This is a genomic window from Streptomyces sp. NPDC019531, assembly GCF_044903305.1.
Lineage (GTDB): Bacteria > Actinomycetota > Actinomycetes > Streptomycetales > Streptomycetaceae > Streptomyces.
Window position 1 is genome coordinate 120,640 of the sequence record NZ_JBJDQL010000014.1, and the last position, 56,217, is coordinate 176,856.

The window sequence follows — 56,217 nt, forward strand, 5'->3', positions numbered from 1 at the left end:
CCCACCCCGGCCCCGACCCACCCACCGAACCGCACGCGCTACACAAACCCCCACCGAACCGAAACAGGCCGCCGCAGGCATTCAGGGGCGCGGGGAACTGCGCAAAACGCCCGCCCCCACCCCACCCCGCACCCACCCCACAACCCTCAGCTCACGCGCTGGCCGCCGGCGGTGCCAACTGTCGCGCCAGCCACGTGGGTACACCCCCCAGCAGCCGATACAACCGCCGCGCCTCCTCGCGGAGCCGGGACGCCTCCGGCTCCACCTCCGCGTCCGCCAGAGAAGCCAGCGCCGGTGCCGTCCCCACCAGGTACCCCAACTCCTCCCGGATCCGCAGCGATTCGGCGAACCCGTGCCGCGCCTCGGCCAACTCGCCGTCCCGCAGGGCCAGTCCGGCGAGGTGACGCCAGGTGAAGGACAGCAACAACGCATCGGACTGCGCCGTGGCGCCCGCGTGGGCACGCCGGTAGGCCGCGCGGGCCGCCTGCGGAGAATGGGCCAGGTTCTCGGCCAGCAGCCCCCGCCGGAAGTCCAGCAGCGCCCTGCCCTCCCCTCCCGGAGGGATCAGCGCCGCGGCACGGCCCAGCGCGGCCCGCGCCTCGTCCGCGCGGTCACGGACCCCGTGGAGCGTCGACGCGTACGCAAGTTGCCCTCTTTCACAAGCGGCCGCCCCCCGCTCGTCATCGCTGTGCGCCAGCGCTTCCGCGGTGCGCAACGCGTCCTCCGCCTCCGCCCAGCCCTGCTCGGTGTAGAGACAGCGCTCGACCAGCAGTGCCGTGCGTTGCATGGCCGCCGCTGCGGTGACCGGTTGGAGCAGGGCGGCCGCGTCGGCCCAGCAGGCCCGGGAGCGCAGCCGCCATACCGCGGTCTGGAGTGGATCGTCACCGGCGGTCGTTCCGTTACCAGACATGGCGGTATCCGCCACATTGCCCTCCCCGAGCGCACCATCGAGCTTTGAGTGGTGGCGGCATCTCAGCACGAAACTCGGGGCCCGGCCAAGGGGGTGGGTGAAGGAATTCACAAAGTCGTGAGAGTCCGGGGACCCACGGGTCTCAGCTCATCCTCAGTGCCAGGAAGAAATCCAGCTTGTCCTCAAGGCGCGAGAGGTCACGGCTGGTCAACTGCTCGATCCGGCCGACGCGGTAGCGCAGCGTGTTGACGTGCAGGTGGAGACGGGTCGCGCAGCGGGTCCAGGAGCCGTCGCAGTCGAGGAAGGCCTCCAGGGTGGGGATGAGCTCGGCCCGGTGGCGGCGGTCGTAGTCGCGCAGGGGGTCCAGGAGGCGGGCGGTGAAGGCCCGGCGTACGTCGTCGGGGACGAAGGGGAGCAGGAGGACGTGGGAGGCCAGTTCCTGGTGGCCCGCCGCGCAGACCCGGCCCGGACGGGCCGCCGCCACCCTGCGGGCGTGACGGGCCTCCTCCAGCGCGCCACGCAGGCCTTCCGCCGAGTGGACCGACGCGCTGACGCCCAGGGTGACCCTGCCGTCGTCGTCCAGGCCGGCCGAAAGGGGGTCCCGTACGGACTCCAGCAGGGCGTCCGCCAGGATGCCCGCCTCCGAGCCGTCGTGTTCCGCCGACACAGCGGGGAGGGGGACCAGCGCGATCGCCTCGTCGCCGGTGTGGGCCACCGCTATGCGGTCGGAGGGTTCCGGGCCCGTGGCCGACGGGTCCACGAGGATCTCCTCCAGGAGGGACTGGGCCACCGGGCCGCCCTCCAGGTCGCCGCCCTGCCACTCGACCCTCGCCACGACCACCTGCCAGTGGGGGGCGGCTCCGAGGCCGGGAAGGAGGACCGGGGCCGCCACCCGCAGGCGGGCCGCGATCTCGGCGGGGGCGGCTCCCGTCTGGACCAGTTCCAGGACCTCCTGGGCCAGCCGGCGGCGGACCGTGCGCGCCGCGTCCCTGCGGTCGCGTTCCACCGAGATCAGCTGGGTGACGCCCTGGAGGAGGTCCAGCCGCTCCTCCGGCCAGTCGCCGGCGTCCGCCTCCACGGCCAGCAGCCAGTCGGACAGGACCGTCTCGCGTACGTCCCTGGAGGCCTGCACGGAGCGGCCGCTGCTGCGGACCGGGAAGAGGGAGTACGTCGACGTTCCGAGCGTGACTCTGTGCGGGCCGCGGCGGCCTGTGCGGGCGGCCGCCAGATGTTCCGCCGCCAGCTTCGCGCAGGTGTCCGCGGGCAGGCCGGGGCCCGACACCTTCGGGCCCGCGATCAGGCGGCCGGTGGGGGACAGGACCCAGGCGCGCAGGTCCAGGTCCGAGCCGAGGAGATCGAGGACGACGTCCGGGCCGCCGCCCGCCGGACCCGAGGTCATCATGCGGCGGTGGCGGTCCACCACGGCCGCCAGATCGCCCGCGCGCTCGCCCGAGACCTGCCGTACGACATGCTCGGTGATCGTCGCGAAGGCCACCGACTCGTGCACCGCGAACAGCGGCAGGCGGTGGCGGGCGCAGGCCACGGCCAGGTCGTCCGGGACGTCGCCGAGCTCGGCCTCGCCGGCCGCCAGCGCGACCACTCCGGCCTGTACGAGGAGTCGTACGAAAGGCTCCGAGTCGGCCGCGTCCCGGCGCCAGGCGAGGCCTGTCAGGACCAGTTCCCCACCCGAGAGATAGCGGCTGGGGTCGCGCAGGTCCGTGGTCATCACACCGCGAACAGTGCGATCCAGTTCGTCCTCGCCGCCGAGCAGCCGCAGGCCCAGCGCGTCGGTGTCCAGCAGTGCGCGCAGCCGCATTCTCGTCGCCGCCGTTCTCTGTCTCGAAATCTACGATGGGGAGGGGGTCCGGTGGAGCGGGGAGCGGCTTCTGCCGTCTCCGGGGCTGTGTCCCAGGTCACGTGGGCTAAGTCGCACGTTTCCGCAGGGCCGTATCGGATGTTTCCGCAGGGCTGTATCGGAAGTTTCCAAAGGAAAACATGGAGGTTACCGAGGCCGTCCGTTCATACGAATCTACAAGATGAGGGCGCCGACCAGCCAACTCCTTCATGGTTTCCGTGACTGACCCGGTCGGAGTACGGCGCTGTGTACTGGCTCCACTCCACGTAAACAGCACATGAACGAGCCGGGCCCGCCGCACACGATCTGGCTCGATCCGTACGATCACGAGACGAAGAAGAGAGCCGGTCATGGACTTCCTTCGCCCCGCCAGCTGGGAGGAGGCGCTCGCCGCCAAGGCCGAGCACCCCACCGCTGTGCCCATCGCGGGCGGCACCGACGTGATGGTCGAGATCAACTTCGACCACCGGCGGCCCGAGTACCTGCTCGACCTGAACCGGGTCACCGAGCTCACCGAGTGGGAGGTCGGCGAGGACTCCGTGCGGCTCGGCGCCTCCGTGCCGTACACCCACATCATGGAGAACCTGCGCGGCGAGCTCCCGGGCCTGGCCCTCGCTTCGCACACCGTGGCCTCCCCGCAGATCCGCAACCGCGGCGGCGTCGGCGGCAACCTCGGCACCGCCTCCCCGGCCGGTGACGCCCACCCCGCTCTCCTTGCGGCGGGCGCCGAGGTCGAGGTGGAGTCCGTACGGGGGTCGCGTCTCATCCCGATCGACGAGTTCTTCACCGGCGTGAAGCGCAACGCGCTGGCCGCCGACGAGCTCATCCGCGCCGTGCACATCAAGAAGGCCGACGGGCCCCAGCAGTACTCCAAGGTCGGCACGCGCAACGCCATGGTCATCGCCGTGTGTGCCTTCGGCCTCGCGCTGCACCCCGGGACGCGGACCGTGCGGACAGGCATCGGCTCCGCCGCTCCCACGCCCGTGCGGGCCAAGGCCGCCGAGGAGTTCCTGAACGCCGCTCTGGAAGAGGGCGGGTTCTGGGACAACGGCAAGATCATCACGCCGTCGGTCGCGAAGCAGTTCGCGGACCTGTGCGCCGCCTCCTGCAACCCGATCGACGACGTCCGGGGCACGGCGAGCTACCGCCGCCACGCGGTCGGCATCATGGCCCGCCGCACGCTGACCTGGACCTGGGAGTCGTACCGCGGCACTGACGGTCGGACCATCGAGAAGGGGAGTGTCGCGTAATGCGCGTCAATTTCACGGTCAACGGCCGTCCGCAGGAAGCCGACGACGTCTGGGAGGGCGAGTCCCTTCTCTATGTGCTGAGGGAGCGGCTCGGGCTGCCCGGGTCGAAGAACGCCTGCGAGCAGGGGGAGTGCGGGTCCTGCACGGTCCGGCTGGACGGCGTTCCGGTCTGTTCCTGCCTGGTCGCCGCCGGGCAGGTCGAGGGACGTGAGGTGGTGACCGTCGAGGGGTTGGCCGACTACGCCAAGCAGCGGTCCTGCGGGCAGCACGCCGCCGAGGGGCAGGACTCCCATACCGGCGAAGGCACCGAACTCTCCCCGATCCAGCAGGCGTTCATCGACGCCGGCGCCGTCCAGTGCGGCTTCTGCACGCCGGGGCTGCTGGTCGCCGCCGACGAGATGCTGGAGCACAACCCCGACCCCAGCGACGCGGACATCCGTGAGGCGCTGTCGGGCAACCTGTGCCGTTGCACGGGCTACGAGAAGATCATGGACGCGGTCCGCCTCGCTGCCGCCCGGCAGTCCCAGGGGGTCTGACCATGGCTGCCAACGGCGCTCCCACCAAGATCACCCAGGGTTCGAAGACCAAGGGCGGCATCGGCGAGTCCACGCTCCGCCCGGACGGCACCCTCAAGGTCACCGGTGAGTTCGCGTACTCGTCCGACATGTGGCACGAGGACATGCTCTGGGGGCAGATCCTCCGCTCGCCGGTCGCGCACGCGGAGATCGTGTCCATCGACACCGGCGAGGCGCTCGCCATGCCGGGCGTCTACGCCGTCATGACGTACGACGACCTGCCGACCGAGGTGAAGAACTACGGTCTGGAGATCCAGGACACCCCGGTTCTCGCCCACGGCAAGGTCCGCCACCACGGCGAGCCGGTCGCCATCGTCGCCGCCGACCACCCGGAGACGGCCCGCCGTGCGGCCGCCAAGATCAAGGTCGAGTACCGCGAGCTGCCCGTCATCACCGACGAGGCCTCCGCGACCGCGCCCGACGCGATCCTCGTCCACGAGGGCCGCGACGACCACCACATCGGGCACGTCCCGCACCCGAACATCGTCCACCGCCAGCCGATCATCCGCGGTGATGCGCAACAGGCAGCCGAGCGGGCCGACTTCGTCGTCAAGGGCGAGTACACCTTCGGCATGCAGGACCAGGCCTTCCTCGGCCCCGAGTCGGGTCTCGCCGTGCCGGACGAGGACGGTGGCGTCCATCTCTACATCGCCACCCAGTGGCTGCACTCCGACCTGCGGCAGATCGCGCCCGTCCTGGGCCTGCCCGAGCGCAAGGTGCGCATGACGCTGTCCGGCGTCGGCGGGGCCTTCGGCGGCCGTGAGGACCTGTCGATGCAGATCCACGCCTGTCTGCTCGCGCTGCGCACCGGCAAGCCGGTCAAGATCGTCTACAACCGTTTCGAGTCCTTCTTCGGGCACGTCCACCGTCACCCGGCCAAGCTGTACTACGAGCACGGGGCCACGCGTGAGGGCAAGTTGACCCACGTCAAGTGCCGGATCGTGCTGGACGGCGGCGCGTACGCCTCCGCCTCCCCGGCCGTGGTCGGCAACGCCTCCTCGCTCTCGATCGGCCCGTACGTGGTCGACGATGTCGACATCGAGGCCCTCGCCCTCTACACCAACAACCCGCCCTGCGGCGCGATGCGCGGCTTCGGCGCGGTCCAGGCGTGCTTCGCCTACGAGGCGCAGATGGACAAGCTGGCCGACGCGGTGGGCATGGACCGGGTGGAGTTCCGGCAACTGAACGCCATGGAGCAGGGGACCATCATGCCGACGGGGCAGCCCGTCGACTCCCCGGCCCCGGTCGCCGAACTCCTGCGCCGTGTCAAGGCGATGCCGCTTCCTCCGGAGCAGCAGTGGCTCTCCGCCGGCGAGGAGGCGGACGTACGCCAGCTGCCGGGCGGTCTGTCCAACACCACCCACGGCGAAGGCGTCGTCCGCGGTGTCGGCTACGCGGTCGGCATCAAGAACGTCGGTTTCTCCGAGGGGTTCGACGACTACTCCACGGCGAAGGTCCGTATGGAGGTCATCGCGGGGGAGCCCGTCGCCACCGTGCACACCGCCATGGCGGAGGTCGGCCAGGGCGGGGTCACCGTCCACGCGCAGATCGCCCGGACCGAGCTGGGTGTCGCGCAGGTGACGATCCATCCGGCGGACACGCAGGTGGGTTCGGCGGGTTCGACCTCGGCTTCGCGGCAGACGTACGTCACCGGTGGCGCGGTCAGGAACTCCTGCGAGCTCGTCAGGGAGAAGGTCCTGGAGCTCGGGCGCCGCAAGTTCGGTTCCTACCACCCCGCTTGGGCCACCGCCGAGCTGCTCCTCGAAGGCGGCAAGGTCGTCACCGACGGCGGCGAGGTGCTCGCGGACCTGGTCGACGTGCTGGAGGACGAGAGCGTCGAGGTCGAGGCGGAGTGGCGGCACCGGCCCACCGAGGCCTTCGACCTGCGCACCGGACAGGGCTTCGGACACGTCCAGTACTCCTTCGCCGCCCACCGCGCGGTCGTCGAGGTCGACACCGAGCTCGGGCTTGTCAAGGTGATCGAACTGGCCTGCGCCCAGGATGTCGGCAAGGCACTCAACCCGCTGTCCGTCATCGGGCAGATCCAGGGCGGCACCATCCAGGGTCTCGGCGTCGCGGTGATGGAGGAGATCATCGTCGACCCCAAGACGGCCAAGGTCAGGAACCCGTCCTTCACGGACTACCTGATCCCCACGATCCTCGACACGCCGACCATCCCCGTCGACGTGCTCGAACTGGCCGACGACCACGCGCCGTACGGGCTGCGCGGCGTCGGCGAGGCACCCACGCTGTCCTCGACTCCCGCTGTCCTCGCGGCGATCCGCAATGCGACGGGCCTGGAGCTGAACCGGACACCGGTACGCCCGGAGCACCTCACGGGCATGTGAGTTCGCCTGGGGGACGCCGAGTCCCCCAGGCCCCCAGTTCGTCTCGGGCCGTCCCCCGGGTCGTGTAATTCCCAACCCCCTTTGAAACTTGGGAGACGGCAGCATGACCCAGCAGTCCCTGGAACCCAGGACCACGGCCGCAGACGTGGGGGAAGACACCCGCGTCCCGGTCGGCAGGTCCTGGCTCGACCGGTACTTCCACATATCCCGGCGAGGGTCCACCGTCGCCCGCGAAGTGCGAGGCGGCGTCACGACCTTCATGGCGATGGCGTACATCCTCCTGCTCAACCCCCTGATCCTGTCCGGCAAGGACGTCGCGGGGGACACCCTCGGCCAGAAGGCCCTGATCACCGCGACCGCGTTCGCGGCGGCCTTCACCACGCTGCTGATGGGCTTCTTCGGCAAGGTGCCGCTGGCGCTCGCCGCCGGCCTTTCTGTTTCCGGTGTGCTGTCCTCGCAGGTCGCGCCCGCGATGACCTGGCCGCAGGCCATGGGCATGTGCGTGATGTACGGCGTGGTCATCATGCTGCTGGTCGTCACCGGCCTGCGCGAGATGATCATGAACGCGATCCCGTTGGCCCTCAAGCACGCGATCACCATGGGCATCGGACTGTTCGTCGCCCTGATCGGCTTCTACAAGGCCGGCTTCGTCCACCAGGGCAAGGCGACCCCGGTCACCCTCGGGCCGACGGGCGAACTCGCGGGCTGGCCGGTCCTGTTGTTCGCCGTCACCCTCCTCGCCATCTTCATGCTCCAGGCGCGCGGAGTGCCCGGCGCGATCCTGATCGGCATCGTCGGCGGAACCGTACTCGCCGTCGTCCTCAACGGCGTCGGCGCCATCGCCCCGAAGCAGTGGGCGAGCGGCGCCCCCGAACTGCACGGCAGCGCGGTCTCGATGCCCGACTTCTCGATCTTCGGGGACGTCGAGTTCGGCGGCTGGGGCGAGGTCGGCGCGATGACGGTCGGCATGATCGTGTTCACGCTGGTGCTCGCCGGGTTCTTCGACGCGATGGCCACCATCATCGGCGTCGGCACCGAGGCGAAACTGGCCGACGCGCAGGGCCGGATGCCGGGCCTGTCCAAGGCGCTGTTCATCGACGGCGCGGGCGGAGCGATCGGCGGGGTGGCCGGTGCCTCCGGGCAGACGGTCTTCGTCGAGTCGGCCACGGGCGTCGGGGAAGGTGCCCGCACCGGGCTCTCCTCCGTCGTCACCGGCCTGTTCTTCGCGGCCTGTCTGTTCTTCACCCCGCTGACGGCCATCGTGCCGGGCGAGGTGGCCGCCGCGGCCCTCGTGGTCATCGGCGCCATGATGATGATGAACGCCCGCCACGTCGACTGGGCCGACCGCGCCACCGCGGTCCCGGTCTTCCTGACCGTCGTGATCATGCCGTTCACCTACTCGATCACCGCCGGAGTCGCCGCCGGAGTGATCTCGTACGTCGCCATCAAGGTCGCCCAGGGCAAGGCCCGCGAGATCGGGGCGTTCATGTGGGGCCTGGCGGTGATCTTCCTCGTCTACTACGCCCTGAACCCGATCGAGAGCTGGCTGGGCGTCCACTAGGCCCCGGCCAACGCCCCTGTACGCAACCGCTGTTAAGGAGACCGAGAGATGCTGGACATCGCCGACGAGCTGCACCGGTGGGTCGAGCAGGGACGTGACTTCGCCGTGGCCACCGTGGTGGCCGTGGGCGGCAGCGCGCCCCGCCAGCCGGGCGCCGCCCTCGCGGTGGACGCCGACGGCACGGCGATCGGCTCGGTCTCCGGCGGCTGTGTGGAGGGCGCGGTCTACGAACTCTGCCAACAGGCCCTGGAGGACGGGGAGTCGGTCCTCGAACGCTTCGGATACAGCGACGAGGACGCCTTCGCCGTCGGCCTGACCTGCGGCGGCGTGATCGACATCCTCGTCACCCCGGTACGGGTCGGCGATCCCGTCCGTACGGTGGTCACGGCCGCGCTGACGGCCGCCGTGCGCGGGGAGGCGGCGGCCGTGGCACGGATCGTCTCCGGCCCGCGGGAGATCGTCGGACGCGCCCTTGTCGTACGGCCCGACGGCTCGTACGACGGCGGATTCGGCGCCCATCCCGAACTCGACCGCACGGTCGCCGCGGAGGCCGGTGCCTTCCTGGACGCGGGCCGCACCGGCACCCTGGAGATCGGTGAGCAGGGCTCGCACTGCGGAGCCCCGCTCACCGTGCTGGTCGAGTCCTCCGTACCGGCGCCCCGGATGATCGTGTTCGGCGCCATCGACTTCGCCTCGGCGCTGGTGCGGATCGGGAAGTTCCTCGGCTACCGCGTGACGGTGTGCGACGCCCGCCCGGTGTTCGCCACCGAGGCCCGCTTCCCGGAGGCCGACGAGATCGTCGTCGAGTGGCCCCACACCTACCTGGAACGCACGGAGACCGACGCCCGGACCGTCCTGTGCGTCCTCACCCACGACGCCAAGTTCGACGTACCCCTCTTGCGCCTGGCCCTCCGGCTACCGGTCGCCTACGTCGGCGCCATGGGCTCCCGCCGCACCCACCTCGACCGCAACGATCGCCTGCGCGAAGTCGGCGTCACGGAACTGGAGTTGGCGCGGCTGCGGTCACCCATCGGCCTTGACCTGGGCGCCCGTACACCCGAGGAGACGGCCCTGTCGATCGCCGCGGAGATCGTCGCGAACCGGCGCGGCGGCAGCGGCGTCTCCCTCACCGGCGCGCACACGCCGATCCATCACGACGCGACGGCGCCACCGGCCCGCCGGATCGAATCGGTGGCCTGAGCGGACACCGACGGCTTGCATGCCACGAACGCTCACGTCCCGCGCAGCAGCCGGTTCAGGGCCCGCCCGAACACCGACCGGGCCGCCATCCTCAGCAGCGGTCCGGGGAGCAGGGGTACTCGCAGATGCTCGCGCCAGATCACGCGGGCGCGCCCGCCCGGGCCCGGATGCACCTCCAGTTCGGCCCAGCCCTTGACGACCCGGCCCCGCTTCTCCAGCCGGCACAGCCCCGACACACCGTCCGCCGGTGGGCGCCAGACCGTGACCTCCATGGGGTCGTCGAAGGCGAGGAGACCGATCCCCGAACGGGCCACGACACGCGTGCCCTCGGCCGTCGGACCCAACGGCACGACGGTGACGCGCGTCAGGGGGACGACCTCGCCGTGGCGGGGCCACTCCGTGAGGCGGCGCCAGGCCTCGTCCTGGGAGAGCGGGGCCGTGCGTTCGAGGAGGAAGGTGACCACGGGCCGATCTTAGGGAATCAGGCCTGCTCAGCGGGGATTTCATAGGGGTCTCACATGCATGACGCAGTGGGACATGGGCGGGGAGACGTACCTGGGGTGAACTCACGGCGTTTGGGCCGAGCTGATGTCGGCGTACGCCCAGAGCCGCCGGGTCACCACCCGGCCGTGAACAACTGCGCCTCACCCTCCGGGAGGTGACCGGCCGGCTGCCGGGGCTGATGATCCGCCGCTCGCCCCGCCGGCTCCACCTGACCTGGTAGGACGCTCCCGCCGCATGGACCGGCGCCGCGGGGTACCCGTGGAGAGGAACGAGTGCACGGGAGAGCCGGGAGGTGGCCCATGACGCGCGTGCGTACGGTGTTGTTCGACCGTGACAGCATCCTCGCCGAAGACCCGTTCGACCCGGAGCGGATGTGGCCGGCGGCCGGGGCCCGGGAGGCGCTCGGCATGCTGCGGCTGCACGGCGTCCGCACCGGGTTCGTCGCCCTGCAGCCCGGCATCGGGCTCGGGCGGCTCAGCGACGCGGACGTACGGGCCGTCAACCACCGTGTCGACGGACTCCTCGGCCCCTTCGACATCTGGGGAGTGTGCCCGCACGGGCCCGAGGACGGCTGCCACTGCCGCCCGCCCGAACCGGGCCTGATCCTCTGGGCGGCGGGCCGGGTGTGCACGGCCCCGGCCGACTGCGCGGTCGTCGGCACCGCCGCGGACGCCGAGGCCGCGGCCCGGGTGGGCGCCCACGGGATCCTCGTACCGGACGAGCGGACCCGTCCGGAGGACACGGCCCGCGCCGGCCATGTGGCGCCGGACCTCCCCACCGCCGTACGCGCCCTGCTCACCGGGCCGCCGAAGGGGCGGGTCCTGGTCGACGAACGGCCTATCGAGGAGGCCTTCGACAACGGCGACGCGTGAGCCTCAGGGTTCCGTCCACCGGCACACCAGCCGGAACGACGCGAACAGGGTCAGGGGCCAGACGGCCGAGAAGGCCCAGATCACCGCGGGCCGCGAGGTGACGATCCCGGTCACCAGGAGCGCGATCGAGACCGCGAGCAGCAGGCCCACGGTCAGGACGTGCGGCCGGTAGTGCGCGACCCGGGACAGGTCGGGCCGCCGCCGCAGCCTCAGTGTGCGCAGTCGGCGGTCCAGGCGGCGGTCGCGGCGCAGGGCGCGTTCCACCTCGTCCAGAATGCGCTGCTCGTGATCGGGGAGTCGCCCTGTTGTCACTGTCGCTCCTCGCGGATCCGGAGAGTCCTTCTCCGAGTGCCCGGAGAAGGACCCGTGAAGCCTCCGGTCACTGGGCGTAGAAGGTCGCGTCCCCCTTGTCCGTGGTGGTGCTCGGGGTCTGCACGTACAGCAGGTAGGCGTAGTGCCGGATGTAACGGCCCGCGTAGTTGTACGACTCGTACGAGATCCCCGCCGAGTCGGCGAGCCCGGCCCGCCGGTAGAAGCTGGCGTCGGAGGCGAAGGCCGTCGTGCCGTCGTTCTTCTCCAGCCACACCTCGAAGTTCTTGTGCCGCAGGTAGTAGCCGGGGAAGTTGGCCGACTCCAGCGACACCGTGCCGGTGCCGGTGAGACCGGTGACGACCCGGAACTGCGAGTCGGCGAGCGGCGAGACGTTCGCCTCGATCCTGGCCCGGTACTCCCAGTGGCGGACGAAACGGTCCGCGTAGTTGTACGACGAGAAGCGCTGCGGGGTGACGCCGTCGGCGACCGGGATGCCGAAGTCGGGGGTGCCGTCGGCCTTCCAGTAGACCTTCTGCACCCGGGTACGGCGGTTGGGGTCGTTCAGCGGGTCGCCGCTGATGTCCTTGTAGCTACGGTCGTGGTAGACGAGGATGTCCGACTTGCCGTCCTCGGACGTGGTGAAGGAGTTGTGGCCCGGCCCGTACTGCGAGGTCGAGGCGTTCGACTGGAACACCGGGGCCGAACTCTTGGTCCAGGACGCGGGGTTGGTCAGGTCGGCCGTCGCCGAGGCGCTCAGCATGCCCAGGCAGTAGTTGGCGTCCGTCGCGCTCGCCGAGTACGTCATGAAGACCTTGCCCCCGTGCTGGATCAGCGCCGGGCCCTCGTTGACCTTGTAGCCGATGGTCTCCCAGGACAGCGTCGGCTGGGACAACTCGGCCGGAGTCCCCTGAATCGTCCAGGGGTTGGCCAACTTGGCGATGAACAGGCTGGTGTTGTTGTTCTCGGACGGGTTGCGCTGCGCCCACGCGAGGTAGCGCACGCCGTTCACGACGAAGGTCGTCGCGTCCAGCGAGAAGCTCTCCCACGTGGTCGTGATCTGGCCCTTCTCGGTCCAGGTCGCGGTCAGCGGGTTGGCGCCGGTGCCTTCGAGGACGTACATGCGGATCGCCCACACGTCACTGGTGGACCCGGCGGCGAAGTACACGTACCACTTGCCGTCGATGTAGTGGATCTCCGGCGCCCAGATGTGCGCGCCCATGACCCCGCTGGAGTGCTTGGTCCAGATCGTGGTCTCGGCGGCCGTCGACAGGCCCTGGATGGTGGTCGCGCGGCGCAGCACGATCCGGTCGTACTCGGGGACTGTCGCGGTGAAGTAGTAGTAGCCGTCGGTGTGTTTGAAGATGTGCGGGTCGGCCCGCTGCTCGGCGATCGGGTTGGTGTAGGTCACGGCGGGGGAGTCGGGCACGGCGGCGTGGGCGGCGCCGCCGGGTCCGGACAGCGTGGCCGCCAGACCCATGAACAGGGCAAGGAGCAGCCGAACTGCGGTGCGTCTCAAGGTGGTTCTCCAGATCAGGTCGTCGGTACGAGGCGCCACTGCTGGCAGTTGTTGTTGAGCCAGGTCCACTGCCGTACGTCCGTGCCGTTCGCGGTGCCGCAGTCGGTGACGTCGGCGACCTTGCCGGTGGACTCGTTGACGAGCCGGACGTAGTCACCGGTGGCGGTGAACACGGCCCGGAATCGCTGGCACTTGTTGTTCAGCCACGACCACTGGCGGATGTCGGCGCCGTCCGCGCCGGAGCAGTCGGCCACGTCGGCCACCTTGCCGGTCGCCACGTTCACCAGCCGGTTGGTGTCGTCGCCGAGGTCCTCGATGCGCCACTTCTGGTTGGAGCCGCCGTTGCAGGTCCACTGGAAGATGTTGGCGCCGTCGGCGGTGCTGCCGCCGTTCACGTCGAGGCACTTGCCGCTGTTGCGGTTGACCAGGGTGTACGAGGTCGGGGTGGCCGCGGTCTCGCCCGACGGGCCGGGGAGCGTGGTGCCGAGCGCGACCGGGGTGCCGAAGTTCGGGGTGCCGTCGGCGTTCCAGGTGAACTCCTGGGCGCGGGTGGTCCGTCCGTTGCCGCAGCCGCCGCCGACGGAGGAGTTGGCGTGGTAGACGATCCAGTTCTCGGAACCGTCCGGCGAGGTGAAGAAGCCGTTGTGGCCGGGCCCGTACACCCCGTTGGCGTCACTGCGCTGGAAGACCGGCGTCTGCTTCTTCGTCCAGGACGCCGGGTTCAGCGGGTCGGAGCCGGTCAGCTCCAGCTGGCCCAGCTTGTAGTCGGCCGTCCCGCAGAAGCTCGCCGAGTACGTCAGGAAGGTGCGGCCGCCGTGGTAGAGCGGCTCGGGCCCCTCGTTGACCGCACCGCCGGAGGTCTCCCAGCTGAGCGTGGGGCTGGAGATGATCGTGAAGGTGTTGCTCGCGAGGGTGTACGGATTGCTCATCGGCGCGATGACCAGGCTCTGCGTACTGCCGTTGATGAAACCGCTGCCGACCAGGTACAGGCTGCCGTTGTGCTGCAGCACGCTCGCGTCGATCAGCCAGCCGCCCGGCGTGAGATTGGAGCCCGTCAGCGTGTTCTTGTACGTGTACGGGCCCATGGGGTCGGTCCCCGCGCTCTCCAGCACATGCGTGCGCTGCGAGTCGCAGCAGGCCACACCCCCCTGCCCTGCCGAGTAGTACAGGTACCAGTGCCCGTCGAGGAAGTGCAGCTCGGGCGCCCAGATGTTGGTGTTCCGGGTCGATGTGGTGTCCGACCACACCTGCACGTTCGGCGCGGTGGCGAGGCCCGCCAGGGTCGGGGACTTCCGGATGCCGAGGATGCCGGTGAACGTCGTGGTGACCAGGTAGTAGTTGCCGTCGTGGTACTCCAGCCAGGGGTCGGCACCCTTCGACGACTTGAGGGGGTTGGTGTAGGGGCGGCCGTCGGCGGCGGAGGCCGAGGAGGTCGCCGACACCAGGGCGAGAAGCAAGGCGAGCAGACCGACCATCAGGCGACGCATACGAGACCGTCCTGTCCGTGATTTCGAACGCAGTTCGTAACTTCGGTCAGAAGATAAGTGCGGGTCATGCACTCGTCAACGCTTGCGTCACATGCATTTCACCCGCGCGTGACCCTGCGACGAGGACAGGGGACCTGCACGACGGTGAGGTCGGCGGATCCCCTGCGATGCTCGCGGCACTCCCGGCGGCGCGCCGGCCTACGCCGTCGCCTCCGCGGCGGCCTTCCCTGCCTGCCGCCCCGAGAACAGGCATCCACCGAGGAACGTCCCCTCAAGTGACCGGTATCCGTGCACCCCGCCACCCCCGAACCCGGCGACCTCCCCGGCCGCGTAGAGCCCCGGCACAGGAGATCCGTCAGCCCCCAGTACCCGTCCCGAGAGGTCGGTCTGGAGTCCGCCCAGCGTCTTGCGCGTCAGCACATTGAGTCGTACGGCGATCAGCGGGCCGGCGCTGGAGTCCAGGATGCGGTGGATGGGTGCCGTACGGCTGAGGGAGTCGCCGACATACTTCAGCGCGTTGCGGATGCCCATGACCTGGACGTCCTTGGTGTAGGAGTTCGTGATCTCCCGGTCCCGCGCCTCGATCTGCCGCTTGAGCTCGTCGAGGACGATCAGATTGTCCCCGGTGAGTTTGTTCATCCCGGCGACGAGCTCGGTGAGCGTGGTGGCCACGACGAAGTCCTCACCCTTGTTCTTGAACTTCTCGATCGGCTCCGGCGTCTGCCAGATGCGGGAGAGCAACTGCCAGACGTTCTTGTTGGTGAGGTCCGGGTTCTGTTCGGAGCCGGAGAGCGCGAACTCCTTGGCGATGATCTTCTGGGTGGTGACGAACCAGGAGTAGTCGTACCCGGAGTCGGTGATCGTCTTCAGGGTGTGCAGGGTGTCGTAGCCCGGGATGTCGGGTGTGTCGAACCGCTTGCCCTCGGCGTCGAACCACATCGAGGACGGGCCGGGCAGGATGCGGATGCCGTGGCCCGGCCAGATCGGGTCGTAGTTCCTGAGGCCCTCGGTGTAGTGCCACATGCGGTCCGGGTTGACGATCCGGCCGCCGGCCTTCTCGGTGATGGCGAGCATCCGGCCGTCGACGTGCGCGGGGACACCGGTGACCATGAACTTCGGCGGAGTGCCCATCCGGGCGGGCCAGTTCTGGCGGACCAGGTCGTGGTTGGCGCCGATCCCGCCGGAGGTGACCACGACGACCGGGGCGCGCAGTTCGAAGTCGCCGACGACGGTACGGGAGCTGGGCTTGCCGCGGGCGGCGTCGCTGGGCTCCAGGATTGCGCCGCGGACGCCGGTGACGACTCCTCCGGTGGTGACGAGCTCGTCCACGCGGTGCCGGAACTTGAAGGTCACCAGCTTGTTGTCGACCGCCGCCCGCACCTTCTTCTCGAAGGGCTCGACCACGGCCGGACCGGTGCCCCAGGTGACATGGAAGCGGGGCACCGAGTTGCCGTGTCCGGTCGCGAGACCGCCGCCGCGCTCCGCCCAGCCGACGATCGGGAACCACTGCATACCGAGCCCGGCGAGCCAGGACCGCTTCTCGCCGGACGCGAACTCCACATACGCCTTGGCCCACTTGGCAGCCCAGTAGTCCTGACCGGCGGGGTCGTCGACGCCCCGGTCGAAGCCGGCCGTGCCCTGCCAGTCCTGCCAGGCCAGGTCGTAGGTGTCCTGGACGCCCATCAGCCGCTGTTCGTCGGAGTTCACGAAGAACAGCCCGCCGAAGGACCAGAACGCCTGGCCGCCCAGGCTCGCCTCCGGCTCCTGGTCGAGGAGCAGCACCTTGCGTCCCGCGGCGGCGAGTTCGGCGGTCGCGACCAGTCCGGCCAGCCCATGGCCCACCACGATGGCGTCCGCGTCCTGGGACTCGGCGGCGAACGCGGGAAACGCGGTCTGCGCGAGGGCGGCGCCCGCCAGCACTCCGCCGGCCACGGTCAGGGTCTGGCGGCGGGTGACGCCGCTGGGTGAGACGGGCGTGTCCATGGAGCACCTCCGGGGCAGATGACACAGGGAAGTTCAAGAGGGGGTAAAGGGTGTTGCTGCGCCAACTGCGCTGTTACCGTCGGTAGCCCACAGGAAACCAGCACGACACACCGGAGCGGTAGTGGCCGGGAGTCAACGCGGAGCCCCTCGCGTTGTGGCTCGCAGACAGTCGCGGAAGGGGGAGCCCATGACCGTGGTCCTCGGGCCCGAGCCGGTCGTCGACATCCTGCTGGGCATGGCCTCGGACACCGACGTGCGCGGCGAACTCGTCCGCGCCGCCCGCACCCGCTCACCGGAACTGGCCCACATCGGCGAGGCGGAGACCCGCTCGCACGTCACCGCGCTGATCCGGGCGGCCGGACCGTGGCTCACCGCCCTCGGCCGCGCCGAGGCCGTCGACGAACAGGACTTCGGCGCCGCCCTGTTGCTGGGCGCCGACCGGGCCGTCCAGGGCGTCGCCATGACGGCCGTACTGCGGGGTGTGCAGGCGGCGCTCACCCGTGCGGTCGAGATCACCCTGGACCGCTGCCGCACCGCCGGGGTCCCCGACGCCGTACTGCTCTCGGTCGTGCTGCGGATGAAGGAGTACGGCGACGCGGTCGAACGGCATGTCATCAACGGCTACCGGGCCGCCGAAGAGGAGGCGCCGAGGGAAGCGGGCGCGGTACGCGGACGGCTGCTGCGGCAGCTCCTGATCGACGGAGGCGCCCCGCCCGCCGATGCGTTGACGCGGGCCGGGATCCGGCCGAACGCCGACGGCCTGCACCACTGCTTCGCCGCCACCGCAGTCCACCCGCACGCCCTGCCCGTCTCGGCCCTCCTCGACGGCCATGTGGCCGGCCTCTCCCCGCACCGGCCGGACCCCGAGGAGCTCCCGCCCGGAGCCCTGGTCGTCGTGGCACCCGCCGTCCCCGCCACGGAGTTGCGCGCGCTGTACGGGCTGTGCGCACGGGCCGTGGACCTGGGCGGCCCCGAGGGCAGGGTCGGCCTGTACGACCTCACGGACCTCGCCGCCGAGATCGCCCTCGCCGAACAGCCGCTCCTGGGCGCGCACTTGAGCCGTCTGCTGCTGGGCGCCCTGGACCCCTCGGACGACTTCCACTGCCAACTCGCGCTCACCGCACGGACCTTCCTGGACCACGGACGACGGCTCGACCAGACGGCGGCGGCCCTGTTCACCCACCCCAACACCGTCCGCTACCGTCTCGGCCGCCTCCAGCAGATCACCGGGGCCACCTTCACCGACCAGCCGACGGGGGCCGTACCCACCCTGCGGTGGTGGTGGGCCCTCACCACCTGGCTGGGCACGAAGCCCTGAAGCCGGAGGCCCGGCGGCCCGGGGCGGGCGGGTTCGCGGAGCCGTGCCGGGAAAGCGGGCCGCCTCGCGCGCCACTCGGGCGTACGTTCTCCTGGAGTCCGTCGAGGGGCGACGGGACGGGAAGGACCGCGTGGACACCGACCGCCGAGCAAAGGCGCAACGCTTCGTCGAGCTGCACCGTGAGGGCTGTTTCCTGCTTCCCAACGCATGGGACATGGGCAGCGCCCGCATCCTGGAGGCGGCCGGGTTCCCGGCCATGGCGACGACGAGCGCGGGCGTCGCCTTCTCCCTCGGACGCCCCGACCACGACTTCTTCGCCGAACAGCCGCCCGAGGACCGCGTCGACCGCGAGACCATGCTGCGCCGGGTCCACGAGATCGCGGGCGGGATCGCCGTACCACTGAGCGCGGACCTGGAGGACGGATACGGCGAGTCGCCGGAGACCGTCGCCGCCACCATCGCCAAGACCCTCGCCGCTGGAGCCGCCGGCGGCAACATCGAGGACTTCACCGGCGACCGCACCCGCCCGCTCCACGACGAGAAGCTCGCCGCCGACCGCATCCGCGCCGCCCGCGAGACCCTGACGGCCGAGGGCGAGCCCTTCGTCCTGGTCGGCCGCACCGACGTGCTCCTGGTCGGCGGCCCCCTCGACGAGGCCGTTCGGCGGGCCAACGCCTATATGGAGGCCGGAGCCGACTGCGCGTTCGTCCCCGGCGCCGCCGACGCCGGGACCATCGCCACCCTGGTCCGTGAGATCGACGGCCCGCTCAACGTGGTGATGGGTCTGACGGGCAACGCGCTCTCCCTCGACGACCTGCGCGAACTCGGCGTACGGCGGGTCACGGTCGGGGGCAGCATCGCCCGCGCGATGTACCGCCATCTGCTCGACGCGGCACGGGAGTTGGCCGAGCGGGGCACGTTCTCCTACGCCGCCGACCAGCTCTCCCAGACGGAGCTCAACGACCTGTTCCGGCGGGGCTAGCGGTCGGCAGCACACAGCTCGGCGCCTCGGGCGCGTCCTCGGCGTGCCGGGTCAGCGCGCAGACCGTCCGCAGGCCGACCTTCCAACCGCCGTCCTGGAGTACGGCCGTGCCCGGCCCGCCGGTGTCCAGCCGTCGGTCGTCGAGCGTGAGGTCGTAGGCCACATCGGCGGACCGGTCCGAGGTGTACGACACGGAGGTCACCTCGGCGCGCAGCTTGCCGCCGCTAGGGTCACGGAAGAGGTTGTCGATCATCAGGGCGTTCTCGTCGCCGTCCTCGACGACGTCACTGCGCTCGTCCAGGGAGGACTTCGGGTCGAAGAGAACCGTCCACGCCTCGCGGATGTCCCGTTCGGCCCCTTCCGGGTCCGAGGGCGCGGTGGCGGTCGGCGACGGGGAGGCGGAGAGCGACGGTGAGCCCCCGGGCGTGGTCGGGCCGGGTGATCCGGTGGCGGAGGACCGGGCCGTCCGGGAGGCGTCGTCACCGCTGCCGTCGTTGTCGCAGGCTCCGGTGAGGACGAGGGCGGCGACAGCGAGGGCCGCCGCCCAGGCCCCACGCCGTGCAGGGGAGTTCACGCAGGTCATGGCACTCCATCTCCGGGTACGCCGTGTGGCTGGCCTACCCGGAGGCGGGGGATTCATCCGGGACGCGTGCGAAATCCCGATGCGGGGTGGCTATTCCGCGGTGCCGCCCCGACGCCGTACCGCGAACACCACGGCGGACACCGCCACGAGGACGCCCACGCCGATACCGGTCCAGGCGCCTGCGGACATCCCACCCTCGTCGTCCTTCTCGGTGGCGGCGGCCTGCGGGGAGGCCACCGGGGTCGTCTCCACAGGGGTCGGGCTGGCGGAGGCGCTGGGGGAGGCGCTGGGGGAGGGGCTGATCGGCTTCGCGCCGGGCGCCGCGGCCTTCAGCTTCAGTGTCGGCGCCGGGTTCTCGCCGTTCTCGTCCAGCTCGATCCAGCGGTCGACGTGTCCGTCGCCGTACGTCTGGAGGGTCTTGAACGCCACCTCCTCCGCATCGGGCAGCTGTCGTACGACGACGGAGTACTCGACGTTCGTGCCGGTCTTCAGCTCCGCGCCCTTGACGGTGTAGCCGTCGTCGGTCGCGGCGAACTTCCAGCCCTCGGGACCCTTGCCGTACGTCACGTCGGCCGGGGCGATGCCCTCGGGCAGGACCACGCGCACCTCCTTGGTCCCGGAGGTGTCGGACTCGGCCTCGGCGTGGAAGGAGACGGTGACGTTCTCGGCGAGGGCCTGCGCCTTGTCGGCCTCGACCTCGGTGTGGGCGGCGGCCGGAAAGGCGGTGAGCAGTACGGCGGTTGCCGCTGCGGCGACGGCGACGGACAGGCGCGGAAGGGTGATTCGGGACATGGATGTCTCCAGGCAGGCAGGTGGTACGGCGGGTTCAGTGGGCGGGAGCTGCGCTCGCCGCCGGAGGACCCCGCCGTACCACCGCGTGTGCCAGCAACGGCAGGCCGGCGAGCGGCCGTTCGCCGTACGTCCGCACCACGGCCCTCGCGGCCTTCGGCGCGGGTGACACGGGCCGGGTGAACAGCAGTCGGGTGGCGGCCAGTCGGGCCCGTACCGTGTCGAGCGCCTCCGTCACCCCGCGGGCCACGCTCCAGCAGGCCGCGTCCGCGCGGTGCAGGAGCACCGCGACCAGGGCGGCGACCGACGCGTGGGCCGCCGTCATGGCGAGCGAACCGTGGAGCCGCTCGTGCCACGCCGGATGGGCGCCGTGCAGATGCCCGCCAGGGTGGGCGGCGGCCGTCGCGCGCGCGGTGAGCGTCAGCCACAGATGCAGCCCGGACTGTCCCGCGACACTGCAGGCCACGACCGTCGTCAGGCCGCGGGGCCGCTGCACACCCACAAGACCTACCGCGAACAGCACCGCCGTCGCGGCCGCACCCCGGGTCCAGGGCACCGGGCCCTCGTCGAGCAGATGGTGGGCGCTGACCCCGAGCACCGTACCGACGACGGCGAACACCGCGGCCCGGAGAACGGGCAGTGGCGCGCGAGTCGTTGGGGCGGAACGGTGCATGGCCCGCTCATCATGGGCCATCCCGGGCCCCTTCGGCAGGCCGGTCCGGGAAAGAGCCGTACCCCTGGCGTCGTACCGGCTCAGTGGGTGTCCGGCCCCTGAGCCTTCGCTTCCGCCGTGTCCCGGGGCTCGACGACCTCCCCCTGGATCACCTGGGGCGTCGGTCGCCCCTCCTTCGCCGCACGGGCCTCCGCCTTGAGGATGCGTGTGGACTTGCCCGCCGCACGGGTCAGCTCGGGCCCCTTCTTGATGGCGAGGACCGCTATGACGACGACAAGGATGATCGCGAGTTCGCTCAGTCCGAACATGTGAGGGGCCTCCGCCAGAGGTTGACAGCGATGCCGGACGAGACGCCCGCCGGACCGGCAGCGTACCCGCACTCCGAGCCGACAGCTTGCTTTGCCTGTCCTTTACTATTGGTGGAACCCGCCCGACCCGCCCCGACATGAAGGAGCCACAGACCCGCAATGGGTGAGCCTCCCAGTACCAGCCGTGCCGCGTCCCACTCGTACCGACGAGCCGGGGTGGCCCGGTGACCGAGATCCTGCTGCTTCTGACCGCCCTCCTCCTCACCCTGGCCTGCGCCGTGTTCGTCGCCGCCGAGTTCTCCCTGACCACCGTCGAGCGCGGTGACCTGGAGCGGGCCGCCGAGGCCGGTGAGCGGGGCGCCGAGGGCGCGCTGAAGGCCGTACGCAGGCTGACGCTCCAGCTCTCCGGCGCCCAGCTCGGCATCACGGTCACCTCGCTGGTGATCGGCATGCTCGCCGAACCCTCACTCGCGGCGCTCCTCAAGGGCCCGCTGGAGGCGCTCGGCCTGGGCGGGGCCGCCGCACCCGTGGCGACAGCGCTCGGCGTGGCCCTGTCCACCGTGGTGCTGATGGTGGTCGGCGAGCTGGTCCCGAAGAACTGGGCCATCTCCCGGCCGCTGGCCGTCGCCAAAGTGGTGGCCGGGCCGCAGAGCGCTTTCACCGCCGTCTTCGGCCCGTTCATCCGGCATCTCAACGACACCGCGAACCGTTTCGTACGGCGCCTGGGCCTGGAGCCCGCCGAGGAGCTGGCCTCCGCCCGCAGTCCCGAGGAGCTGGTCGCGCTCGCCGAGCGCTCCGCCGCCGAGGGCGCCCTGGAGGCCGACTCCGCCGAACTGTTCGTGCGCACCCTGCACCTGGGCGAGCTGACCGCGGAGAACGTCATGACACCGCGCGTCGACGTCAAGGCCCTCGAAGCGCACGCGACCGCCGCGGACGCCGCGAACCTCACCCACGCCACCGGCCTGTCCCGCTTCCCGGTCTACCGCGACAGCCTGGACGAGGTCATCGGCACCGTCCACATCCGAGACGTGCTCGCCCTGGAGCCGGAGAAGCGGGCCGTCACCCCGGTCACCGAACTGGCCACCGCACCCCTGCTGGTCCCGGACAGCCTGACCGCCGACCGGCTCCTGCAGCGGCTGCGGGCGACCCGCACCATGGCCGTCGTCATCGACGAGTACGGCGGCACGGCGGGCGTGGCGACGGTGGAGGACATCGTCGAGGAGGTCGTCGGCGAGGTCCGCGACGAGCACGACCCCGTCGAGACACCCGATCTTCGGCCCGCAGGGGACGGCGCCTGGGAGGCGGAGGGCTCCGTCCGCGTCGACCGGCTCGGCGAGATGGGCCTCACGGCGCCCGAGGGGCCGTACGAGACCGTGGCCGGACTGGTCGCCACCCGTCTCGCGCGCATCCCCGCCAAGGGCGACGAACTCGACCTGGACGGCTGGCGTCTGGAGGTCCTGGACGTGGAACACCACCGTGCCGACCGGGTCCGGATCACCGAAGCGTCGCGAGTGCCGGTCCAGGCGGGGGAGGAGACCCGATGACCACCGTGCAGCTGCTCGTCGGCGCCCTGACGCTGCTGACCAACGCCTTCTTCGTGGGCGGCGAGTTCGCCCTGATCTCCGTGCGCCGCAGCCAGATCGAGCCACGCGCGCGTGAGGGCCACAAGCGGGCCCGGATGACCCTGTGGGGTCTCGAACACCTCTCCGCGATGATGGCCACCGCCCAGCTCGGCATCACCGTCTCCTCGCTGGTGCTCGGCGCGGTCGCCGAACCGGCCATCGCTCACCTGCTGGAGCCCGGCTTCGAGGCGGCCCGCATCCCGCACGGCCTGGTCCACCCGATCGCCTTCGTGATCGCCCTGTCGCTGGCCACGTATCTGCACATGCTGATCGGCGAGATGGTGCCCAAGAACATCGCGCTCGCGGCACCCGTGCCCACCGTGCTGCTCCTCGGACCGCCCCTGGTGGCCCTCACGCGCGCGCTCAGGCCGTTCGTGTTCGGCATCAACGCCTTCGCCAACGCCCTGCTGAAGCTGCTGCGCGTGGAACCCAAGGACGAGGTCGAGTCGGTCTTCACCGACGACCAGATCGCCCGCATGGTGGTCGACGCCAGCGAGGCCGGGCTGCTCTCGCCGGCCGACGGCGAGCGGCTGCGGGACGCGCTGGAGCTGGGCACCCGGCCGGTCGGCGAGATCCTCGTTCCGGTCCAGAGGATGCGCACCGCCGACGCCTCGGTCACCCCGGCCCGCCTGGAGCGGCTGGCCGCCGACGCGGGCTACTCCCGCTTCCCGGTCACAGGCGGGGACGGCACCCTGCTGGGCTACCTGCACATCAAGGACACCCTCGGCGTCACCGACCGCGACCGGCCCTTCCCGCGCTCCGCCCTGCACCGGGTCACCCGGGTCCGCATCGACACCCCGCTGGACGACACCCTCACCGCACTGCGCGCCGACAGGAGCCATCTGGCGGCGGTGACGGGGGAGGCGGGGGCGGTCCTCGGGTTCGTGACGATGGAGGACGTCCTGACCGAGCTGGTCGGGCCGGCGCCGACGGCCGTATGACTCACACTCCGTCGAGGAGCCGGAGCGGCTCGGACTGATCAGCGAGGCCGACTCCGAGCTGCTCATCTGTCCGCAGCCGCAGCCGCAGCCGCAGCCGCAGCCGCAGCCGCAGCCGCAGCCGCAGCCGCAGCCGCAGCCGCAGCAGACCGGCTCCCGATCCCCGGGCCCGTCCTACTCCGGTTCCCAGGCCTTGAGCAGGTCGAAGAGACGACGGTCGCCGTCGAGCTCCAGGGAGTCCGCCGGAATGCGGCCGTACAGGGTGAGGACCAGTTCACCGGCCGTGCCCCGCGCGGAAGCGTCGGCCGTGGTGGCGGCCGACGCGCCGGGCGCGGGCGGGCGGGTGACCCGTGCGCCGGCGGCGGAGAGCAAGAGGCGCCAGGAGCGGCCTTCGGCGGCGTGGAAGTCGAGGACGGCGGGCTCGTGCGGCCAGGCGCTCGTCGTCGCGCAGCAGGTGGTCAGGAACTCGTCGACACCGTCGAGGGCGACGTCGTCCGGCAGCGACTGCGGCGCGCCTACGGCGAGTTGGGCGTCGTAGGTGTGTGTCGCGGCCTCCTGGACCTGGTGCCGGGCGACGGCTCCGCAGGTCTGCGACGACTGCGAGTCGCCCCACCATGTCCAGCATCCGCGGTCCGGACCGGCCTCGCGCAGCGACTCCAGCAACGCCTGCGTCGACGCGGCCGACCAGGTCAGCAGGGCCTCGCGCTCCCGGGGCGCGGCCAGGGCGGTCTCCGCGTCGGCTACGACCGCGGGAGCGTCGGCAGGTCCCGCGGCCGTGGTGGCAGCCCAGCGGCGGTGCACCCCGCCCAGGTGCTGCACCAGATCGAACAGCGTCCACTCGGGGCAGGTCGGCACCTGTACGTCGAGGCTGGGTGCGGAGGCGACCGTGGCGCGGAAGACGGTCGATCGCTCGCCGATCAGCCGCAGCAGATCTGGGTAGTGCGGTGTGTTTTCCACCCGGGATGTCTACCACCGTGCTCCGACGACCGGACAGCGGGGGGGGCTTGGGTCGGGCGCCAGTCGCTCCGGCGTGAGCGGTCAGGCTGGGGTGTGTGGTCGGCTGTCCTGCGACGTGGAGCGGGCCGCCTCGTCCTGGACGAGCAGGGAGAGCAGCGATGCCACGGTCAGGCCTGCCTCGGCCGGGTGGCGCAGGACCTGGCCCTGCTCGATGCGGTAGGTGTTGGTCCGGCCCTCCCGTACGTGCGAGAGGTATCCGTCCTGCTCCAGATCGGAAATGATCTTCTGGACGGCGCGTTCGGTGAGCCGGCAGTGCGCGGCGATGTCGCGGATCCGGGCGCTGTGGTTGTCTGCGATCGCGGCCAGCACTCGCGCGTGATTGGTGACGAACGTCCATCCGGTGTGTGACTCGGGCACTCCATCCATGGGAGGAGTCTACGAGCAGACATTCACGCATTCAAAAACCCGAACCAAATTTCATGTATTGGTTGACGTACATGGGTCGGCAAGGGGAATCTGAGGAGCGGAGGCAGCCGAGCACACTAGGAGAGGGCCATGCCGGAACCTGCGCACTCGGCGCAACCCCTCGCCACCCAGGACATCGGTCCGCCGTGTCTGGCGACGATCAAGTCCGTGGCGGCCGGCGACCGGGTGAACGTCACCTGCCGCGGCGAGTTCGACGTCGGGGCCCAACGGCTCCAGCCCGAGCTCCACGCCGTCCTCGGCCGCTCGGCCACCGGAGTGGACCTGGAACTGGACGGGGTCCGATTCTGCGACTGCGGCGGCCTCAACGTCCTGCTGAGCCTGCGCCGGGAGGCGCTCGACCAGGGCAAGACGGTCACCGTCCGGACGTGCAGCCCGTCCGTCGGACGACTGCTCGACCTGACCGGCGCCCGGGAGTTGTTCATGGCGGAGGATTCCGGCGGTTCCGAAGGTCGTGACTCCTCGGCCGCGCAGGACGAGTCCACCGGCCCGGACACGCCTCCAGGCCCGGACACGCACACCGGCCCGGACACCGACACCGACCCCGACGATCGGAGCCGCCCCGTGGACGTCAACCAGGAGCTGCGCCTGGAGGTCACCCAGCTGCGCCGGGCGATGCGGACCCGGCCGGCCATCGACGTGGCCCGCGGCATCGTGATGGCGTCGTTCGGGCTGAGCTCCGACGACGCCTGGACGGTGCTCGTCTCCGCCTCCCAGAACACCAACACCAAACTGCACCATCTCGCCCAGGATCTGATGGACGCCGTCCACGGAGAACCGGTGCGCGAGGAGGTACGACAGCAGATGGCGGCGGCCGTCGCCAAGGTGCGGGAGACCCCGTTCGTGGCGGACGCCGGGCCGGAGACACAGGAGACTCTGCCCTGAGCCGATCCCGTGAGTCCGAAGCCGCCGACCGGCCCGTCACTCCTGTTGCACCTGTGGGTGGCACGGCACCGTTCACTGCTCGCTGAGTCCGGTTCCCCGCCGCGTACCCGTGGTGCCGCTGCCCCTTGGCTTGACCCTCCTCCTGGTGGTCTCGCTCGTGTGCGGGGTCGCCCTGGGCCGTCGGTGGGGCCGCGCAGGCCATGGTGCGCAACGCCCTCGCCGATCCGTTCGTGCTCGGCATCTCCTCCGGCGCCGTGGTGGGCGCCAATGCCGTCATCCTGCCCGGCGCGTTCGAAGGACTCGGGGTGTGTGGGCGCTGTCGGTGCCGGCGTTCGCCTCCGCCCTCGCGGCGATGGTGCTGGTCCATGCCGTGGCCCGCTCACCGCACGGACTCACGCCGCTAGGCCTTGTCCTCACCGGTACGGCACTGGCGTACGGCTTCGAGGCGGTCACCACCGTGACGGTGTTCGGGGCGGCCCGGGGCGAGGCGGCCCGCTCGGCGATGTGCAATCCGCCGGCGATCGCCCGGCCGGGGGCCTATCCGCGCTCGGTGTCCTGACCGAATGCCTCAAGGATCCGCTCGGCGGCGAGCGTCGCCGTCAACCGGCCTTCCCGGACCCGCTGTTCGAGATCCGGGGCGAGGGACCGTACGGCCGGGTGGGAGTGCAGGCGGCCGAGGAGCTCGTCCCGGACCATCGCCCAGGCCCAACCGACCTGCTGGTCCCGCCGCTTGGCGGTGAGCCTCCCGGTGGAGTCGAGGAGCGTCCGGTGCTGCTCAAGGCGCTCCCACACCACGTCAAGGCCGGTCGACTCCCGGGCGCTGCAACTCAGCACCGGAGGAGCCCAGTAGGCGTCCTTGCCGTGCATGAGCCGCAGGGCGCCCGCCAGTTCACGTGCGGCCGCCTGGGCGTCGCGTGCGTGCGGGCCGTCCGCCTTGTTGACCGCGATCACGTCGGCCAGCTCCAGAACCCCCTTCTTGATGCCCTGGAGCTGGTCGCCGGTACGGGCCAGGCTCAGCAGCAGGAAGGAGTCGACCATGTCGGCGACCGCGGTCTCCGACTGCCCGACACCGACGGTCTCGACCAGGATCACGTCGTAGCCGGCGGCCTCCATCACGACCATCGACTCCCGGGTCGCCTTCGCCACCCCGCCGAGCGTGCCCGCGCTGGGGGAGGGCCGTACGAAGGCGGCCGGGTCGACGGCCAGGCGTTCCATCCGGGTCTTGTCGCCGAGGATCGAGCCGCCGGTACGGCTGGAGGACGGGTCCACGGCGAGCACGGCCACCCGGCGCCCCAGCGAGGTCAGCATCGTGCCGAACGCGTCGATGAACGTCGACTTCCCCACGCCCGGCACACCACTGACGCCGATCCGCCGCGCCCGGCCGCTGTGCGGAAGCAGCTCGGTGAGCAACTCCTGTGCCAGCGACCGGTGTCGGGGATGGGTGGACTCGACGAGCGTGATCGCGCGGGCCACGATCGCCCGCTTCCCGTCGAGTACGCCCTTCACATACGCGTCGAGATCGATCACTGCCCGTGCCCGAGGTCGGCCGACAGACGCTCCACCAGGTCGTACGCCGCGTCCGGGATCACCGTCCCCGGCGGGAACACGGCCGCCGCGCCCATCTCCAGGAGGGTCGGCACGTCCTGCGGCGGGATCACCCCGCCCACCACGATCATGATGTCCTCCCGGCCCTCCTCGGCCAGCGCCTCGCGCAGGGCCGGTACGAGGGTGAGGTGCCCTGCGGCCAGGGACGAGACGCCGACGATGTGGACGTCCGCCTCGACGGCCTGGCGGGCCACCTCGCCCGGGGTCTGGAACAGCGGGCCGACGTCGACGTCGAAGCCGAGGTCGGCGAAGGCGGTGGCGATCACCTTCTGGCCGCGGTCGTGGCCGTCCTGGCCCATCTTGGCGACCAGGATGCGCGGCCGACGGCCCTCGGCCTCCTCGAAGGCGTCCACCAGCGCGCGGGTGCGGTCCACGTTCTCCGACTCCCCTGCCTCGTTGCGGTACACGCCGGAGATCGTACGGATCTGGCTCGCGTGCCGGCCGTAGACCTTCTCCAGGGCATCGGAGATCTCGCCGACGGTGGCCTTGGCGCGGGCCGCGTGGACGGCCAGCTCCAGCAGGTTGCCCTCGCCGTCGGCCGCCCGGGTCAGCGCGTCCAGCGCGTCCCGGCAGGCGGTCTCGTCCCGCTCCGCGCGCAGCCGCCGCAGCTTCTCGATCTGCTGGGCACGCACCGAGGAGTTGTCGACCTTGAGGACCTCGATCGCCTCGTCGGTCTCCACCCGGTACTTGTTGACGCCGATCACGGGCTGGCGTCCGGAGTCGATGCGGGCCTGGGTGCGGGCCGCGGCCTCCTCGATGCGCAGCTTGGGGATTCCGGCGTCGATCGCCTTGGCCATGCCGCCCGCCGCCTCCACCTCCTGGATGTGCTGCCAGGCCCTGCGGGCGAGGTCGTACGTCAGTTTCTCCACGTACGCGCTGCCGCCCCACGGGTCGATGACCCGGGTGGTGCCGGACTCCTGCTGGATCAGCAGCTGGGTGTTGCGGGCGATGCGCGCCGAGAAGTCGGTGGGCAACGCCAGTGCCTCGTCGAGGGCGTTGGTGTGCAGCGACTGGGTGTGGCCCTGCGTCGCCGCCATCGCCTCGACACAGGTGCGCGTCACGTTGTTGAACACGTCCTGCGCGGTCAGCGACCAGCCGGAGGTCTGCGAATGGGTGCGCAGGGACAGGGACTTGGGGTTCTGCGGGTCGAACTGCCGGACCAGCTTCGCCCACAGCAGGCGGGCCGCACGCAGCTTGGCGATCTCCATGAAGAAGTTCATGCCGATCGCCCAGAAGAAGGAGAGCCGGGGCGCGAACGCGTCCACGTCCAGGCCGACTTCACGGCCCGCGCGGATGTACTCGACACCGTCCGCCAGCGTGTACGCCAGCTCCAGGTCGGCCGTCGCGCCCGCCTCCTGGATGTGATACCCGGAGATGGAGATGGAGTTGTAGCGGGGCATCCGCTGCGAGGTGTAGGCGAAGATGTCGGAGATGATCCGCATCGACGGCTTCGGCGGATAGATGTAGGTGTTGCGGACCATGAACTCCTTGAGGATGTCGTTCTGGATGGTCCCGGCCAGCTTCTCGGGCGGTACGCCCTGTTCCTCCGCCGCCACGATGTACAGCGCCAGCACCGGCAGCACGGCGCCGTTCATCGTCATCGACACGGACATCCTGTCCAGCGGGATGCCGTCGAAGAGCTGGCGCATGTCGAGGATCGAGTCGATGGCCACGCCCGCCATGCCGACGTCACCGGTCACCCGCGGGTGGTCGCTGTCGTAACCGCGGTGCGTGGGCAGGTCGAAGGCGACCGACAGGCCCTTCTGGCCGGCCGCCAGATTGCGCCGGTAGAAGGCGTTGGACTCCTCGGCGGTGGAGAAGCCCGCGTACTGGCGGATCGTCCAGGGCTGGTTGACGTACATCGTCGGGTAGGGGCCGCGCAGATACGGGGCCACCCCCGGGTACGTCTCCAGGAAGTCCAGGCCCTCCAGGTCGGCGCCGGTGTAGAGCGGCTTGACCTCGATGCCCTCGGGGGTCTCCCAGACCGGCTCGGCCCCCTGCGTGGCGTCCTTCACGGCCGTGCGCCACTCGTCGGCGCCGCCGGCGGTGGTCGGGGTCCCCAGCTCGATCCCGGTGAAGTCGGGGATGGAAGGGCCAGCGGGGGCGGTCATCAGGACACTCCCATGCGGTCGAGGGTGGCGGTGAGCACGGCGACCGCGTCGCAGCCCGCGAAGACGTAGGAGTCCACTCCGGAGTACTGCCCGGGGCGCCCGGCGACGAACACATGCTGTGCGCCTGCCGACTTGAGGGTCCTCACGACGTCGTCGGCCTGTTCCTCGTACAGCGCGTCGCTGGAGCACAGGCAGACCTCGGTGGCGCCGCTCTCCTCGAAGGTGCCCTCGGTGACGGGCTCCACGCCGCCGGCCTGGAAGAGGTTGGCGGCGAACGTCGTGCGCGCGGTGTGGGCGGCGGCGGGGCCGATCGCGGCCAGGAAGACCCGCGGCCGGGACCCGGTCGCCGCGAGGTGGGCGTCGGAACGGGCACGCAGGGCCTCGAAAGCCTCGTCGCGCCGGACGCGGGGCAGCCCGCCCGACCTCGGCTCGGGAGCGGAGGCCCGCTCCACGGGCTTCTCACCGAGGTACGGGAACTCGCTTACGCCGGTGATGGGTTCACGGCGCTTGGCGAGTCGCTTGGATCGCTCCGCCCAGGTCGTCGCCAGGTCCGTGCGGAGCCGGCCGGAGCGCAGGACGGCCGCCTGGCCGCCGTCGCGCTCGATCGTCCGGAAGAACCGCCAGGCGGCCTCGGCGAGTTCGTCGGTGAGCCGCTCCACGTACCAGGACCCGCCCGCCGGGTCGATCACCCGGGACAGGTGCGACTCCTCGACCAGGACCGTCGAGGTGTTGCGTGCGATACGGCGCGCGAACGCGTCGGGCAGGCCGAGCGCGTGGTCGAAGGGCAGCACCGTGACGGCCTCCGCGCCGCCGACCCCGGCGGCGAGCGTGGCGATCGTCGCGCGCAGCATGTTCACCCACGGGTCACGACGGGTCATCATCACCGGCGACACCACGGCGTGCTGCGCCTGCGCACCGGCACCGGGCGCCCCACACACCTCGGCCACCCGCGCCCACAGTCGGCGGGCCGCCCGCAGCTTGGCGATCGTCAGGAACTGGTCGGCCGTCGCCGCGTACCGGAACTCCAGCTGCGCACAGGCCTGTTCGACACTCAGGCCGGCTCCGGTCAGGTCCCGCAGATAGGCGACACCGGTCGCGATCGAGGAGCCCAGCTCCTGCGCGGCCGACCCGCCCGCCTCGTGGTACGGCAGCGCGTCCACGATCAGCGCCCGCAGCCCCGGGTACTCCTCGGCGCACCGCCGCGCGAGCGGGACGACCGGCGCGAAGTCCAATGCCTCACCCGTACGCGCCTCGTGGCCGAGCGGGTCGGCACCGAGGTTGCCGCGCGCGGCCTTGCCGTCGATGCCGCGATCGTCGTAGAGGCGCAGCAACTCGCTTGCGGCGGGCCCGAATTGGCTGCCCGCGTCGAGGACGACGGGCGCGAGGTCGAGGTAGACGCCGTCGAGGACCTTGCCCAGCGACCCGACCGGGATGCCGCCCTCGCCCGCGACCAGCCAGAGCGAGGTGACGCCGTTCTCCAGGTCCGTGAGCACGGCGGTGTCGTCGGCGACCGAGTGCCGCTGCCGTACGTCCCAGCCGCCGGTGGTGTTCCCCTCGGCGCGGGCTCCGCGGACGAAGGGGGCGAAGCCGGGGAAGCCGGGGTCGGGTGCGGCGTCGTGCGCGGTGTACAGGGGGCGGGTGCGCAGCCCGTCCTCAAGCGCGGTGGACAGAGCGTCCTCAGCTGCCGTGCCGGAGACTTCCTTGCCCGACTTGCGCAGGACACCGGCCACCAGGCCGTGCCACTGTTCAAGATTCGCGTCAGGGAACTCGGCGGCCAGCGAGAGCCCGTCGTCAGGCAGGACCGTCATGCTCGGAGGCTAGTCCAGACCCCCGAAGCAGCAGCAGAGGGCACGGCTGTGACCTTGCCCGCAACAAGACTGTGACCCCGGTCTCCCGCTCCCGGGATGTGCACCGAGCAGGCACCAGAATGGGGCGTATGGACGCCGACGTACAGACCTACATCGACGGGATCGCCCCCGAGCACCGTCCGCTCTTCGACCGGGTGCACCGGCTGATCCTGCGGGCGTACCCCGATGCGGACGTCGTGCTGTCCTACGGGATGCCCACGTACCGGGTCGGCGACCGCAGGCTGCACGTGGGTGTGTGGCGGCACGGGATCTCGGTCTACGGCTGGGACAAGGACGCGGGCGCGGACCTCCTCTCCCGTCACCCGGGGCTTCTCGGCGGAAAGGGCACCATCCGGCTGCGCTCCCAGGAGGCACCGGACGTCGGCGACGAGGAGCTGAGTGCCCTCGTCCGTGCCTCGCTGGGACCGGACAGGCGCTAGCTGGGTGGAGCGGTCAGCCGGTCGGTGTAAAGCCGCCTGGTGACCTCGGTCAGGTCGGCGATGAACATGCCGGCGAGTTCGGCGGTGAATCCGGTGCGTACGACGAGACGCAGCACGGAGACGTCCTGGCAGGGGGCGGGGAAGGTGTACGCGGGCAGGTGCCAGCCGCGGGCGCGCATGGCCTGGGAGACGTCGAAGACCGTGAGGCCCTGGATATCGGGCGCCAGGCGGAAGGCGAAGGCGGGGAGTTCGGAGCCGTCCGTGACCAGCTCGTAGGGGGCGATGGACCGGATCCGGGCGGCGAGTGCGCGGGCCGTCGTACGGTTCTGGGCCGCCAGGTTGCGCAGCCCCTCGAAGCCGTACCGCAGGAAGCTGTAGTACTGCGCGACGACATGCGCGCCCGGGCGGGAGAAGTTGAGGGTGAAGCTCGGGGAGCTGCCGCCCAGGTAGTCGACCTCGAAGACCAGGTCGTCGGGCAGGGCCTCGGCGTCGCGCCACAGGGCCCAGCCGAGCCCGGGGAAGACATGGCCGTACTTGTGGCCCGAGGTGTTGATCGACGCGACGCGTTCGAGCTGGAAGTCCCACAGGAGACCCGGGTCCAGGAACGGGGCCACCATGGCACCGGACGCGCCGTCGACATGCACGGGGATGTCGGTGCCGGTCGCGGCCTGGTATCCGTCCAGGGCCAGGCAGACGTCCGCGACGGGCTCGTACGAACCGTCGAACGTGGAGCCGAGGACGGTCACCACACCGACGGTGTTGTCGTCGCAGTAGGCGGTGAGCGTGTCGGGCGTGAGGTGGTAGCGGCCCGGCTCCATCGGGACGTAACGCGGCTCCACCTCGAAGTAGTTGGCGAACTTCTTCCAGCACACCTGGACGTTCGCGCCCATCACCAGGTTCGGCCGCGCGGTGTCCTTGCCCTGGGCGCGGCGCCGGTCCTGCCAGCGGCGCTTGAGCGCGAGCCCGCCCAGCATCGCGGCCTCGCTGGAACCGGTGGTGGAACAGCCGCGGACCTGCTCCGGACGCGGCGCGTGCCAGAGTCGGGCGAGCATCCGCACACAGCGCTCCTCCATTGCCGTGATCTGCGGGTACTCCGCCCGGTCCGCGAGGTTCTTCTCCGCCGTCTCCGCCATCAACTCCCGTGCCTGCGGCTCCATCCACGTGGTCACGAAGGTGGCGAGGTTGAGCCGGGCGTTGCCGTCGAGCATCAGCTCGTCACGCACCCGGCGGCCGACCACGTCGGGCGGCGACATGGACTCGGGCAGCTCGTCGATGGGGAGCAGGAGGGGGTCGGCGGCAGGCCGGCCTCGTTCGGGTGCGGAGGTCAGGGTGTCGAACTCGGTCGTGGGCATGACGTCGGTGTTCGGGATGGGCATGAGTGACTCGATGCCTTTCTGGCTCGTACGGCCCCGTGCGTTCCGACGCTAGATCCCCGCACGGTCCGGCATCTGTGCCGATTACACCGATCCAGTGATCGATTTGCGCACTGATGAACCGGATTTTCCCTTGTACATACTGATGCGGCTCGTGAGCCCCGCGCCGGCCGAGCGCCCGTCTCCGTCGCCGCCTCAGCCGGCGGCCGGAAGGATCATGCAGGTGGTCGTGGCGTGGGCGACGAGCTTGCCGCTCTCGTCCAGCACCTTGCCCTCGGCCGTCGCGGTGCTGCGTCCGGCGTGGATGAGGGTGCCGGTGGCGGTGAGGGTCTGGCCGTCGGTGTGGGCGGAGCGTATGTAGTTGACCTTGAGTTCGAGGGTGGTGTAGCCGACCCCGGCGGGCAGCGTGGAGTGGACGGCGCAGGCCATGACGGCGTCCAGGAGGGTGGCGGCGATACCGCCGTGGACGGTGCCCAGGGGGTTGGCGAAGTCGGGGCGAGTGTCGAGGGACATGACGATACGGCCGTGTTCGACCTCGTCGAAGCGCATGCCGAGCAGGCGGCCGATGCCGGGGCTGTCGGCAGGGCGCGCGGCCACCCGACGCAGAAGTTCCAGGCCGGTCAGGGCAGCGGGGTCGGTGGTCGTCACGTGCGGTCTCCTGTGCGGTGCTGATGTCGTGCGGACAGCGGACTGTGTCGGGGCGACGGGTTCGGAGTGTCGCGAAGGGTGGTCAAGGCCTGGTGTGCGTAAGGGACTTGGTGGTCTCGCGGGCCCCTGCCTGGCGGCGGCGGTGATCACCGGGATGTCTCCATGTCAGGACAGGGCGAGGACGCAGAACTCGTGGCCGTCCGGGTCGGTCAGGCAGGTCCACGGGGCGTCGCCCTGGCCGAGGTCGAGGTCGGTGGCGCCGAGGGTGCGCAGCCGGGCCACCTCCGCCGCCTTGTCGTCACCGGGGTAGGGGAGCAGGTCGAGATGGACGCGGTCCGGCGCGGTCTTCGCGCCGGGCACGCGGAGGAACTCGAGATACGGGCCGACGTCCTTGGCGGAGCGCAACACCGCGTGATCATCGGTCACTTCGCGCAGGGTCCAGTCCAGCGCCTCGCTCCAGAACCGGGCCATGGTCCGCGGATCGGCGCAGTCGACCACGATCGCGGCGATCGGCCCGGTCTCCCGGTACACCTCACGGGGCTCCAGCACACAGAACTCGTTGCCCTCGGGGTCGGCGAGCACCGTCCACGGAACCTCGCCCTGACCCACGTGGGCGGGCGTCGCGCCGAGCGCCTTCAGGCGCGCGACCAGCTCCGTCTGATGGGCTGTGGAGGTGGTGGCGAGATCGAGGTGCACCCGGTTCTTCGCCGCCGACTTGGGCTCCGGGACGGGAACGACGTCGACGCCGACGACGACCGGGTCGGGCCATACGAGGCCGCCGGCGGGTCCGACGTAGGTGGTCGCGCCGGGGCTGTAGGCGCTCCAGCCGAGCGCCTCCGCCCAGAACCGGCCGACCGCCGAGTGATCGAGGGCCTTGATGATCACGTGAACGGGTCGCAGTGCCATGCCGACGATCCTATGCACCACCCGCTCCGCGACGACATCACCGAATCCGGGCCTGAGCTCCGCACGCCGCCCGACGTCGGCCGGACCGGCTGGGATGTCAGCCTGATCCGGTGCGGTGGGCGGCCGGATGATGACACTGTGCTGCTGCATGCCGGCCAGGAGTGTGAGGTGTGGGTGCTGGGGATCTCGCCGCGCCGGTGGTGGGGGCGGTGCCCCGGATTCCGGACGCGGTGGACCGGGCGTACGGGAACGGGGGCCACGGCCACATATGAGTGCGGGCCCGAACAGCGTGCCCGTGGTGACTCCGGGCAACCCGGCGCACTGCCCGACTCGTCTGCCGCTCTGCGTTTCTCCTGCCCGCTGTCCCATGCGCTTGGCGATGCCCCCTCCCGGCGGAACCGGCCCGCGGTCAGGCAAAAGCAGAAGGGCGCCGGACCTTCCCGAGTCGCCGGTCCGGGCCGGTGGTGTTCACCCGGCCGGCCGGCGGGGGAGCAGTGTCACCGCCGCGACGGGAATCGCGGCCAGGATCATCCAGGGCATGTAGGCCGGAAGCCCCGCGTCGAGCAGGGCGCCGGTGGCCGAGCTGCCGATGAGCACGATCAGGCCGGAGACCGAGGAGAGCGCGCCGGTGTAGAGGCCGATCCGGCCCTCTTCGGCGAGGTCGGGAACCCAGGCACGGGCCGCGGGCACGAGCAGCATCTGGCCGACGGTGAGCAGGACGACGTACCCGGCGGCGGGCAGCAGCCCCGTGAGGCCGGTCCGGTCCGCCGGGCGCGCGGCGGCGACGACCACGAATCCGGCCGCGACCAGCAGCAGCCCGGCGACCATGGAACGGCGCAGGTCGAGGTGTGCGCCTGCCCAGTGGGTGACGGGGAGTTGTGCGCAGACGACCAGCAGGGACGACAGGGCGAACAGCCAGGACAAGGCGGTCTGGGAGCCCGTGACCCGCTCCACCTCGGCCGGCAGGGCGAGGTAGAGCTGGTTGTAGGCGAGCAGGTAGCTGCCGTACGCGCAGCACAGGGCGAGGAAGCGGTGGTTGCGCAGCAGGACGTGCAGTCCGCCGTGATCGCGTACCCGTATCCGGCCGGGGATGTGCTGCGGCATCAGCCAGGCGTGCCCGGCGAGGACGAGCATGAAGACCCCCGCCCCGGCCAGACAGGCCGTACGGAAGTCCACGGCCAGCAGCAGTCCGCCGAGCAGCGGGCCGACGAAGGCGCCCGCCTGGCCGGCCGCGGAGAGCAGGGCCAGGACCCGGGTGCGTGAACCGTGTCCCTCCTCCTCCCACACCACCGCCTGACGGGCCACTTCCGACTCTACGGCCGGGGAGAACAGCGCGGCGGCGAAGCCGATCAGCAGCACGCAGCCGATCACGGCCCAGGTGGCCTCCGCGTATCCGAGCCATCCGAACCCGGCGACCCGCAGCGCACATCCGGTCAGGACGACCGGCCGCACGCCGTACCGGTCGACAAGCCAGCCTCCGACCACGAACAGGCCCTGCTGGCTGAAGGTCCTCAGGCCCAGCACGAAGCCGACCATCCAGCCCGCCATGCCGATCGCCGTGCCGAGATGTTCGGCGAGGAACGGCAGTACGGCGAAGAAGCCGATGTTGAAGGCGAGTTGGGTCAGGATCAGCAGCCGCAGGAGCGGGGAGAGGTGCTTCCAGGTGCGTGCGCGGGGGGACTTGGGCGGGGTGGTCCGGCGGCGGGAGAACAGCTCGGTCATCAGGGGATCTGGTCCGGTCAGGGGGCGTCGGTGGGTGAGGAGGTCAGTGCGGCGGGCCGGGGTTGCGGCGGTACCGGCGACGCGACCGGGTTCGGCTCAACGGGCCGTGGGTCAGGGAGCGTTGGTCGTCGCCGGGGCAGCCGTACACCGCCCGCTGCCGTCACCGCCAGCGCACCCAGCAGGGCGAGGACGGCGGCGGGGGCCAGTACGGCCCACGGGGCGCGCTCCACGTACGGCTGGTTCTCGGCGAGCAGCAGGCCCCACTCGGGGGACGGGGGCTGGGAGCCGAGGCCGAGGAAGCCGAGCGCGGCCAGGCTCAGCGCGACGCCGGGCAGCCGGAGCAGGGCGTGCCGGACGACGGGCGGCAGGACGGCGGGGAGCAGCTCGTGCCGGAGCAGGTGCCAGGGGCCGGCGCCGAGGGCGCGGGTCGCGGTCAGATGGAGGGTCGCGCGTTCCTGCCGTAGGAGGGAGGACGTGTGTGTGGCCAGCGGCGACCAGGCGACGACGGCCACGGCGAGCGCCGGTGTCCAGGGGCCGCTGCCCGCGATGCCGGTGACGAGGAGGGCGGCCAGCACGGGCGGTACGGCGTTGACGGTGTCGACCAGCGGTCCGGACAGCCGGGGCAGCAGACCCAGCAGGATGCCGGTCACCAGGACGACGGCGCTGACCGCGAGAGCCAGGCCCAGGGTGCTGAGCGCGCCGTGCGCGATCCGCGCCAGCACGTCCCGGCCGAGCGAGTCGGTGCCGAACGGGTGCGCGGCGGAGGGGGCTTGGAGCCGGGCGGTGGTGTCCAGGGCGAGCGGGTCGCGGGGCAGGCCGAGCGCGATGACGGCGGTGAGCAGGAGGCCGTAGAGGAGAGGTACGACGCGTGCCGCGGGCGGGGCCGGGCGGTGCAGGGAGTGCAGGGCGCCGTCGCGCAGGGCCGGGCCGATCAGCCGGCGCCCGCCGAGCCGGGCCAGCAGGGTGGCCGCCGCAGCGAGCAGGACGAGCGCGAGCGTGCCGGTCTGCAGGACGGGCAGATCCTGGGCGAGGGCGGCGCGCAGGGTGAGCCGGCCGAGGCCCGGGATGTCGAAGATCTGCTCGACGGCGACCGAACCGCCGGTCAGACCGACCACGAAAAGGCCCAGGTTGGGCAGCAGCGCGGGCACACCGCGGCGCAGCGCCTGCCGGGCCACGGACTTCGGAGCGACACCCCGCGCGGCGGCGGCCAGTGCCCACGGCTCGGCGAACGCGGCGGGCAGCAGGTCGTCCAGCATCCGCCCGAGCACCGCCCCCGCGGGCAGGCCGAGGGCGAGCGAGGGCAGGAGCATCCACTGCGGGCCGTACCAGCCGAGGGCCGGCAGCCAGCCCAGCTGAACGCCGACGACGGACGCCAGTACGGAGGCGACGAGGAACTCGGGCAGCGCGGCCAGCACCGCGGAGCCGGTGCCATCGGGGCCGCGCCCGCCGAGGCGGCGCCGGGAGCCGAGCCACAGGGTGCGGGCGCACACCGCGCCGACCGTGAGCAGGGCGACGGCGATCGCCCCGGCCATCAGCAGCAGGGACACCCCGAGGGCCTGTGCGGCGGTCGGCAGGACCTCGGTGTCCGACACCCAGGACCGTCCGGCGTCCCCGCGCAGCAGTCCGCCCAGCCAGCGTCCGAGCAGTACCAACGGGCCGTCGGACAGGCCGAGTTGCTCGCGGATCGCGCGCAGTGTCTCCGGGGTCGGGGCCCGTTCCGCCGAGCGGGCCTTGAGCACGGTCAGCGCGGGGTCGGTGCGCGACAGCCAGGGCAGCAGACCGATCCCGCACACCAGGGCGGCCGTGAGCAGGCCCCGCCACAGCAGGGTGGGTACGCCGCCCCGCGCGAAGGTGCGCAGGGCGGCGGTGACGCCGTTCTCTCCGGATGCAGTCGTGGGCTTCAGGACCGGGTCCCGATGCCGACGAAGTCCCGCTCGTACGGGTCCAGCAGGGCGCCCTGGACGGATGCGCCGATGCCCGTGACGATCTTCAGGTGGACCAGGGGGATCACGGCGTCCGCGCCGAGGATCGCCGCCTCCGCCTTCATCGCCGCGTCCTGCCGCTTGGCGGGGTCGGACTCCGCCTGGGCGGTGGTGACCAGCTTGTCCACGTTCCGGTCGCACAGGAACGACAGGTTGTAGGAGCCGTCACAGGTGTAGTCACTGGCGAGGACGGTGACCGGGTCGCCGGTGTCCAGCATCATGTTGCGGGAGACCACGGCCGCGTCGAACTTCTTGGCCAGCAGGTCGCTTTCGAGCCGCGCGTAGGTGCGCACCTCCAGCTTCACGGTGAACCCGGCCTTCTCCAGCTGCTGTTGGAGCACCTGGGCGGTCTCGGCCAGCTCGGGCCGGTCGTTGTAGGTGGCGATGGTGATGCTCTTGCTCTGGGGATCGGCGGCCTTCGCCCGGCCGGTCGGCTCGGTCCGCTTGCCGGCCGCCCAGGTCAGGGCCGGGCCGTAGAGGCCCTTGGCGGGCTCGGCATATCCCTCGAACACGCCTTTGGCGACGGCGGAGGTGTCGATCGCCTCACGTGCGGCGGCCCGCAGGCCGGCATCCTTGAACTCACCGGCCTGGGTGTTGAGATACAGACTGGTGATCCGGGCGGTGTTGATCTCGTGGGCGGTGCCCTTGTCCAGCGAGGCGACCTGCGCGACGGGGAGGGACTCGGCGATGTCCACGTCTCCCGTGCGCAGAGCGTTGGCGCGGGCGGTGCCGTCCGACACGAACTTCGCGTCGATGCCGGACGCCTGGGCGCGGCCGCCCCAGTAGTCGTCGAAGCGGTCCAGGGTGGCCGCCGTGTCACCGGTGATCCTGGTGAGTTCGAAGGGGCCGGTGGCGGTGCCGACCGGGTTCACCTTGCCGTCCTTGCCGTACGCCTCGGGGGAGAAGACCGCCAGGCTCGGGTTGGTCAGCCGCAGCGGCAGCACCGGATCGGCGTCCTCGGTCGTGACCTTGACCTGGTCGTCGCCGACGGCCTCGGCGGTCAGCTGCACGCCGGAGAGGGCGGCGGGGGCGGGGTCGGCCTCGGCGGCGTGGGTCAGCGCGTCGGCGACGGCCTTCGCGGTGACCTCGCCGCCGTCCTGGAACGTGGCGTCCCGCAGGGTGAACACCCAGCTCCTGCCGCCCTGTTCGCTGCTCCACGACTCGGCGAGCGCGGGCACGGCGGTGCCGTTGGCGTCGAGGTGGGTCAGCCCCTCGGCGACGCCGAGCCGCGAGAGGCCGAAGGCGTCCTGTCCGTACGGGGAGTAGTTCTCCGCGGGCGGGAAGGCGAGCGCGACGCTGATCCGTCCGCCCTCGCCGGAGCCTGAGGAGCCGGAGGACGAGTCGTCGCCGGAGGAGGAGAAGCAGCCGGCGAGCAGCGGGGTGAGCAGGAGGCCGGCTGTCAGCCGCGGGCGGGGAGTTCTCATGGTCCTCGTTCTGTCTTTCGGCGTGCTTTCGGCATGGGCGGGCGTCGCAGCTTATGAAAATGGTTTCCGTTTTAGCAAGGGGCTCGGGTGAAGGGGATCTCGAAGTGCACGACGCCGCTGCCGTCTCCCGGCACCTCTTCGCGTTCGTGGAACACCGCTTTGCCCAGGTTCGCCCAGAGGTTCATCGCTCCGGGGGAGTGCGGGTACGTGTGCAAGTACACAGCGCGGTAGTCGCCGTCTTCCCGTGCGAACTCCAGTAGTCCTGCGACCAGTTGTCGGGCCAGCCCGCGCCGCCGGTGCTCCGGGCGCACGTACACCCGGCGCAGCTGTGCCGTCCTGCCGGACGGGTATCGCTCGGCCAGCCACCGCGGGTTCGGCGGATGCGCGGGCCCCCGCGCGTCCAGCGCCGCCGTGGCCGCCACCGTCCCGTCCCGCTCGTCCACCGCGACCAGCAGGGTGTGCCGGGGCGGGGCGACGTAGAACGACTCCGGATCGATGATGTCCGCGTGCCAGTGCGGCACGTATCCGGTGCCGAAGTCGCGGTACACGGCGTCGAGCATCACGGCGCGGGCGCCGTCGAGGTCGGCGGTCGTGGCGGTCTTTATGCGATAGCCATGCACCTGCGAATCATATGCAAAAGCTTCTGCGGGGCGGGGCGGTGGGCGGCAAGGGGTCGCGCGGCATGCTTGCCAGCCGCTCGCCCGGCGCCACGGCGCTCCCACATCTACGAAACGGTCTCGATCCGGGCCGTCTCTTGGGCATCGAGGCCGGTCGGGCAATCATGAGGCCATGCGCCGCCCGCTCCGCCTCCCCGCCCCCGAGTGGTTCACCGCCGACGATTCGACCCTGAACGTCGCGCTCGTGTACCCGATGCAGGGGCCTGCCGGGATCTTCGGTCCCACCTGCGAGGCATGCGCGCGGCTCGCCGCCGAGGAGGTCAACAAGGCGGGCGGGGTCCTGGGAAAGGAGTTGCGGCTCCTGGAGGTCGATGGTGGCGGCGAGCCGCGGGCGGTGGCACGGGACGTGGAGGCGCTGGTGGCGACGGGAGCCGTGCACGGCGTGACCGGCTGGCACATCTCGTCCGTCCGTGAGGCCGTCGCACCACGGGTCGCCCATCGGGTGCCGTACGTCTACACGGCGCTGTACGAGGGTGGTGAGCGCACCGAGGGCGTCTTCATGACCAGCGAGACCCCCGACTGGCAGCTGCTGCCCGCCATGCGACTGCTCGCCGAGACACGCGGAGTGCGCCGGTGGTTCGTCGTCGGGAACAACTACGTCTGGCCCCGGCGCACGGCCAGGGCGGCAAGGCGCTATGCCCGCGCCTGCGAAAACGGGCGGGTCTGCGGAGAGGCGTACCTCCCACTGGGCACAGAGGACTTCCTGGACGCGCTGCGGAGGATCGAGCACACGGACGCGGACGGTGTGCTGATGCTGCTGGTCGGCAGTGACGCCGTCCGCTTCAACCGTGCCTTCGCCGCGGCCGGGCTCGACCAGCGGTGTCTGCGGCTGAGCACGCTGATGGACGAGAACATGCTGATGGCCAGCGGCCCCGAGGCCACCGGCGATCTCTTCAGCACGGCCGGGTTCTTCGCGTCACTGGCCAACCAGGACACGCTTGACTTCCACGGGCAGTACGCCGCCCGCTACGGGATCGAAGCGCCCGCCCCGGGCAGCCTCGGCGAGTCCTGCTACGAAGGCGTACTGCTGCTGGCCGCGCTCATAGAACGGGCCCGCACTCTCGACGTCTCCGCGATCGGAGCCGCGGCGGAAGCGGTCTCGTACGAGGGACCGCGTGGCCTGCTCCATCTGCGGGACCGGCATGTGCGTCAGCGCATCTACCTTGCCGAGGCGGACGGCCTCGACTTCAACGTGCTTGCCCAACTGAGCGCTCCGCACGACCTGTTGTGACTCGTGCGGAGCCTGTCGAGGTCCGGCCCTGAGCTGTTGCGTCGCCGTCGAGAGCATCGGCGAGACGGTCCAGAAGGACTTCCAGGCGCTCCCCGTCGTCCAGTACGAGCGCGGCGTCCAACCTCGCCCAGTCGGCGCGCACTTCACGCACCAGCAACTGCCACCGCTGCGTGCCCCGCGGGGTGAGATGGGCGAGGACACGGCGCCGGTCGGCGGGGTCGACCCGGCGGAAGACCAGGTTCTGGTCGACGAGTTGGTCGATCAGCTTGGTGAGGCTCGGCGCCGGCAGGAAGGCGTGGTCGGCCAGGGCCGTCATGTTGTGGCCCTGTCCGTCCGAGAGCAGGTCGAGGACACGCCATGCCTCCACCGAGCAGTCGAACTCGTCCAGCACGGACCGCACTCGGCGTACGGAGAGACGCTCGGCCCGCGTCAGCAGGTGGAGCAGTTCCTGGGGTCGCCTCGCCATCGCACTCCTCCGCTCGCAGCCTCGACCCCTCGTGCCGGGGCTGTCAGGAGCCTACCTCCGGTCACTTCATCCCTGACAAGGGGAACCAGAAAACTGATCCTTTCCCCGGGAAGCATTAATTTCCACGACTGTGATGCCGTCAACGACGCATCTCCCGTGGTTACTTTCTTCGCTTGGCCCGCATTTTTACTTTCGTTGGAAACTATCCTTCAATTGCGTCGAAACTCAGTGGAAACAGTTTCCTCGCAGGCTGTGGACGCACTTCAGCGACCAGCCCGGACGTCACCCCGGAACGGCTGGGGATCCGTGCGTCAACGCCGCCGTTTCTGAAGCGCGTCCCATCCATTCCCTCCCCAGGCCCTTCGGGCCCTCCCGCTCTCTTCGCATCGCCCTTCGGGGCAAGGAGGTTGTGCATGTCCGGGCTCAGCATCAGCAGACGTGGCCTGTTGGCCGGGATATCGGCCGCCGGCGCGTCCGCCGCCCTCAGCGCGTGCGGCGCCAAGACGGGCAGCGACACGGCGTCCGGCTCCGGCGTAACGGCGGACACCTCCGGCAGCACGGTCAAGGTCGGTCTGCTCAACTCGTTGTCGGGCACGATGGCCATCAGTGAAGTCACGGTCCGCAACTCGCTGCTGCTCGCCATCAAGGAGATCAACGCGGCAGGGGGCGTCCTGGGCAAGAAGCTCAAGCCCATCAGCCAGGACGGCGCCTCCGACTGGCCGACCTTCGCCGAGAAGGCCGAGGCCCTGATCAAGGACGACAAGGTCGCGGCCACCTTCGGCTGTTGGACCTCGGCCAGCCGAAAGGCCGTCAAGCCGGTCTTCGAGCGGTACAAGTCGCTGCTCTTCTACCCCGTTCAGTACGAGGGCCTGGAGGAGTCGCCGTACATCTTCTACATCGGCGCGACCACCAACCAGCAGATCGTTCCGGCGCTCGACTACCTGAAGAAGCAGGGCCTGACCAAGCTCTACCTGGTCGGCAGCGACTACGTCTTCCCGCGCACCGCCAACAAGATCATCAAGGCGTACGCGAAGGCCAAGGGCATGCAGGTGGTCGGCGAGGACTACGCGCCGCTCGGTTCCACGGAGTTCAGCACGATCGTCAACAAGGTGAAGGACTCCGGCGCGGACGCAGTGTTCAACACCCTCAACGGCGACAGCAATGTGGCCTTCTTCAAGGAGTACAAGTCCTCCGGGATGACCGCGAAGAGCATGCCGGTGCTGTCGGTCTCCATCGCGGAGGAGGAGGTCAAGAGCATCGGAACGCAGTACCTGGAAGGTCAGTTGACCGCCTGGAACTACTACGAGACCACTCCGGGCGCGGCGAACGAGAAGTTCGTGGCGGCGTACCAGGCCGCCTACGGCAAGGACAAGCCGACGTCCGACCCGATGGAGGCCGCCTACATCTCCGTGTACCTGTGGAAGGAGATGGTCGAGAAAGCGGGCTCCTTCGACGTCGCAAAGGTCAAGGCAGCCTCCGACGGCATCACCTTCGACGCCCCCGAGGGCAAGGTCACCGTCGACGGCGCCTCCCAGCACGTCTACAAGACGGCCCGGATCGGCAAGGTCTCATCCGACGGCCTCATCGAGGAGGTCTGGAACTCGGGCAGGCCGATCAAGCCGGACCCGTTCCTGAAGGGCTACTCCTGGGCCTCCGGCCTCTCCTGAGCCCGGCCCAGCCCCTCGCGGACCGACCCGGCCTTCTCATCGGGCCGGGTCCGTCCGGCGCCCGCACCCCCGTCCCCGACCCGGAGCCGCTTCATGACGGTCATCCTCAACCAGTCCTTCACCGGCATCAGCATCGGTGCGGTACTCCTGCTCATCGCGCTCGGCCTGACCCTGACCTTCGGGCAGATGGGCGTGATCAACATGGCGCACGGCGAGTTCATCATGGCCGGCGCCTACACCACGTACGTCCTGCAGAAGTCGATCAGCGGTGCCGGGATCTCGCTGCTCGTCGGCCTGCCCGTGGCCTTCCTTGTCGCCGGCACCATGGGAGCGCTGCTGGAGTGGCTGCTCATCCGGCGTCTGTACACGCGGCCGCTGGACACGCTGCTGGTCACCTGGGGTGTCTCCCTGATGCTCCAGCAGCTGGCACGGGACGTCTTCGGCGCCCCCAACGTGCAGAGCAGCGCCCCGGACCTGCTCGCCGGCAATGTCTCGATCGGGGGCGGCATCACCCTCGCCAACAGCCGTCTGTTCATCCTCGGCCTCGCCCTGCTCTGCGTCCTCGGGCTCACCCTCGTCCTGCGGTTCACCCCGCTCGGCCGGCGCATCCGGGCCGTCGTACAGAACCGCGACCTCGCCGAGGTCTCCGGTATCGCGACCGGACAGGTCGACCGGATCACCTTTTTCATCGGCTCGGGCCTCGCGGGCGTGGCCGGTGTCGCGCTCACCCTGGTCGGCCCGATCGGACCGACGATGGGCACCAACTACATCGTCGACGCCTTCCTGGTCGTGGTCGTCGGCGGCATCGGCCAACTCAAGGGCAGCGTCATCACGGCGTTCGCACTCGGCGTGCTGCAGTCGGTCCTCGAGTACTCGACGACGGTCAGCGTCGCGAAGGTCGTCGTGCTCGTGGCGATCGTCGCCTTCCTGCAGTGGCGACCCCAGGGCCTGTACATACTGCGCACCCGGAGCCTGGCATGACGACCACGACCACGACCCCCACCACCGTGACCCCGCCCTCCGCCTCTCTGCGCGAACGCTTCCGCGTTCCGGGGGGCTTCGCCCTCGGGGCGATCCTCCTGCTCGGCATCGCCCCGCTCGTGCTCTCCGACTTCCGCCTCTCCCTGCTGGCCAAGTACCTCTGCTACGCGATGGTCGCCGTCGGAGTCAGCCTGGCCTGGGGCCGCGGCGGACTGCTCGTGCTGGGCCAGGGAGTCTTCTTCGGCCTCGGCGGCTACGCCATGGCCATGCACCTCAAGCTCAACGACGCCGCCGCGGCCCCGGGCGGCGGCCCGGGCGCACTGCCCGACTTCATGCAGCTGTACGGCTCCGGGGGCGGCCTCCCCTGGTGGTGGAAGCCCTTCGCCAACCCGGCCTTCGCGCTCGCCATGACCGTGCTGCTGCCCATGGCGGTCGCCGCGGTGCTCGGCTTCTTCGTCTTCCGCCGCCGGGTCAAGGGCGCCTACTTCGCGATCCTCAGCCAGGCGACGGCGGCCGCCCTGTCCATCTGGCTGATCGGCCAACAGGCCACCACCGGCGGCACCAACGGACTCACCGACATCCAGGGCTTCTTCGGCTACTCGCTGGACGACCCGGTCAACCAGCGGACGGTGTACTTCATCATCGCCGCCGTCCTGCTCCTGCTGATGGCTCTGGCCCGCCAGCTGTTCGTCAGCCGGTACGGCGAACTCCTCGTCGCCGTACGGGACTCCGAGGAACGGGTCCGCTTCCTCGGCTACGACCCGGCGAACGTCAAGCTCGTGGCCTACGTCGTCGCCGCGGGCACGGCGGGCCTGGCCGGCGCGCTGTTCGTGCCGGCTGTCGGGATCATCTCCCCGGCGCTGATCGGGATCGTGCCGTCCATCGGCTTCGTCATCGGTGCCGCGGTAGGTGGACGGGCCTCGCTGGTGGGCGCGGTGCTCGGAGCGATCGCCGTGGCCTGGGCACAGAGCACCCTGTCGGACGCCTTCCCCGCCGTCTGGACCTACTTCCAGGGGCTGCTGTTCATCGTGGCCGTGGGTTTCCTGCCCGGCGGTCTGGCCTCACTGGTCACCGTCGTCCGCAACCGCCGTACCCCTACCACCCGTTCCGGAGAGACAGCATGAGCGGCGAGGGACTGATCATCCGCGACCTGCGCGTCACGTTCGACGGCTTCAAGGCCGTCGACGGTGTCGACCTGGACATCCGCCCCGGCGACCTGCGCTTCCTCATCGGTCCGAACGGAGCCGGCAAGACCACGCTGGTCGACGCGGTCACCGGGCTGGTGAGGTCCACGGGTTCGGTCCGCTTCGGTGACCAGGAGCTCCATGGCAGGCCCGTGCACCGGATCGCCCGCCTCGGCATCGGCCGGACGTTCCAGACCGCCACCGTCTTCGAGCAACTGACGGTTCTGCAGAACCTCGACATCGCGGCGGGCGCGGGGAGGGGAGTGATGACGATGCTCCGCCGCCGCAAGGGCATTCCCGAGCCGGTGACGAGGGCGCTGGAGACCACCGGCCTGACGGATCTGCGCGACCGCCCGGCGGGAGTCCTCGCGCACGGCCAGAAGCAGTGGCTGGAAATCGGCATGCTGCTCGTCCAGGACGTGAAGCTGCTGCTGCTCGACGAACCCGTCGCCGGCATGAGCCACGACGAACGCGAGGCCACCGGCGAACTGCTCCAGCGGGTGAGCGAGGACCACACGGTCGTCGTCATCGAACACGACATGGACTTCATGCGCTCCTTCGCCCGCAGCGTGAGCGTCCTGCACGCCGGCAAGGTCCTCAGCGAGGGCACGGTCGCCGAGGTCCAGGCCGACCCGAAGGTCCAGGAGGTCTACCTGGGCCGCGCCTCCGAACCCGATCCCGCCCCCGTACGTGTCGCCGAGGAGGCGTGATCCCCATGCTGGAGTTGAGCAACGTCCGTGCGGGCTACGACCGCACCACCGTGCTGCACGACGTGACCGTCGCGGTCCCCGAGGACGGCGTCGCGGCCGTCCTCGGTCACAACGGCGCCGGCAAGAGCACGCTTCTGCGCGCGGTCATGGGCCTGATCAAGCCGAGGAGCGGCACCGTCCTGCTGGACGGCGAGGACATCACCCGTCTCGCCCCGCACCAGCGCGTGGCCCGAGGCATGGGGTACGTTCCGCAGGGCCAGCAGTCCTTCCCGCACCTGACCACCGCCGAGAACCTCCAACTCGTGGCGGACGGACGCGCGGACGGCAAGGAGGCGATCGCCGAGGCGCTGGACCTCTTTCCCGTTCTGCGTGAACTCTCCGGCCGCCGCGCCGGGTTGCTCTCCGGCGGCCAGCGCCAGCAACTGGCCATCGCCCGGGCCCTGGTGACCCGCCCTCGGCTCCTGCTGCTCGACGAGCCGACCGAGGGCATCCAGCCCTCCGTCGTAGCCGAGATCGAGGAAACGATCCTCGCCCTCGCCCGACGCGGCGGACTCTCCGTCCTCCTCGTCGAGCAGCACGTCGGATTCGCCATGCGCGCCGCCCAGCGCTACTACGTACTCGAAGCGGGCCGAGTGACCTCGTCCGGCGAAGGAGGAACGGGCGCGGAGCAGACGGTACGAGCCGCGCTCAGCGTGTGAGACCTCGACCCGGACGTCACGAGGGCGTCCTCCTGGAGCGGAGAGGAAGGTCGCGCCAGGTGGACGCGGTCTTGGCCATGCACGCGACACGCGGTACGGTCTGTCCGATATCGACGACGGCGAGACGGAAGCCGGTGGGAATCCGGCACGGTCGCGCCACTGTGTGCCACCGCCCCGCGAGGGACGGTGGCGAGTCAGACCCGTGGCCGTCGTCCTGTGCACCACCGAGTTGGGACGCGAACTCCCAGAGGAGGCACCTGCCATGGCGCAGCATGTCGCTCAGCCGACCGCCACCACCCCCGTCGTACCCGCCAAGCTGCCGCTGAAGGACATTGCCCCCTGGGCGGTCTTCTTCGGCGTCCTGATGCTGGTCCTGCTGTACTTCGTCGGCGCCGAGCAGGGTGCCACCTCCGTGGTCAACGGCGCGGACGTGCACGAGTGGGTGCACGACGCCCGCCACCTTCTCGGCTTCCCCTGCCACTGACCCGAGGGACGCCGCACACTCATGAACTCCGCAACGGTGAGAAACCTGCTCGTCCGTGGCATGCTCGCCGGCCTCGGCGCGGGCGTGCTGGCCCTGATCGCGGCCTATTTCCTCGGTGAACCCAGCGTCGACAGCGCCATCGGCTTCGAGGAGGCGCACGCTCCCGCCCACGAGCACGAGGTCGAACTCGTCTCCCGCTCCCTGCAGTCCACCGCCGGCCTTGCCACCGGTGTCCTGATCTACGGGGTCGCCTTCGGTGGCATCGCCGCCCTCGCCTTCTGCTTCGCGCTGGGCCGCGTGGGCCGTTTCTCCCCGCGGGCCACGGCCCTGCTGCTGTCGGGCACCGCGCTGCTCGCCGTCTACGTCGTGCCGTTCCTGAAGTACCCGGCCAGCCCGCCGTCGGTCGGTGACCCCGACACCATCGGCAAGCGCACCACCCTCTACTTCCTGATGATGGTGCTCAGCGTGCTCCTGGCGGTCGCCGCCACCATCCTCGGCAAGCGGCTCGCGCCCCGTCTGGGCACGTGGTGGGCGACGGTCGTCGCGGTCGCCGCCTTCGCCGCGGTGATCGGTCTGGCGTACCAGTTCCTGCCGGTCGTCAACGAGGTCCCGGCGGACTTCCCGGCCACTCTGCTGTGGCGGTTCCGGCTCTCCGCGCTGGCCATCCAGGCTGTGCTGTGGGGCGGATTCGGCCTGGCCTTCGGCGAGTTGGCCGAGCGGCTGCTGCACCCGAAGCCGGCGACGGTTTCCGCGGGCACGGCGGTGGCCGCCCGCCAGTGACATGACCGATACGACGAGAGGGCCCGCGGAACCATCCGCGGGCCCTCTCGCGTGCTCCGGGCAGCGACGACGCCGAGTGCGGTGAGGAGGGGGAGAGCAGAGTGACCGGAGCGCCCGCGTGCGGGTGCTCGGGCAGCAGCTGAGCGGACCGAGCAGCTCCTGGAGCCCCTGCGACTCGGCATCATGATCCTCAGGCGTCGGGTTCGGCCGCGTCCAGCGGGTGCCCGAGCCGCATGTTCCACCGGCCGCTCCGGCCGCTGACCGAAGTGGCCGTCAGCGGCGGCACGTCGAGCCGCCAGAACGCCGCATGGGGAGCCGCCAACACGTGGACCACCGCGGCCCGCACGATCTCCGGCTCGACCACGGCGAGCGTACGGCCGTCCGTGTCCAGTGACGTCTCCAGCCAGCGAGCCACGCGGGCGCACAGGTCCCGCACGGACTCTCCGCCGTGGGGCGCGGACGAGGGGTCCGTGAGCCACTGGGCCACCGCCTCCGGCTCACCGCCGTTGACCTCGTCGAGGCTCCGGCCCCGCCAGCGCCCCACGTCCAGCCCGGCCAACTCCTCGGCCTCCGCTCCGTCGAGGCCGAGCGCGGTCGCCGTCTCCCGGCAGCGCACACTCGGAGAGACGACCACACACGTGGCCGGACGCAGGGAACCGGCCGCGGCATGGGCACGGGCCTCCCCGTCGACGTCGATGGAGCCTCCGTCGTCGAAGCGGGCCTCGCGCAGCGACAGGCTCATCGCGGGCGAGACGAAGGTGACACGGCTGGTCACTGGAGGATTCCTCCTGGTGCGGTCATGGTCGGCGGGCCCTTGCGCACCTTCTCGTGATGGGCGGTCGGACGTCGGGGCCAGGGAAAGCCCGTACTCGCGAACCTAGCAGCGGTGGCTTCGCAGCCCACCGGGCCGGGACGCTGATGGCGCCCCGGCCCGGTGCGCTCCACGGGTCAGGAGGCCGGCAACTCCTCACGGACCGTGCGGGCCGCGGCGACCAGGTTCTCCAGGGACGCCCGGGTCTCGGGCCAGCCGCGGGTCTTCAGGCCGCAGTCGGGGTTGACCCAGAGCCGTTCGGCGGGGATGGCCTGGAGACCGGTACGGAGGAGTGCGGCGGCCTCCTCGGCGCTCGGCACGCGGGGGGAGTGGATGTCGTAGACGCCCGGTCCCGCCTCGCGCGGGTAGCCGTGGTCGGCGAGTTCCCGGGCCACCTGCATATGGGAGCGGGCCGCCTCCAGGCTGATGACGTCGGCGTCGAGATCGTCGATGGCCTGGACGATGTCGCCGAACTCGGCGTAGCACATGTGGGTGTGGATCTGGGTGTCCGGACGGACCCCGCTGGTGGTCAGCCGGAAGGCCTCGGTGGCCCACGTGAGGTAGGCGGGGCGGTCGGCGGCCCGTAGCGGCAGGGTCTCGCGCAGAGCGGGCTCGTCCACCTGGATGACCGAAGTCCCGGCCGTCTCAAGGTCGTTCACCTCGTCGCGCAGGGCGAGGGCGACCTGGCGGGCGGTGTCGCCGAGGGGCTGGTCGTCGCGGACGAAGGACCAGGCGAGCATGGTGACCGGGCCGGTGAGCATGCCCTTGACCGGGCGTTCGGTGAGGGACTGGGCGTACGTCGTCCAGTGCACCGTCATCGGTTCGGGGCGGGAGATGTCGCCGGCCAGGATCGGCGGGCGGACATAGCGGGTGCCGTAGGACTGGACCCAGCCGTTCTGCGAGGCGAGGTATCCGGTGAGCCGTTCGGCGAAGTACTGGACCATGTCGTTGCGTTCGGCCTCGCCGTGCACCAGGACATCCAGGCCGGTCTTCTCCTGGAAGGAGATGACTTCCTGGATCTCCGCCTTGATGCGCTCCTCGTAGCCGGACGTGTCGATCCGGCCGGCGCGGAGGTCGGCGCGGGCGGTGCGCAGTTCGCCCGTCTGCGGGAAGGAACCGATCGTGGTGGTCGGCAGCAGGGGCAGCCCGAGGTGGGCCCGCTGGGCGGCGGTCCGTTCGGTGTACGGCAGACAACGGCGGGCGTCGGCCGCGGAGACGGCGGCGGCGCGGGCCCGTACGGCCGGGTCGCGGGTGATGGGGGAGTTCGCGCGGGAGGCCAGGTCGGCCCGGTTGGTGGCGAGTTCGGCGGCGATGGTGTCGGTGCCCCGGGCGAGGCCCTGGGCGAGGGTGACGATCTCGCTCGTCTTCTGGCGGGCGAAGGCGAGCCAGCGCAGGATCTGCGGCTCGATGTCCCGTTCCAGGGCGGAGTCGATGGGCACGTGGAGCAGCGAGCAGGAGGCGGCCACGTCGACCCGGTCGGCCAGCCCGAGCAGGGTGCCCAGGGTGGACAGGGACTTCTCCAGGTCGTTGACCCAGATGTTGCGGCCGTTGACGACCCCGGCGACCAGCCGTTTGCCGGGCAGCCCGCCGACGGCGGCGAGGTCGTCGAGATGGGCCGCGGCGGCCTCGGTGAAGTCCAGGGCGAGACCCTCGACGGGCGCCTTGGCCAGCACGGGCAGCGCGTCGCCGAGAGGGCCGAAGTAGGAGGCGACCAGCATCTTCGGCCGGTCGGTGAGGGCGCCGAGGTCGCGGTAGGTGCGGGCGGCGGCGTTCAGTTCGGCCGGCGTGCGGTCCTGGACGAGGGCGGGCTCGTCGAGCTGCACCCAACCGGCGCCGGCCGCCCGTAGGTCGGCGAGGACGTCGGCGTACACCGGCAGCAGCCGGTCCAGCAGGGTGAGCGGGTCGAAGTCCGTGGCCACGCCGGGGGCGGGCTTGGCGAGCAGCAGGTAGGTGACGGGGCCGACCAGGACCGGCCGGGCGGTCAGACCCAGTGCCAGAGCCTCCTTGAGCTCGGTGACCTGCTTGGTGGAGTCCGCGGTGAAGACGGTGTCCGGGCCCAGCTCCGGGACCAGATAGTGGTAGTTGGTGTCGAACCACTTGGTCATCTCCAGCGGCGCCACGTCCTGGGTACCGCGGGCCATGGCGAAGTAGCCGTCCAGGGCGTCCGCCTCGACGGCGGCGCGGTGCCGGTCGGGGACCGCGCCGACCATGACGGTGGTGTCGAGCACGTGGTCGTAGTACGAGAAGTCACCGGTGGGCACTTCGTCGATGCCTGCCGCCGAGAGCTCGCACCAGTTGGCGGCGCGCAGTTCGGCGGCGGTGGACCGGAGTTCGGGGGCGGTGACGCGGCCCTTCCAGCAGCCCTCGATCGCCTTCTTCAGTTCCCGGTCGGTGCCCTGGCGGGGGTAGCCGTACACGGTGGCCCGTGCTGCCGCGGCCGCGGACTTCGCTGTCACGGAGATCTCCTTCGCGAGATGAATCCCTGAGATCCCGGCGACGGGACGAGAGCGCGAAGGGGTGACGAACGGGACGGGCACGATCCGGCGCGGCAGTTGGCACTGCGCGGTCGTCCGCCTGCTCTGTACGCCGACCCGCCCACGAGGTCACCGGGATGTCCGCGCACGAGTGGTTCGTGCGCGGGCAGTTGGCAGGTCTTCGGACTCGCGGGCACGTCTCTGTCGTACGAGACACCTACTGGCCGTCGCTTCCCAGACCCTTGTACGTCGGGCCCAGTGCGTATGACGGCGGTCGTTCCCGCTCACCGCTGCGGGGCAGTCCCGGATTCCCACCGGGTTCCCTCTTACGACGCATCCCGCCTGGCGAACGGGGCGAACCAGCTGCACGGGCCACCCTACGGGCTGGCGCGCGAGGAGGGCAGCGGTACGTCCATCATCCGGACGGTGGGGTGGAGCCACGCAAGATCATTAAGGTTGGGATTTCCGTGTGAATCTCAGCGTGAGGAACATACCCAGCCATAGCGAGACTGAGGCAACGACAAGAATCCATCCCGCGGCATTGCCCATGATCGCCAGCGCTGTCCTGCCATCGGCGGGCCGAGATCCGGCGTTCCGCTCGCGCCGCCGCCGGGCTTGGCGGGGTGGCCTCGGTGATGTGGGCCGTCGCGGGGGAGAAAAGGGTGGTGCCGGAGAGGTCTGCGACTGCCGTGCTGACGCTCACGACCGCTTGCGGATCCAGGCCCAGCGCGGTGCGGCTCAGGCATTCGGAGCCTGGGTGCCAAGGCTCGCACTGAGCTCCCCGGTACCGGAAGGCCCTCAACGAACGGTGGAGGGGGACAGGCTTCGGGAGTCAACCTGTTGTGTACTGCGGAAATCCATCAATGGATGGATGACAAGAGCCAAGGCGGCTGAAAAGATCAGGCCAGAGTTGAACGGATCAAACACTCCTGCCGTCGGGGAACCGCAGCGCTCCGGTGGGAGTGAGTCACTGGTCCTTTCGAATGGTGCGTTCCTGCCGACTTGCAGGGGTGATTCCATTTCGCGTCAGACCTCGGGGGATTGACTTGCAGATCAGTATATTGGGCCAAGTTTCTGTCATTGCTGATGGGCAGACACGCGCCATTCGAGCCAACAAGGTACGGGCCATGCTCGCCACCCTTGCCCTGGAGGCGGGCCGAGCCGTGTCCAGTGAAGACCTCGTTGATGAACTGTGGTCCGGGCATGCGATAGGCAATGCCCGAAACGCGTTGCAGGCGACCGCGACTCGGCTGCGCAGGGTGATCGAGCCCTCCTTGCACCGCGGTGGTACCTCTGTGCTGCGCGGTGTGAACAACGGCTATCTCCTCGAAGTGCCACCGGAGTACGTGGACGGCAACAGGTTCCTCGACTTGGCCGCCCAGGGAGCTGCGCACCTGCCTACACGGCCCGAACGCTCGTTGGAACTCCTGCAATCGGCCCTGGACCTCTGGCGCGGTCCTGCCCTCTTCGACGCAGGCGACGGCCTGCGCATGCGCGGCGCGGCGGCCCTCTTCGACGAACGTCGGCTGACCGCCTGTGAGGACCTGGTCAGCGCCTTGCTGTCGGTCGGGGACGAGGCTCGAGCGATCCCGGAACTGCGCCAACTTGTCGCTCTGTACCCGTTGCGGGAACGGTTCTGCGAACTTCTCATGCTTGCCCTTTACCGCACGGGGCGCCAGGGGGAGGCGCTGGATCTCTTCCAGCGGGCCAGGCGGCGCCTCGATGAAGAGCTGGGAATCCAGCCGGGGGCGCCACTGCAGCGTCTGCAGGCCGAGATCCTGGCCCAGGACCCGCTACTGAGGCTGCCCGCCGCGGTTCTGCCGAGCCAGGGCGAACCCGCAGCGGTCAGCAAGTAGCGGACGATCTCGGATCATTTGGGCTGAGGCTGGGTCGATTTGTTCGTCGGGCCTCCAAGTTCTCGCCGTCCCCTCATTCGGCCTTGCTGGATTTCGCCCGGGTGACGGGTCGGAACAACGTGTAGGAGAGGTCGCACCATGCCGCCCGATTCGGAACTGCGTCGCGATGAGTTCGTTGCTTTGAAGGAGCCCGTGGCGATCGTGGGGATCGCGGCGCTGTATCCCGGTGCTTCGGGGACGGACCAGTACTGGGAGATGCTGAATCGGAAATGCTCGGTAGGAGCCGGGGCACGCACTCTTGACGATCTGCATATCGACGTGGCTCGATTCGGAATTCCACCGGCCCAGGCCGGGGCCCTGGCTCGGATGCAGATCCTCATGCTCGAAGCGGCACGCCAGTGCCTGTCGGACGCCGGACATCCCTTGCGCGCACTGCCGACCGACCGTACCGACGTCATCACCGGCACCTGCTTCGGCCTGGACCGCCAGCATGCCAACGCCCTGCGGATCGAGGCCAGCCGATACGCCCACGACATCGAGTTGGCAGCTGTGGCACGGGGCGTCGACGAGGCCGCGGCACAGGCAGCCGCCCAGGAACTGCGGTCGCTGGCGGCACGCCAAGGTGGAGCCTCCCCGCACGATCGGGTGGGAGAGATGGCGAGCACGATCCCTGCCAGGATCGCCACCACGTTCAGGTTTCACGGGCGAACGCTCGCGGTCGAATCGGCGGACGCGACGTCGTTCGTGGCCATCGACCACGCGATGCACAACCTCCGTCGCGAGGTGTCCGACGCGGTCCTCGTCGTAGCGGGACAGCGGTGGGAGAGCCCCTTCGTCACCAGAGCCATGCAGGCCAAAGGACTCTTGGATCCGATGAGCCCCGGCACTACAGGGCACGAGTCCCACCGGGTCGGCGAGGGCGTCGGGGCGCTCCTGCTCAAGCGGTTCTCCTCCGCTGTCCGGGACAGTGACCGGATCTACGCCGTGATCCTCGACTCGTCCGTGCGTCACGACTCTCGTCCGGGCGCTTTCCGCTACTCACGGTCCGCCGAGTTGCGCCGCTCGCTCGCACAGGCGTCTTTGCGTGCTGCCGGGGTGAGCGCCGAGGCCGTGACGTATGTGGAGTGCGTGGGCTCGACCGTCACCGCTGAGGCGGAGTTGGAGATGTTGACAGCGCTCCATGGGGGTGCTGCTCCCGCGTCCGTGGCTGTCGGCAGTGTCAGGGACCGTCTCGGGAACACCTTTGCCAACGCCGGCGTCGCCGCCGTTACCAAGGTCGCTCTTGCCCTGCACCACCGGCGGATCCCTCCCCAGCGCGTGCTGTGCGGTGCCGATGAGAGCGACATCCTCGGTACACCGCTGCGACTGGCACCTCGGAGTGAGGAGTGGCGGGCGAGCGGTGACGCCACGCCTCGCCTGGCCGTGGTACATGGAGCCTCGTTCACCGGGACCGTCTGCCATCTCGTCATCCAGGAGCACGGAGAATCCGGGGTCGACGACGTCGACGAGCCGAACGGGTCGGTCCACCGCCGTGCCTGGTCCACCCCGGGCCGGATCGGGGATACGGCGGGTCGGGCCGCTGCCATGCCGGTGCCGGTGCCGTGGCCGGAACCGATCGCGGTGGTGGGTGTTGCCGGCCGCTTCGCGGGCGCGCCGGACGCCAAGAGCTTCTGGCAGGTCGTGAGCTCCGGCGAGACCCGCATCGGTCCCGTCCCGGAGTCCGTACTCGACCGTGATCTGTACTTCGCGCCGGGTGCCCTCAGTCTCACGCACAGCTACACCGACCAGGGCGGGCATGTACCGGTGCCCCAGGAGCCACCCGCCGATGTACGGATCATCCCCTCGCGCCACGCGGCCATGGATGAAACGCAGCGCCTTGCGCTTACCGTGGCTGCCGAGTTGTTCCAGGGACGGGCAGCTCACGCGGGTGGGGATCCGGGCGCGCGCGGTACGGCGGGACCGCTTGCGGGCAGGGGACTGGTCGCGATCGGTACCAATCTGGGCCTGACGCGCGAGCGCCGTACTAATGCGGAACTGTCTTTGCAGTCCTGGGACGAGGCGGTCGGACGACTCGCCGCTCTTGACGGCCTGTCATCGATGCAGAAGAAGGCCCTGCTGGCATCGGTGCGTGAGGCGAGGCCGGGGGCGCAGGTCGATGCGATGTCCCCCGCTCTCCTCGACGGCTGCCTCGCGAGTGGCGTGGCAGCACTGCTCGCCCATGAGTACCGG

The 56,217-nt window shown here is 70.6% G+C and carries 48 protein-coding genes, 1 pseudogene and 2 riboswitches (1 of these 51 only partly in view); of the genes and pseudogenes, 23 read left to right on the forward strand and 26 right to left on the reverse strand.

Annotation, left to right across the window (positions count from 1 at the left end; all coding sequences use genetic code 11):
* Positions 1-151: 151 nt before the first annotated feature.
* Positions 152-925, reverse strand: a complete 774-nt coding sequence (locus tag ACI2L1_RS19000) for a hypothetical protein (protein WP_404740476.1) — start codon at positions 923-925, stop codon at positions 152-154.
* 127 nt (positions 926-1,052) lie between these two features.
* The gene (locus tag ACI2L1_RS19005; RefSeq protein WP_404740477.1) at positions 1,053-2,726 is read right to left on the reverse strand and encodes a PucR family transcriptional regulator; all 1,674 of its coding nucleotides are present in this window, start codon (positions 2,724-2,726) and stop codon (positions 1,053-1,055) included.
* 389 nt (positions 2,727-3,115) lie between these two features.
* Between ACI2L1_RS19005 and ACI2L1_RS19010 the strand changes: the two genes are divergently transcribed.
* The 5 genes from ACI2L1_RS19010 to ACI2L1_RS19030 all read left to right on the forward strand — a co-directional run bounded on the left by ACI2L1_RS19010 (position 3,116) and on the right by ACI2L1_RS19030 (position 9,699).
* Positions 3,116-4,015, forward strand: coding sequence for an FAD binding domain-containing protein (locus tag ACI2L1_RS19010; protein WP_404740478.1), 900 nt, complete (start codon positions 3,116-3,118; stop codon positions 4,013-4,015).
* Positions 4,015-4,551 (forward strand): (2Fe-2S)-binding protein, encoded by a 537-nt coding sequence (locus ACI2L1_RS19015; RefSeq protein WP_404740479.1) that lies wholly within the window; start codon positions 4,015-4,017, stop codon positions 4,549-4,551. The genes ACI2L1_RS19010 and ACI2L1_RS19015 overlap by 1 nt, the downstream gene beginning before the upstream one ends.
* 2 nt (positions 4,552-4,553) lie before the next feature.
* A complete protein-coding gene (locus ACI2L1_RS19020) occupies positions 4,554-6,938 on the forward strand; it encodes a xanthine dehydrogenase family protein molybdopterin-binding subunit (protein ID WP_404740480.1) in 2,385 nt (794 codons plus the stop codon).
* A 103-nt stretch (positions 6,939-7,041) separates the two neighbouring features.
* Positions 7,042-8,499, forward strand: a complete 1,458-nt coding sequence (locus ACI2L1_RS19025) for an NCS2 family permease (RefSeq protein ID WP_404740481.1) — start codon at positions 7,042-7,044, stop codon at positions 8,497-8,499.
* 48 nt (positions 8,500-8,547) lie between these two features.
* Positions 8,548-9,699: an XdhC family protein gene (locus ACI2L1_RS19030; protein ID WP_404740482.1), complete on the forward strand. Its 1,152-nt coding sequence runs from the start codon at positions 8,548-8,550 to the stop codon at positions 9,697-9,699.
* A gap of 32 nt (positions 9,700-9,731) precedes the next feature.
* Here the strand turns inward: ACI2L1_RS19030 and ACI2L1_RS19035 are convergent, their stop codons facing one another.
* Positions 9,732-10,163 carry an SRPBCC family protein gene (locus ACI2L1_RS19035; RefSeq protein WP_404740483.1) on the reverse strand — a complete coding sequence of 144 codons (432 nt, stop codon included), beginning with the start codon at positions 10,161-10,163 and terminating at the stop codon, positions 9,732-9,734.
* Between the two features lie 339 nt (positions 10,164-10,502).
* Between ACI2L1_RS19035 and ACI2L1_RS19040 the strand changes: the two genes are divergently transcribed.
* Positions 10,503-11,075, forward strand: a complete 573-nt coding sequence (locus ACI2L1_RS19040; RefSeq protein WP_404740484.1) for an HAD-IIIA family hydrolase — start codon at positions 10,503-10,505, stop codon at positions 11,073-11,075.
* Positions 11,076-11,078: 3 nt separating this feature from the next.
* On the opposite strand, the gene ACI2L1_RS19045 is transcribed toward ACI2L1_RS19040, so the two are convergent.
* The 4 genes from ACI2L1_RS19045 to ACI2L1_RS19060 all read right to left on the reverse strand — a co-directional run bounded on the left by ACI2L1_RS19045 (position 11,079) and on the right by ACI2L1_RS19060 (position 16,373).
* The gene (locus ACI2L1_RS19045; protein ID WP_404740485.1) at positions 11,079-11,387 is read right to left on the reverse strand and encodes a DUF3040 domain-containing protein; all 309 of its coding nucleotides are present in this window, start codon (positions 11,385-11,387) and stop codon (positions 11,079-11,081) included.
* 67 nt (positions 11,388-11,454) lie between these two features.
* Positions 11,455-12,903 (reverse strand): family 43 glycosylhydrolase, encoded by a 1,449-nt coding sequence (locus tag ACI2L1_RS19050; RefSeq protein ID WP_404740486.1) that lies wholly within the window; start codon positions 12,901-12,903, stop codon positions 11,455-11,457.
* 14 nt (positions 12,904-12,917) lie between these two features.
* Positions 12,918-14,390 (reverse strand): family 43 glycosylhydrolase, encoded by a 1,473-nt coding sequence (locus tag ACI2L1_RS19055; RefSeq protein ID WP_404740487.1) that lies wholly within the window; start codon positions 14,388-14,390, stop codon positions 12,918-12,920.
* Between the two features lie 198 nt (positions 14,391-14,588).
* Positions 14,589-16,373: an FAD-binding dehydrogenase gene (locus tag ACI2L1_RS19060; protein WP_404740488.1), complete on the reverse strand. Its 1,785-nt coding sequence runs from the start codon at positions 16,371-16,373 to the stop codon at positions 14,589-14,591.
* 187 nt (positions 16,374-16,560) lie between these two features.
* Between ACI2L1_RS19060 and ACI2L1_RS19065 the strand changes: the two genes are divergently transcribed.
* On the forward strand, positions 16,561-17,691 hold the full coding sequence (locus ACI2L1_RS19065; RefSeq protein ID WP_404740489.1) for a helix-turn-helix domain-containing protein: 1,131 nt from the start codon (positions 16,561-16,563) through the stop codon (positions 17,689-17,691).
* Positions 17,692-17,734: 43 nt separating this feature from the next.
* On the forward strand, positions 17,735-18,673 hold the full coding sequence (locus ACI2L1_RS19070) for an isocitrate lyase/phosphoenolpyruvate mutase family protein (protein WP_404740490.1): 939 nt from the start codon (positions 17,735-17,737) through the stop codon (positions 18,671-18,673).
* Here ACI2L1_RS19070 and ACI2L1_RS19075 read toward each other — a convergent pair.
* The 4 genes from ACI2L1_RS19075 to ACI2L1_RS19090 form a co-directional block, all read right to left on the reverse strand.
* Positions 18,648-19,256, reverse strand: a complete 609-nt coding sequence (locus tag ACI2L1_RS19075; protein WP_404740491.1) for a hypothetical protein — start codon at positions 19,254-19,256, stop codon at positions 18,648-18,650. The two genes, ACI2L1_RS19070 and ACI2L1_RS19075, sit on opposite strands and share 26 nt — an antisense overlap.
* Before the next feature lie 90 nt (positions 19,257-19,346).
* Positions 19,347-20,048 (reverse strand): DUF1775 domain-containing protein, encoded by a 702-nt coding sequence (locus ACI2L1_RS19080; RefSeq protein WP_404740492.1) that lies wholly within the window; start codon positions 20,046-20,048, stop codon positions 19,347-19,349.
* A 34-nt stretch (positions 20,049-20,082) separates the two neighbouring features.
* On the reverse strand, positions 20,083-20,739 hold the full coding sequence (locus tag ACI2L1_RS19085; protein WP_404740493.1) for a hypothetical protein: 657 nt from the start codon (positions 20,737-20,739) through the stop codon (positions 20,083-20,085).
* 59 nt (positions 20,740-20,798) lie between these two features.
* A complete protein-coding gene (locus tag ACI2L1_RS19090; protein WP_404740494.1) occupies positions 20,799-21,026 on the reverse strand; it encodes a twin-arginine translocase TatA/TatE family subunit in 228 nt (75 codons plus the stop codon).
* A gap of 224 nt (positions 21,027-21,250) precedes the next feature.
* Between ACI2L1_RS19090 and ACI2L1_RS19095 the strand changes: the two genes are divergently transcribed.
* Both ACI2L1_RS19095 and ACI2L1_RS19100 read left to right on the forward strand, forming a co-directional pair.
* Complete coding sequence (locus tag ACI2L1_RS19095) at positions 21,251-22,570, forward strand: hemolysin family protein (protein ID WP_404740495.1); 1,320 nt, start codon at positions 21,251-21,253, stop codon at positions 22,568-22,570.
* The gene (locus tag ACI2L1_RS19100) at positions 22,567-23,589 is read left to right on the forward strand and encodes a hemolysin family protein (RefSeq protein WP_404740496.1); all 1,023 of its coding nucleotides are present in this window, start codon (positions 22,567-22,569) and stop codon (positions 23,587-23,589) included. The genes ACI2L1_RS19095 and ACI2L1_RS19100 overlap by 4 nt, the downstream gene beginning before the upstream one ends.
* Before the next feature lie 171 nt (positions 23,590-23,760).
* Here ACI2L1_RS19100 and ACI2L1_RS19105 read toward each other — a convergent pair whose 3' ends face one another.
* The gene (locus ACI2L1_RS19105) at positions 23,761-24,543 is read right to left on the reverse strand and encodes a maleylpyruvate isomerase family mycothiol-dependent enzyme (protein WP_404740497.1); all 783 of its coding nucleotides are present in this window, start codon (positions 24,541-24,543) and stop codon (positions 23,761-23,763) included.
* Between the two features lie 81 nt (positions 24,544-24,624).
* Entirely contained in the window at positions 24,625-24,969 is a 345-nt protein-coding gene (locus ACI2L1_RS19110) for a helix-turn-helix transcriptional regulator (RefSeq protein ID WP_404740498.1), read from the reverse strand.
* A 129-nt stretch (positions 24,970-25,098) separates the two neighbouring features.
* On the opposite strand from ACI2L1_RS19110, the gene ACI2L1_RS19115 reads away from it, so the two are divergent.
* Complete coding sequence (locus ACI2L1_RS19115; RefSeq protein ID WP_404740499.1) at positions 25,099-25,911, forward strand: ANTAR domain-containing protein; 813 nt, start codon at positions 25,099-25,101, stop codon at positions 25,909-25,911.
* A gap of 176 nt (positions 25,912-26,087) precedes the next feature.
* A pseudogene (locus tag ACI2L1_RS19120) lies at positions 26,088-26,416 on the forward strand (iron chelate uptake ABC transporter family permease subunit); the annotation flags it as partial.
* Positions 26,417-26,448: 32 nt separating this feature from the next.
* On the opposite strand, the gene meaB reads toward ACI2L1_RS19120, so the two are convergent.
* From meaB to ACI2L1_RS19135, 3 genes are read right to left on the reverse strand one after another with little or no spacing between them, the layout of a single operon-like run.
* Positions 26,449-27,438, reverse strand: coding sequence for a methylmalonyl Co-A mutase-associated GTPase MeaB (gene meaB, locus ACI2L1_RS19125; protein WP_404740500.1), 990 nt, complete (start codon positions 27,436-27,438; stop codon positions 26,449-26,451).
* The gene (gene scpA / locus ACI2L1_RS19130; protein ID WP_404740501.1) at positions 27,435-29,627 is read right to left on the reverse strand and encodes a methylmalonyl-CoA mutase; all 2,193 of its coding nucleotides are present in this window, start codon (positions 29,625-29,627) and stop codon (positions 27,435-27,437) included. The genes meaB and scpA overlap by 4 nt, the downstream gene beginning before the upstream one ends.
* Entirely contained in the window at positions 29,627-31,435 is a 1,809-nt protein-coding gene (locus ACI2L1_RS19135; protein WP_404740502.1) for a methylmalonyl-CoA mutase family protein, read from the reverse strand. The genes scpA and ACI2L1_RS19135 overlap by 1 nt, the downstream gene beginning before the upstream one ends.
* A gap of 128 nt (positions 31,436-31,563) precedes the next feature.
* Between ACI2L1_RS19135 and ACI2L1_RS19140 the strand changes: the two genes are divergently transcribed.
* Positions 31,564-31,914, forward strand: a complete 351-nt coding sequence (locus tag ACI2L1_RS19140; protein WP_404740503.1) for an iron chaperone — start codon at positions 31,564-31,566, stop codon at positions 31,912-31,914.
* Here ACI2L1_RS19140 and ACI2L1_RS19145 read toward each other — a convergent pair.
* The 7 genes from ACI2L1_RS19145 to ACI2L1_RS19175 all read right to left on the reverse strand — a co-directional run bounded on the left by ACI2L1_RS19145 (position 31,911) and on the right by ACI2L1_RS19175 (position 40,589).
* Positions 31,911-33,290, reverse strand: a complete 1,380-nt coding sequence (locus ACI2L1_RS19145; protein WP_404740504.1) for a glutamate decarboxylase — start codon at positions 33,288-33,290, stop codon at positions 31,911-31,913. The genes ACI2L1_RS19140 and ACI2L1_RS19145 overlap by 4 nt on opposite strands.
* Positions 33,291-33,482: 192 nt before the next feature.
* Positions 33,483-33,935 carry a PaaI family thioesterase gene (locus ACI2L1_RS19150; protein ID WP_404740505.1) on the reverse strand — a complete coding sequence of 151 codons (453 nt, stop codon included), beginning with the start codon at positions 33,933-33,935 and terminating at the stop codon, positions 33,483-33,485.
* A 165-nt stretch (positions 33,936-34,100) separates the two neighbouring features.
* Positions 34,101-34,841, reverse strand: coding sequence for a VOC family protein (locus tag ACI2L1_RS19155; RefSeq protein ID WP_404740506.1), 741 nt, complete (start codon positions 34,839-34,841; stop codon positions 34,101-34,103).
* Positions 34,842-35,309: 468 nt separating this feature from the next.
* The gene (locus ACI2L1_RS19160) at positions 35,310-36,563 is read right to left on the reverse strand and encodes an MDR family MFS transporter (RefSeq protein ID WP_404740507.1); all 1,254 of its coding nucleotides are present in this window, start codon (positions 36,561-36,563) and stop codon (positions 35,310-35,312) included.
* Between the two features lie 17 nt (positions 36,564-36,580).
* Complete coding sequence (locus ACI2L1_RS19165) at positions 36,581-38,095, reverse strand: ABC transporter permease subunit (protein ID WP_404740530.1); 1,515 nt, start codon at positions 38,093-38,095, stop codon at positions 36,581-36,583.
* 368 nt (positions 38,096-38,463) lie between these two features.
* Positions 38,464-39,969 (reverse strand): ABC transporter substrate-binding protein, encoded by a 1,506-nt coding sequence (locus ACI2L1_RS19170; RefSeq protein ID WP_404740508.1) that lies wholly within the window; start codon positions 39,967-39,969, stop codon positions 38,464-38,466.
* A gap of 71 nt (positions 39,970-40,040) precedes the next feature.
* On the reverse strand, positions 40,041-40,589 hold the full coding sequence (locus tag ACI2L1_RS19175; protein ID WP_404740509.1) for a GNAT family N-acetyltransferase: 549 nt from the start codon (positions 40,587-40,589) through the stop codon (positions 40,041-40,043).
* 169 nt (positions 40,590-40,758) lie between these two features.
* Between ACI2L1_RS19175 and ACI2L1_RS19180 the strand changes: the two genes are divergently transcribed.
* Positions 40,759-41,877 carry a substrate-binding domain-containing protein gene (locus ACI2L1_RS19180; protein ID WP_404740510.1) on the forward strand — a complete coding sequence of 373 codons (1,119 nt, stop codon included), beginning with the start codon at positions 40,759-40,761 and terminating at the stop codon, positions 41,875-41,877.
* Here ACI2L1_RS19180 and ACI2L1_RS19185 read toward each other — a convergent pair.
* Complete coding sequence (locus tag ACI2L1_RS19185; RefSeq protein ID WP_404740511.1) at positions 41,834-42,343, reverse strand: MarR family winged helix-turn-helix transcriptional regulator; 510 nt, start codon at positions 42,341-42,343, stop codon at positions 41,834-41,836. The genes ACI2L1_RS19180 and ACI2L1_RS19185 overlap by 44 nt on opposite strands.
* A gap of 413 nt (positions 42,344-42,756) precedes the next feature.
* Here ACI2L1_RS19185 and urtA point away from each other — a divergent pair, with 413 nt between their 5' ends.
* The 7 genes from urtA (at position 42,757) to ACI2L1_RS19220 (ending at position 48,847) form a co-directional block, all read left to right on the forward strand.
* Positions 42,757-44,010, forward strand: a complete 1,254-nt coding sequence (gene urtA, locus ACI2L1_RS19190) for an urea ABC transporter substrate-binding protein (RefSeq protein ID WP_404740512.1) — start codon at positions 42,757-42,759, stop codon at positions 44,008-44,010.
* Positions 44,011-44,103: 93 nt separating this feature from the next.
* Complete coding sequence (urtB, locus tag ACI2L1_RS19195; protein ID WP_404740513.1) at positions 44,104-44,991, forward strand: urea ABC transporter permease subunit UrtB; 888 nt, start codon at positions 44,104-44,106, stop codon at positions 44,989-44,991.
* Positions 44,988-46,115: an urea ABC transporter permease subunit UrtC gene (gene urtC / locus ACI2L1_RS19200; protein WP_404740514.1), complete on the forward strand. Its 1,128-nt coding sequence runs from the start codon at positions 44,988-44,990 to the stop codon at positions 46,113-46,115. The genes urtB and urtC overlap by 4 nt, the downstream gene beginning before the upstream one ends.
* Complete coding sequence (gene urtD, locus ACI2L1_RS19205) at positions 46,112-46,885, forward strand: urea ABC transporter ATP-binding protein UrtD (RefSeq protein WP_404740515.1); 774 nt, start codon at positions 46,112-46,114, stop codon at positions 46,883-46,885. The genes urtC and urtD overlap by 4 nt, the downstream gene beginning before the upstream one ends.
* 5 nt (positions 46,886-46,890) lie before the next feature.
* Positions 46,891-47,583, forward strand: coding sequence for an urea ABC transporter ATP-binding subunit UrtE (gene urtE / locus ACI2L1_RS19210; RefSeq protein WP_404740531.1), 693 nt, complete (start codon positions 46,891-46,893; stop codon positions 47,581-47,583).
* Positions 47,584-47,663: 80 nt separating this feature from the next.
* Positions 47,664-47,808: riboswitch (cobalamin riboswitch) on the forward strand.
* A 37-nt stretch (positions 47,809-47,845) separates the two neighbouring features.
* Entirely contained in the window at positions 47,846-48,067 is a 222-nt protein-coding gene (locus ACI2L1_RS19215) for a CbtB-domain containing protein (protein WP_404740516.1), read from the forward strand.
* Positions 48,068-48,088: 21 nt separating this feature from the next.
* The gene (locus ACI2L1_RS19220) at positions 48,089-48,847 is read left to right on the forward strand and encodes a CbtA family protein (RefSeq protein ID WP_404740517.1); all 759 of its coding nucleotides are present in this window, start codon (positions 48,089-48,091) and stop codon (positions 48,845-48,847) included.
* A gap of 190 nt (positions 48,848-49,037) precedes the next feature.
* On the opposite strand, the gene ACI2L1_RS19225 is transcribed toward ACI2L1_RS19220, so the two are convergent.
* Positions 49,038-49,622, reverse strand: a complete 585-nt coding sequence (locus ACI2L1_RS19225) for a histidine phosphatase family protein (protein ID WP_404740518.1) — start codon at positions 49,620-49,622, stop codon at positions 49,038-49,040.
* A 173-nt stretch (positions 49,623-49,795) separates the two neighbouring features.
* Positions 49,796-52,114, reverse strand: coding sequence for a 5-methyltetrahydropteroyltriglutamate--homocysteine S-methyltransferase (metE, locus tag ACI2L1_RS19230; RefSeq protein WP_404740519.1), 2,319 nt, complete (start codon positions 52,112-52,114; stop codon positions 49,796-49,798).
* A 172-nt stretch (positions 52,115-52,286) separates the two neighbouring features.
* A riboswitch (cobalamin riboswitch) is annotated at positions 52,287-52,511 on the reverse strand.
* 748 nt (positions 52,512-53,259) lie between these two features.
* Here metE and ACI2L1_RS19235 point away from each other — a divergent pair.
* A complete protein-coding gene (locus tag ACI2L1_RS19235; protein WP_404740520.1) occupies positions 53,260-53,988 on the forward strand; it encodes a BTAD domain-containing putative transcriptional regulator in 729 nt (242 codons plus the stop codon).
* A 192-nt stretch (positions 53,989-54,180) separates the two neighbouring features.
* Positions 54,181-56,217, forward strand: the 5' portion of a protein-coding gene (locus tag ACI2L1_RS19240) for a polyketide synthase (protein WP_404740521.1). It continues 807 nt past the right edge of the window; only the first 2,037 of its 2,844 coding nucleotides appear in the window; its start codon is at positions 54,181-54,183; its stop codon lies beyond the right edge, outside the window.

What these genes read in the sequence shown, in the direction of transcription:
- ACI2L1_RS19005 (WP_404740477.1), bottom strand. Translation starts at nt 2,726, where the DNA reads ATGCGGCTGCGCGCACTGCTGGACACCGACGCGCTGGGCCTGCGGCTG.
- ACI2L1_RS19010 (WP_404740478.1), top strand. Translation starts at nt 3,116, where the DNA reads ATGGACTTCCTTCGCCCCGCCAGCTGGGAGGAGGCGCTCGCCGCCAAG.
- ACI2L1_RS19015 (WP_404740479.1), top strand. Translation starts at nt 4,015, where the DNA reads ATGCGCGTCAATTTCACGGTCAACGGCCGTCCGCAGGAAGCCGACGAC.
- ACI2L1_RS19020 (WP_404740480.1), top strand. Translation starts at nt 4,554, where the DNA reads ATGGCTGCCAACGGCGCTCCCACCAAGATCACCCAGGGTTCGAAGACC.
- ACI2L1_RS19025 (WP_404740481.1), top strand. Translation starts at nt 7,042, where the DNA reads ATGACCCAGCAGTCCCTGGAACCCAGGACCACGGCCGCAGACGTGGGG.
- ACI2L1_RS19030 (WP_404740482.1), top strand. Translation starts at nt 8,548, where the DNA reads ATGCTGGACATCGCCGACGAGCTGCACCGGTGGGTCGAGCAGGGACGT.
- ACI2L1_RS19040 (WP_404740484.1), top strand. Translation starts at nt 10,503, where the DNA reads ATGACGCGCGTGCGTACGGTGTTGTTCGACCGTGACAGCATCCTCGCC.
- ACI2L1_RS19055 (WP_404740487.1), bottom strand. Translation starts at nt 14,390, where the DNA reads ATGCGTCGCCTGATGGTCGGTCTGCTCGCCTTGCTTCTCGCCCTGGTG.
- ACI2L1_RS19060 (WP_404740488.1), bottom strand. Translation starts at nt 16,373, where the DNA reads ATGGACACGCCCGTCTCACCCAGCGGCGTCACCCGCCGCCAGACCCTG.
- ACI2L1_RS19065 (WP_404740489.1), top strand. Translation starts at nt 16,561, where the DNA reads ATGACCGTGGTCCTCGGGCCCGAGCCGGTCGTCGACATCCTGCTGGGC.
- ACI2L1_RS19075 (WP_404740491.1), bottom strand. Translation starts at nt 19,256, where the DNA reads ATGACCTGCGTGAACTCCCCTGCACGGCGTGGGGCCTGGGCGGCGGCC.
- ACI2L1_RS19080 (WP_404740492.1), bottom strand. Translation starts at nt 20,048, where the DNA reads ATGTCCCGAATCACCCTTCCGCGCCTGTCCGTCGCCGTCGCCGCAGCG.
- ACI2L1_RS19085 (WP_404740493.1), bottom strand. Translation starts at nt 20,739, where the DNA reads ATGGCCCATGATGAGCGGGCCATGCACCGTTCCGCCCCAACGACTCGC.
- ACI2L1_RS19090 (WP_404740494.1), bottom strand. Translation starts at nt 21,026, where the DNA reads ATGTTCGGACTGAGCGAACTCGCGATCATCCTTGTCGTCGTCATAGCG.
- ACI2L1_RS19100 (WP_404740496.1), top strand. Translation starts at nt 22,567, where the DNA reads ATGACCACCGTGCAGCTGCTCGTCGGCGCCCTGACGCTGCTGACCAAC.
- ACI2L1_RS19110 (WP_404740498.1), bottom strand. Translation starts at nt 24,969, where the DNA reads ATGGATGGAGTGCCCGAGTCACACACCGGATGGACGTTCGTCACCAAT.
- ACI2L1_RS19115 (WP_404740499.1), top strand. Translation starts at nt 25,099, where the DNA reads ATGCCGGAACCTGCGCACTCGGCGCAACCCCTCGCCACCCAGGACATC.
- scpA (WP_404740501.1), bottom strand. Translation starts at nt 29,627, where the DNA reads ATGACCGCCCCCGCTGGCCCTTCCATCCCCGACTTCACCGGGATCGAG.
- ACI2L1_RS19135 (WP_404740502.1), bottom strand. Translation starts at nt 31,435, where the DNA reads ATGACGGTCCTGCCTGACGACGGGCTCTCGCTGGCCGCCGAGTTCCCT.
- ACI2L1_RS19140 (WP_404740503.1), top strand. Translation starts at nt 31,564, where the DNA reads ATGGACGCCGACGTACAGACCTACATCGACGGGATCGCCCCCGAGCAC.
- ACI2L1_RS19145 (WP_404740504.1), bottom strand. Translation starts at nt 33,290, where the DNA reads ATGCCCATCCCGAACACCGACGTCATGCCCACGACCGAGTTCGACACC.
- ACI2L1_RS19155 (WP_404740506.1), bottom strand. Translation starts at nt 34,841, where the DNA reads ATGGCACTGCGACCCGTTCACGTGATCATCAAGGCCCTCGATCACTCG.
- ACI2L1_RS19160 (WP_404740507.1), bottom strand. Translation starts at nt 36,563, where the DNA reads ATGACCGAGCTGTTCTCCCGCCGCCGGACCACCCCGCCCAAGTCCCCC.
- ACI2L1_RS19165 (WP_404740530.1), bottom strand. Translation starts at nt 38,095, where the DNA reads ATGGCCGGGGCGATCGCCGTCGCCCTGCTCACGGTCGGCGCGGTGTGC.
- ACI2L1_RS19170 (WP_404740508.1), bottom strand. Translation starts at nt 39,969, where the DNA reads ATGAGAACTCCCCGCCCGCGGCTGACAGCCGGCCTCCTGCTCACCCCG.
- ACI2L1_RS19180 (WP_404740510.1), top strand. Translation starts at nt 40,759, where the DNA reads ATGCGCCGCCCGCTCCGCCTCCCCGCCCCCGAGTGGTTCACCGCCGAC.
- ACI2L1_RS19185 (WP_404740511.1), bottom strand. Translation starts at nt 42,343, where the DNA reads ATGGCGAGGCGACCCCAGGAACTGCTCCACCTGCTGACGCGGGCCGAG.
- urtA (WP_404740512.1), top strand. Translation starts at nt 42,757, where the DNA reads ATGTCCGGGCTCAGCATCAGCAGACGTGGCCTGTTGGCCGGGATATCG.
- urtB (WP_404740513.1), top strand. Translation starts at nt 44,104, where the DNA reads ATGACGGTCATCCTCAACCAGTCCTTCACCGGCATCAGCATCGGTGCG.
- urtC (WP_404740514.1), top strand. Translation starts at nt 44,988, where the DNA reads ATGACGACCACGACCACGACCCCCACCACCGTGACCCCGCCCTCCGCC.
- urtD (WP_404740515.1), top strand. Translation starts at nt 46,112, where the DNA reads ATGAGCGGCGAGGGACTGATCATCCGCGACCTGCGCGTCACGTTCGAC.
- urtE (WP_404740531.1), top strand. Translation starts at nt 46,891, where the DNA reads ATGCTGGAGTTGAGCAACGTCCGTGCGGGCTACGACCGCACCACCGTG.
- ACI2L1_RS19215 (WP_404740516.1), top strand. Translation starts at nt 47,846, where the DNA reads ATGGCGCAGCATGTCGCTCAGCCGACCGCCACCACCCCCGTCGTACCC.
- ACI2L1_RS19220 (WP_404740517.1), top strand. Translation starts at nt 48,089, where the DNA reads ATGAACTCCGCAACGGTGAGAAACCTGCTCGTCCGTGGCATGCTCGCC.
- ACI2L1_RS19235 (WP_404740520.1), top strand. Translation starts at nt 53,260, where the DNA reads ATGCTCGCCACCCTTGCCCTGGAGGCGGGCCGAGCCGTGTCCAGTGAA.